The organism is Pedobacter psychroterrae (assembly GCF_004331695.1).
GTDB classification, from domain to species: domain Bacteria; phylum Bacteroidota; class Bacteroidia; order Sphingobacteriales; family Sphingobacteriaceae; genus Pedobacter; species Pedobacter psychroterrae.
This window is the reverse complement of record NZ_SJSL01000004.1, coordinates 57,672-115,342: the sequence shown is the minus strand read 5'-3', so window position 1 is coordinate 115,342 and position 57,671 is coordinate 57,672. Positions and strand designations below refer to the sequence as shown.

General features: G+C 41.2%; 50 protein-coding genes and 1 pseudogene (1 of these 51 only partly in view). 21 read left to right on the top strand and 30 right to left on the bottom strand.

The features are described 5' to 3' along the window. The 4 genes and pseudogenes from EZ437_RS15585 to EZ437_RS15570 all read right to left on the bottom strand — a co-directional run. Positions 1-2,214 carry the 5' end (the start) of an alpha-2-macroglobulin family protein gene (locus EZ437_RS15585; protein WP_449421231.1) on the bottom strand. It extends 3,327 nt beyond the left edge of the window, so 2,214 of the gene's 5,541 nt are visible here — the first part of the coding sequence; its start codon is at positions 2,212-2,214; its stop codon lies beyond the left edge, outside the window. Positions 2,215-2,425: 211 nt separating this feature from the next. Next, positions 2,426-2,830, bottom strand: a complete 405-nt coding sequence (locus EZ437_RS15580) for a hypothetical protein (protein WP_131596991.1) — start codon at positions 2,828-2,830, stop codon at positions 2,426-2,428. Positions 2,831-2,905: 75 nt separating this feature from the next. Next, a complete protein-coding gene (gene topA / locus EZ437_RS15575; RefSeq protein ID WP_131596990.1) occupies positions 2,906-5,524 on the bottom strand; it encodes a type I DNA topoisomerase in 2,619 nt (872 codons plus the stop codon). Between the two features lie 179 nt (positions 5,525-5,703). Further along, positions 5,704-6,324 (bottom strand): annotated as a pseudogene (locus EZ437_RS15570) (DUF6266 family protein); the annotation flags it as partial. Between the two features lie 443 nt (positions 6,325-6,767). On the opposite strand from EZ437_RS15570, the gene EZ437_RS15565 reads away from it, so the two are divergent. From EZ437_RS15565 to EZ437_RS15555, 3 genes are all read left to right on the top strand, one after another. Further along, on the top strand, positions 6,768-7,280 hold the full coding sequence (locus tag EZ437_RS15565) for a glutathione peroxidase (protein WP_131596988.1): 513 nt from the start codon (positions 6,768-6,770) through the stop codon (positions 7,278-7,280). Positions 7,281-7,471: 191 nt separating this feature from the next. Further along, positions 7,472-8,152 carry a 5'-nucleotidase C-terminal domain-containing protein gene (locus tag EZ437_RS15560; protein ID WP_225869599.1) on the top strand — a complete coding sequence of 227 codons (681 nt, stop codon included), beginning with the start codon at positions 7,472-7,474 and terminating at the stop codon, positions 8,150-8,152. After that, positions 8,133-9,068 carry a bifunctional metallophosphatase/5'-nucleotidase gene (locus EZ437_RS15555; protein ID WP_131596986.1) on the top strand — a complete coding sequence of 312 codons (936 nt, stop codon included), beginning with the start codon at positions 8,133-8,135 and terminating at the stop codon, positions 9,066-9,068. Before EZ437_RS15560 ends, EZ437_RS15555 begins: the two co-directional genes overlap by 20 nt. Positions 9,069-9,264: 196 nt before the next feature. Here the strand turns inward: EZ437_RS15555 and mnmA are convergent, their stop codons facing one another. After that, the gene (gene mnmA / locus EZ437_RS15550; protein ID WP_131596985.1) at positions 9,265-10,356 is read right to left on the bottom strand and encodes a tRNA 2-thiouridine(34) synthase MnmA; all 1,092 of its coding nucleotides are present in this window, start codon (positions 10,354-10,356) and stop codon (positions 9,265-9,267) included. A 438-nt stretch (positions 10,357-10,794) separates the two neighbouring features. On the opposite strand from mnmA, the gene EZ437_RS15545 reads away from it, so the two are divergent. Then, positions 10,795-13,053 carry a GH92 family glycosyl hydrolase gene (locus EZ437_RS15545; RefSeq protein WP_131597094.1) on the top strand — a complete coding sequence of 753 codons (2,259 nt, stop codon included), beginning with the start codon at positions 10,795-10,797 and terminating at the stop codon, positions 13,051-13,053. A gap of 160 nt (positions 13,054-13,213) precedes the next feature. Here EZ437_RS15545 and EZ437_RS15540 read toward each other — a convergent pair whose 3' ends face one another. The 4 genes from EZ437_RS15540 to ribD form a co-directional block, all read right to left on the bottom strand. Further along, positions 13,214-13,531, bottom strand: a complete 318-nt coding sequence (locus EZ437_RS15540) for a hypothetical protein (RefSeq protein ID WP_131596984.1) — start codon at positions 13,529-13,531, stop codon at positions 13,214-13,216. Positions 13,532-13,770: 239 nt separating this feature from the next. Continuing rightward, the gene (locus EZ437_RS15535; RefSeq protein ID WP_205942730.1) at positions 13,771-14,385 is read right to left on the bottom strand and encodes an IMPACT family protein; all 615 of its coding nucleotides are present in this window, start codon (positions 14,383-14,385) and stop codon (positions 13,771-13,773) included. A 4-nt stretch (positions 14,386-14,389) separates the two neighbouring features. Then, entirely contained in the window at positions 14,390-15,256 is an 867-nt protein-coding gene (locus tag EZ437_RS15530) for an EamA family transporter (protein ID WP_131596983.1), read from the bottom strand. Then, positions 15,253-16,308 (bottom strand): bifunctional diaminohydroxyphosphoribosylaminopyrimidine deaminase/5-amino-6-(5-phosphoribosylamino)uracil reductase RibD, encoded by a 1,056-nt coding sequence (ribD, locus tag EZ437_RS15525; protein WP_131596982.1) that lies wholly within the window; start codon positions 16,306-16,308, stop codon positions 15,253-15,255. The genes EZ437_RS15530 and ribD overlap by 4 nt, the downstream gene beginning before the upstream one ends. Before the next feature lie 49 nt (positions 16,309-16,357). Between ribD and prmC the strand changes: the two genes are divergently transcribed. Then, positions 16,358-17,242, top strand: a complete 885-nt coding sequence (gene prmC, locus EZ437_RS15520; RefSeq protein ID WP_131596981.1) for a peptide chain release factor N(5)-glutamine methyltransferase — start codon at positions 16,358-16,360, stop codon at positions 17,240-17,242. Between the two features lie 24 nt (positions 17,243-17,266). Here the strand turns inward: prmC and xerD are convergent, their stop codons facing one another. Beyond that, positions 17,267-18,166: a site-specific tyrosine recombinase XerD gene (gene xerD, locus EZ437_RS15515; protein WP_131596980.1), complete on the bottom strand. Its 900-nt coding sequence runs from the start codon at positions 18,164-18,166 to the stop codon at positions 17,267-17,269. Positions 18,167-18,208: 42 nt separating this feature from the next. Between xerD and aroQ the strand changes: the two genes are divergently transcribed. Beyond that, a complete protein-coding gene (gene aroQ, locus EZ437_RS15510; RefSeq protein WP_205942729.1) occupies positions 18,209-18,628 on the top strand; it encodes a type II 3-dehydroquinate dehydratase in 420 nt (139 codons plus the stop codon). Positions 18,629-18,644: 16 nt separating this feature from the next. Here aroQ and EZ437_RS15505 read toward each other — a convergent pair whose 3' ends face one another. Together EZ437_RS15505 and EZ437_RS15500 are read right to left on the bottom strand one after the other, a co-directional pair. Then, complete coding sequence (locus EZ437_RS15505; RefSeq protein ID WP_131596978.1) at positions 18,645-19,661, bottom strand: glycosyltransferase family 2 protein; 1,017 nt, start codon at positions 19,659-19,661, stop codon at positions 18,645-18,647. Then, entirely contained in the window at positions 19,661-20,545 is an 885-nt protein-coding gene (locus EZ437_RS15500; RefSeq protein ID WP_262708929.1) for a lysophospholipid acyltransferase family protein, read from the bottom strand. The genes EZ437_RS15505 and EZ437_RS15500 overlap by 1 nt, the downstream gene beginning before the upstream one ends. A gap of 37 nt (positions 20,546-20,582) precedes the next feature. Between EZ437_RS15500 and EZ437_RS15495 the strand changes: the two genes are divergently transcribed. Genes EZ437_RS15495 through bioB form a run of 4 tightly spaced genes read left to right on the top strand, consistent with a single transcriptional unit; the run spans position 20,583 to position 24,729 of the window. Then, on the top strand, positions 20,583-21,194 hold the full coding sequence (locus EZ437_RS15495; protein WP_131596976.1) for a WbqC family protein: 612 nt from the start codon (positions 20,583-20,585) through the stop codon (positions 21,192-21,194). A gap of 17 nt (positions 21,195-21,211) precedes the next feature. Further along, positions 21,212-22,333: a magnesium/cobalt transporter CorA gene (corA, locus tag EZ437_RS15490; protein WP_131596975.1), complete on the top strand. Its 1,122-nt coding sequence runs from the start codon at positions 21,212-21,214 to the stop codon at positions 22,331-22,333. A gap of 27 nt (positions 22,334-22,360) precedes the next feature. After that, positions 22,361-23,710 carry a magnesium transporter gene (gene mgtE / locus EZ437_RS15485; protein WP_131596974.1) on the top strand — a complete coding sequence of 450 codons (1,350 nt, stop codon included), beginning with the start codon at positions 22,361-22,363 and terminating at the stop codon, positions 23,708-23,710. A 14-nt stretch (positions 23,711-23,724) separates the two neighbouring features. Continuing rightward, positions 23,725-24,729 (top strand): biotin synthase BioB, encoded by a 1,005-nt coding sequence (gene bioB, locus EZ437_RS15480; RefSeq protein WP_131596973.1) that lies wholly within the window; start codon positions 23,725-23,727, stop codon positions 24,727-24,729. Position 24,730: 1 nt separating this feature from the next. Here bioB and EZ437_RS15475 read toward each other — a convergent pair whose 3' ends face one another. The 8 genes from EZ437_RS15475 to EZ437_RS15440 all read right to left on the bottom strand — a co-directional run bounded on the left by EZ437_RS15475 (position 24,731) and on the right by EZ437_RS15440 (position 35,283). After that, positions 24,731-26,890: an FUSC family protein gene (locus tag EZ437_RS15475; RefSeq protein WP_131596972.1), complete on the bottom strand. Its 2,160-nt coding sequence runs from the start codon at positions 26,888-26,890 to the stop codon at positions 24,731-24,733. Between the two features lie 154 nt (positions 26,891-27,044). Next, complete coding sequence (locus tag EZ437_RS15470; RefSeq protein ID WP_131596971.1) at positions 27,045-28,190, bottom strand: tetratricopeptide repeat protein; 1,146 nt, start codon at positions 28,188-28,190, stop codon at positions 27,045-27,047. 65 nt (positions 28,191-28,255) lie between these two features. Continuing rightward, complete coding sequence (locus EZ437_RS15465) at positions 28,256-29,338, bottom strand: tetratricopeptide repeat protein (protein WP_131596970.1); 1,083 nt, start codon at positions 29,336-29,338, stop codon at positions 28,256-28,258. 23 nt (positions 29,339-29,361) lie between these two features. After that, positions 29,362-31,968, bottom strand: coding sequence for a DNA gyrase subunit A (gene gyrA, locus EZ437_RS15460; protein ID WP_131596969.1), 2,607 nt, complete (start codon positions 31,966-31,968; stop codon positions 29,362-29,364). Positions 31,969-32,092: 124 nt separating this feature from the next. Continuing rightward, entirely contained in the window at positions 32,093-32,989 is an 897-nt protein-coding gene (hemF, locus tag EZ437_RS15455) for an oxygen-dependent coproporphyrinogen oxidase (protein ID WP_131596968.1), read from the bottom strand. 82 nt (positions 32,990-33,071) lie between these two features. Then, complete coding sequence (locus EZ437_RS15450; protein ID WP_131596967.1) at positions 33,072-34,292, bottom strand: MFS transporter; 1,221 nt, start codon at positions 34,290-34,292, stop codon at positions 33,072-33,074. A gap of 136 nt (positions 34,293-34,428) precedes the next feature. After that, entirely contained in the window at positions 34,429-34,629 is a 201-nt protein-coding gene (locus tag EZ437_RS15445; protein ID WP_131596966.1) for a coproporphyrinogen III oxidase, read from the bottom strand. 174 nt (positions 34,630-34,803) lie between these two features. Continuing rightward, positions 34,804-35,283 carry a fasciclin domain-containing protein gene (locus EZ437_RS15440; RefSeq protein ID WP_394343173.1) on the bottom strand — a complete coding sequence of 160 codons (480 nt, stop codon included), beginning with the start codon at positions 35,281-35,283 and terminating at the stop codon, positions 34,804-34,806. 281 nt (positions 35,284-35,564) lie between these two features. On the opposite strand from EZ437_RS15440, the gene EZ437_RS15435 reads away from it, so the two are divergent. The 6 genes from EZ437_RS15435 (at position 35,565) to EZ437_RS15410 (ending at position 41,381) form a co-directional block, all read left to right on the top strand. Then, positions 35,565-36,050: a DUF4442 domain-containing protein gene (locus EZ437_RS15435; RefSeq protein ID WP_131596964.1), complete on the top strand. Its 486-nt coding sequence runs from the start codon at positions 35,565-35,567 to the stop codon at positions 36,048-36,050. A 19-nt stretch (positions 36,051-36,069) separates the two neighbouring features. Continuing rightward, positions 36,070-36,693 carry an AlbA family DNA-binding domain-containing protein gene (locus tag EZ437_RS15430; RefSeq protein WP_131596963.1) on the top strand — a complete coding sequence of 208 codons (624 nt, stop codon included), beginning with the start codon at positions 36,070-36,072 and terminating at the stop codon, positions 36,691-36,693. Between the two features lie 62 nt (positions 36,694-36,755). Then, positions 36,756-38,117, top strand: coding sequence for an MATE family efflux transporter (locus EZ437_RS15425; RefSeq protein ID WP_131596962.1), 1,362 nt, complete (start codon positions 36,756-36,758; stop codon positions 38,115-38,117). Positions 38,118-38,196: 79 nt separating this feature from the next. Beyond that, positions 38,197-39,132 (top strand): sulfite exporter TauE/SafE family protein, encoded by a 936-nt coding sequence (locus tag EZ437_RS15420; protein ID WP_131596961.1) that lies wholly within the window; start codon positions 38,197-38,199, stop codon positions 39,130-39,132. 236 nt (positions 39,133-39,368) lie between these two features. Beyond that, positions 39,369-40,286: a sensor histidine kinase gene (locus EZ437_RS15415; protein ID WP_165500437.1), complete on the top strand. Its 918-nt coding sequence runs from the start codon at positions 39,369-39,371 to the stop codon at positions 40,284-40,286. Positions 40,287-40,289: 3 nt separating this feature from the next. Continuing rightward, positions 40,290-41,381 (top strand): histidine kinase, encoded by a 1,092-nt coding sequence (locus EZ437_RS15410; RefSeq protein ID WP_131596959.1) that lies wholly within the window; start codon positions 40,290-40,292, stop codon positions 41,379-41,381. Positions 41,382-41,426: 45 nt separating this feature from the next. Here the strand turns inward: EZ437_RS15410 and EZ437_RS15405 are convergent, their stop codons facing one another. Then, positions 41,427-41,858, bottom strand: a complete 432-nt coding sequence (locus tag EZ437_RS15405) for an Hsp20/alpha crystallin family protein (RefSeq protein WP_131596958.1) — start codon at positions 41,856-41,858, stop codon at positions 41,427-41,429. 77 nt (positions 41,859-41,935) lie between these two features. Between EZ437_RS15405 and EZ437_RS15400 the strand changes: the two genes are divergently transcribed. Beyond that, positions 41,936-42,427: an acyl-CoA thioesterase gene (locus EZ437_RS15400; RefSeq protein WP_131596957.1), complete on the top strand. Its 492-nt coding sequence runs from the start codon at positions 41,936-41,938 to the stop codon at positions 42,425-42,427. Here the strand turns inward: EZ437_RS15400 and EZ437_RS15395 are convergent. Together EZ437_RS15395 and EZ437_RS15390 are read right to left on the bottom strand one after the other, a co-directional pair. After that, positions 42,424-43,821 (bottom strand): FAD-binding oxidoreductase, encoded by a 1,398-nt coding sequence (locus EZ437_RS15395; RefSeq protein WP_131596956.1) that lies wholly within the window; start codon positions 43,819-43,821, stop codon positions 42,424-42,426. The two genes, EZ437_RS15400 and EZ437_RS15395, sit on opposite strands and share 4 nt — an antisense overlap. Before the next feature lie 20 nt (positions 43,822-43,841). Next, entirely contained in the window at positions 43,842-44,228 is a 387-nt protein-coding gene (locus EZ437_RS15390; RefSeq protein ID WP_131596955.1) for a dihydroneopterin aldolase, read from the bottom strand. Positions 44,229-44,323: 95 nt separating this feature from the next. On the opposite strand from EZ437_RS15390, the gene EZ437_RS15385 reads away from it, so the two are divergent. From EZ437_RS15385 to EZ437_RS15375, 3 genes are read left to right on the top strand one after another with little or no spacing between them, the layout of a single operon-like run. Further along, positions 44,324-45,514 carry an acyl-CoA dehydrogenase family protein gene (locus tag EZ437_RS15385; RefSeq protein ID WP_131596954.1) on the top strand — a complete coding sequence of 397 codons (1,191 nt, stop codon included), beginning with the start codon at positions 44,324-44,326 and terminating at the stop codon, positions 45,512-45,514. Positions 45,515-45,552: 38 nt separating this feature from the next. After that, the gene (locus tag EZ437_RS15380) at positions 45,553-45,933 is read left to right on the top strand and encodes an SRPBCC domain-containing protein (RefSeq protein ID WP_131596953.1); all 381 of its coding nucleotides are present in this window, start codon (positions 45,553-45,555) and stop codon (positions 45,931-45,933) included. Between the two features lie 28 nt (positions 45,934-45,961). Next, complete coding sequence (locus EZ437_RS15375) at positions 45,962-46,789, top strand: hypothetical protein (protein WP_131596952.1); 828 nt, start codon at positions 45,962-45,964, stop codon at positions 46,787-46,789. Positions 46,790-46,795: 6 nt separating this feature from the next. Here EZ437_RS15375 and lysA read toward each other — a convergent pair whose 3' ends face one another. Together lysA and EZ437_RS15365 are read right to left on the bottom strand one after the other, a co-directional pair. Continuing rightward, entirely contained in the window at positions 46,796-47,950 is a 1,155-nt protein-coding gene (gene lysA / locus EZ437_RS15370) for a diaminopimelate decarboxylase (protein WP_131596951.1), read from the bottom strand. 189 nt (positions 47,951-48,139) lie between these two features. Beyond that, complete coding sequence (locus EZ437_RS15365) at positions 48,140-49,453, bottom strand: aspartate kinase (protein ID WP_131596950.1); 1,314 nt, start codon at positions 49,451-49,453, stop codon at positions 48,140-48,142. Between the two features lie 126 nt (positions 49,454-49,579). On the opposite strand from EZ437_RS15365, the gene EZ437_RS15360 reads away from it, so the two are divergent. Further along, positions 49,580-51,313: a phospho-sugar mutase gene (locus EZ437_RS15360; RefSeq protein ID WP_131596949.1), complete on the top strand. Its 1,734-nt coding sequence runs from the start codon at positions 49,580-49,582 to the stop codon at positions 51,311-51,313. 8 nt (positions 51,314-51,321) lie between these two features. Here EZ437_RS15360 and EZ437_RS15355 read toward each other — a convergent pair whose 3' ends face one another. From EZ437_RS15355 to EZ437_RS15335, 5 genes are all read right to left on the bottom strand, one after another. Further along, entirely contained in the window at positions 51,322-52,338 is a 1,017-nt protein-coding gene (locus EZ437_RS15355) for a LacI family DNA-binding transcriptional regulator (protein ID WP_131596948.1), read from the bottom strand. Next, positions 52,335-53,582, bottom strand: a complete 1,248-nt coding sequence (locus EZ437_RS15350) for a glutamate-5-semialdehyde dehydrogenase (RefSeq protein WP_131596947.1) — start codon at positions 53,580-53,582, stop codon at positions 52,335-52,337. The genes EZ437_RS15355 and EZ437_RS15350 overlap by 4 nt, the downstream gene beginning before the upstream one ends. A gap of 7 nt (positions 53,583-53,589) precedes the next feature. Continuing rightward, a complete protein-coding gene (gene proB, locus EZ437_RS15345) occupies positions 53,590-54,624 on the bottom strand; it encodes a glutamate 5-kinase (RefSeq protein WP_131596946.1) in 1,035 nt (344 codons plus the stop codon). 142 nt (positions 54,625-54,766) lie between these two features. Then, complete coding sequence (locus tag EZ437_RS15340) at positions 54,767-55,177, bottom strand: OsmC family protein (RefSeq protein ID WP_131596945.1); 411 nt, start codon at positions 55,175-55,177, stop codon at positions 54,767-54,769. 7 nt (positions 55,178-55,184) lie between these two features. Then, positions 55,185-57,614, bottom strand: coding sequence for an AsmA family protein (locus EZ437_RS15335; protein ID WP_131596944.1), 2,430 nt, complete (start codon positions 57,612-57,614; stop codon positions 55,185-55,187). Between the last annotated feature and the right edge of the window lie 57 nt (positions 57,615-57,671).

The following is a 57,671-nucleotide window of genomic DNA, read 5'->3' as shown; positions in this document are numbered from 1 at the left end:
TAATGTCGCCGCCGATACACCACCGCTACCCAGGTAACCGGCATTACCGATGTCAAAGCCGATCTTCAACCTATTAGGCATCACAGTCTCTATTTTTACGGTCTTAGAAAACATAGCCCCGCCTGCCTTCACCTTAACCAGCCAATTTCCCGTAGGAGAGGTGCTTTCAGTAGCCGTTTTAAAGGCGTAAAATCCGTTTAGCGGCTTTCCATTAATTACTCTTTTAAAAAGTTGGCCTTTCGGATTATAGAGTTCAAAAGTAACAGGATATCCCCCCGGCAGGGTTTTTAGTTTATCTTCCAGTACGAAAGATAAATAAAGTGAATCGCCGGGCCGCCATACACCACGCTCACCGTAAATAAATCCTTTCAGTCCCTTCTGTACCACATCACCGCCTACATCAAACCTGCTCAGCGGTAGCGAACTGCCATCATCCAGTTTCAGGTAACCCCGTTCATCGCCATTTTTAGCGATCAGTAAAAAGGGCTTTCTTTTTAAATCGAACGTAGCCATGCCATCACCATCGGTTTTTACCGTATGGATCACCTGTCGCTGATAATCAAGTAGTTCCAGTGTTACGCCACCCATAGTTTTTGCCGTTAGCAGGTCGGTAGCAATGATCAGCATGCTGTTGTCATTGCCCCGTTTAGCTATCAAGCCAATATTGGAGGCCATTACATTTCTGCTGGCCCATTTATCTGAGGTATAATAGGAGCGGGTACATGGATTGTCGCGGTCTTCCCAGCGGAAGCCACGCGGATAGGCATTGCTATAAAGCTGCCAGAACTGGTCGTCTTCGTCGATGTTCTCCCCGTAACCATAATATTCTTCATCGGCCGAACTGCTCGAATCTCCTGTATTTTCATCTTCATTTTCCGCACATTTAAAAACATTGTAACTATGTCTAAAGCCGATCGTGATCCGGTACATCGCACCAGGTTCGGTCTTGAGTAATTTATCAAGGTCAAGCGTAAAACGGTTCTTTTTATGAAGATTTAGCGCCTTGTCTTCATCCAGTCTGATGGTTTTCTGTACCACTGGTTTGGCTACACGACGTAAATCATATTCGCCCTTAAAATTGTTCGCCTGAAAAAACTGCGGAATATTGTTCTCATAAATCTTGATGATGGTCACGTCCACGGCGTTCAGGTTCACCGCCTCAAAAGGCAATACCAGTTTTCCGGAATTAGGGATGATCGTGCCGCTCCCGGCAATAATAACCGATGGTTTCCTGTTTTCAAACACGATATTGGCCGTTTTGCCTACCCGCAATTTAGCACCTTCAATATTCTCGATACCCGGACTCACCTGCACACCATAGTTGCCCTCCAGTTTATCGGCCGAATACACCTTTACCTGGCTTCTGTCGACCGTATACCTTGGGGAGCCTACACCGCTCAATGAAATCAGTCCTGATAAATCCTGCGCCACACTAATCGGCTGTGAAAATTGAACCAGTGCATAATCTTCCTGATCCTGCACCGCTTTTATGTCCAGCACGGTAAAAATCCCCACACCTGGCACCTGGATATCCATCTCGCCTTCTGCTTCCGCATTGATCGGATCGCCCGACCATTTCAGCTTCAAGTTTCTTACCGAAGGTGTTTTTTTAATGCTATCGATGGTAAAACTATAACTGTTAGACTCAGGTCTATGTTCCCATTTCACCTTCAGCTTATCTGCAAAATCTACTTCCAGCGCTTTTTCAATGGCTTTAGGATCTTCCTGATCAGAGGTTTTAATTTCGCCTTTCAGCTGCATATAATCCATGGAGGTATTGTTTTGCGATACCAGGCCATTTTGTACAGCACTCATTCCCGGTCTGATGACCCTAAAGTCAAATTCAAATTCCTCCAGACCTTCTTCGGTCTCGGTTACCTTGCCCAAATCAAAGCTCACTTCATAATCTTCACCGGCTTCAAGTGGTTCATCTGGTCTAAATTCCACTGTCTGCGCATCTATCCAATATGCCTTACCCTTCACCGAAGGGGAGAAGCTGAATAGATTCCGGTTGTCTGCCACGCCAAGATCACTCATGGTCTTTACCTGCGAAGCAAGCTGCAACCTGATGAAGCTTTTTTTAGAAACCGTACCGGAGGTATAAGCCGTTATATACTTTGAATATTTCTGACTGTCGTCATTCGGTTTATTCTTTTTTATGAGAAACACAGCCAGATAGCCAACCCCAATTCCAATAATCAGCGCCGCAATCATGCCGAGAATGATGCGTTTCCAGTACTTTTTAAAAAATGAAAGATTCCCCGTTCGGGAGGAAGGATTGTTGTTTCCTGATGATGAATCAGTGTTTTCTGATGAAGATGGGGGTAGGGATTCCATACGATTGAAAAAATTATAGATGCGTAGGAAAAGTACTAAAAATGCGTGATGATCACAAACTTCAATTTGCAATCGTCATCTCGAAGCCCTATCTGATCATTACACCCGGACCATCCACCAAGGGAATATGGATTAAATTATCATCTACGATACTTTCTGGCAGAAAAATAAACTTCTTATCATAAATAACCCCATCCATATAATAACTCAACCAGTATTCATTAGTCAGGCCAAAAACCTCCGGATCAATTGCTTCCACACCTTTAAAAGACCTGGCCACCACATCCCCCAGGAAATGCCTCAATACGGAAGTCTTGACCGCCTTTCCATCCTTTTCACCATAACCCTTAGAGCTGATCAGTACATTATCGATGCCCTTATCTTTAAGATTGACAAGGTATACCGTCCAGTTCTTAACTTCAGGCGTTTCGCCCAACAGCACTACTGCCATTGCAACATCCTCAACTATATTTTCCGGAAGATCTTTTTTCATATTTAAACTATATCATAACACATTATGTCATGCTAATAAACTGTTATGCTGAAATAAATTCAGCATGACGAACGCCTATTTCTTCGCTACCGACTTCTTAGCCGCAGTCTTAGTTCCAGTCGCCTTTTTCCCTGCCGCACCAGTCTTTTTTGCGGCCACAACTGTTTTCACTGCCGCTTTCTTCTTTTTCGGTTCAAATGCATTCGGCACCTGTTCTACTATCAGCGCTTTCACCTCATCCAAAGAAATAGCAGCAAGCTCCTCTGGCGTATATTTATCATTGGTAGCCGGGTTCTTCCTCAATTTCAGCATCTCTTTGCCAAACCTGATAAATGGTCCCCATCTGCCATTTTCTATCGCAATCTTATCTGCGTTCCACTGCTGTATAAACCTGTTCGCTTCCTTATCTATCTTCTTAAGGATCAGTTCCTCCACATCTTGCGTGCGCAAATTTTCAAAGTCGTACGCCTTAGGTACATTGATAAACAGGTCGTTCCATTTTATAAAAGGTCCGAATCTACCCGTACCCTTCGTTACCGGCAAATCCTCATAATGCGCTATCGGTGCATCGGCAGTAATCTTTTCGCCAATAATCTCCTGTGCACGCGCCTGATCTATCGATAAAGGATCTTCGTTTTTAGGAACCGAGATATAAGCCTCACCCCATTTCACATATGGCCCAAACCTGCCCACACCAACAGAAACCTCCTTACCGTCAAAATCTTCTAAAGAAAAAGGCAGTTTGAACTGCTCCAAAGCTTGCTCCAGGCTCACCGTACCAACGGTCTGTGATTTAGACAAGCTCGCATATTTCGGTTTTTCAGCACCTTCATCATCGCTCAGTTCACCAATCTGAACCAGCGGGCCATACCGGCCTACTTTGGCATACACATTTCTGCCACTCAGCGGATCTACACCCAATAAGCGCTCTCCATTGGCTCTATCAGCCGTTTCCAGCGTAGTTTCCACCTCTATATGAAAAGGGGTATAGAAGGAGCGGAGCATCTTGGTCCATTCCTGCAATCCCTGTGCAATCTCATCAAATTCCTTTTCCACATTTGCCGTGAAATTAAAATCTACAATGCCCTTAAAATGCTCCACAAGGAAATCATTTACTACCTCACCTATATCTGTCGGGAATAATTTGCTTTTCTCGGCACCAGTTATCTCTGTTTTTACCGTTTTCCGAACAGCACCATCAGCCAAAACCAATGAACTAAACGACCTGGAACGACCATCACGGTCTTCCTTCACCACATATCCGCGGTTTTGTATCGTAGAGATCGTAGGCGCATATGTAGATGGCCTGCCAATACCAAGCTCCTCCAGCTTCTTAACCAGCGATGCCTCAGTATAGCGGGCAGGTGGTCTCGAAAACCGTTCGGTAGCGTTCATTTCATTCAGCGTAAGCGCTTGTCCGCGTGCCAATGGCGGCAGCAAACCTGCATTTTCACTATCATCTACATCATCCTCGTCAGACGACTCAAGGTATACTTTCAAAAAACCGTCAAACTTCAGCACTTCACCTTCAGCGATCAACTGCTCCTTGCGGGTGCTTATGCCAATCTGCGCAGTGGTCTTCTCAAACAACGCCTCACTCATTTGCGAAGCAATGGCACGTTTCCAGATTAGTTCATATAAGCGCTGCTCAGAACTATCTCCGGGAACAGTATGGTGATTGAAATAAGTAGGACGGATGGCCTCGTGAGCCTCCTGCGCACCTGCAGATTTGGTTTTATATACTCTCAACTGATGATATTTATCACCCCAGGCCGATTTGATCTCAGATGCCGCCGCCTGCAATGCAGTCTCGGACAAATTCACAGAATCCGTCCTCATATAGGTGATGCGTCCGCTTTCATACAGTCGCTGAGCGATCTGCATTGTTCTCGAAACAGAATATCCAAGCTTACGTGAAGCTTCCTGTTGCAGGGTAGACGTAGTAAACGGTGCAGCGGGATTGCGTTTGGCAGGTCTGGTTTCCAACCCTGCCACATTAAAGCCCGCATTGATGCAGTCTTTTAAAAAAGCCTCAGCATCTACTTCTTTTTCAAATCGTTGTGGCAGTTCTGCTTTGACAATTTCCCTGCCTTTTCCGGTAGAGAAGGAAGCTGAGATTTTAAACGCTGCCGTAGCATTAAATTTATTTACTTCGCGTTCTCTGTCTACTATCAGTCGTACGGCAACAGATTGCACACGGCCTGCAGACAATGAAGGCTTGATCTTTTTCCACAATACCGGCGACAGTTCAAATCCCACTAGTCTGTCCAGCACACGGCGTGCCTGCTGTGCATGAACCAGGTTATAGTCTATGGTACGCGGGGTTTCAATCGCCTTAAGTATTGCCGGTTTGGTGATCTCATGAAAAACAATACGCTTTGTAGTAGCTTCTTTCAATCCGAGCGTTTCAAATAAATGCCATGATATCGCTTCTCCCTCTCGGTCCTCATCGGATGCTAACCATACCATTTCGGCTTCCTTGGCTAGCTTCTTCAGCTCGGCTACTACCTGTTTCTTATCAGCCGGAACTTCATAAGTCTGAGAAAAGTTATTATTGATATCTATGCCCATATCGCCTTTTATCAGGTCCCGGATGTGTCCGTAACTTGATTTTACAAGGAAATCTTTACCTAAATATCCTTCTATGGTTTTAGCTTTTGCAGGAGATTCAACTATTAATAAATTCTTAGCCATTCAGGAGGTTTTTCTGCAAATAAAGCTATAATTAAGCCTAACTTCAAAATCCGATCTGTATTTTCTAATAATTTATTTTCTAAAAGGCTCAATTCTAATACTTAGAAACATCTGATTGAAGCAGGAGGAAAAACAGCAAATGGCCTGCTTTCAGCCCGTCAGGATATCTAATTGCCTGCTTAAAAATAAATCCTGCCACAATAATAGCTATTGGTAATGCTATCCCTGTCATTGGCTACAAAAGCAATATAGGTTTCCGCATAAGTATTTAGCTTGGGTAAGTTTACACTCCCGTAATTTCTTCCGATCAATAAAGAATCCTGTCCCGCGCTTCGTCTGGCTCCGCTATCCAGATATTCAGCGCTTTCATTCTCTGGCAAATAGGCGAGCATCATTACCTGATCGCGATTTCGGGGATATTGGATGTCAGGATCTACATTCCAGCTAAACACCAATTTAATCTCGTTTCCCTGATCTTCAGCTGTTACATTGATATTTGCCGACAGCGGCAGAATTCCCTCGCAAACCCTCACTTTTGAAAAGTCAATTTTCTGGCCCGGATATTCACCAAAGATTGCGTTCTTTATATTATACGATGTTGCAAGATTTTGTGCAGTCGGTGATACTTTCCGCGATGCTACATCAAAACCGACATTGGTAAAACCATTAATCCTTGCAACGAATTTATTAATCAACTGAAAGCGCTGAGTGGTGGCTTTTTGTTTATCAGTCCTTTTTTTGGTAGAGGGATGGGATCTCATCCTCAAAATGGCCATACCTTTTCTAATGTAGCCAACATGATTTCCTAGTTTTCAAATAATACCGCCCCATGGGCCAAATTTTAATCTTGCCATAATAGTTTTTTTATTTGTTAATAGTCAGTTAAGCCTAAGATAATTACATTCCAAGCCAGCGCCAAGTAGTTTTGTATTTATTTTTACCCGCTAGAAAATCGGGTATTATCAGGTTTTATGTTGCCTGAGCGAGACAATAGAGAGAGAAAAGCAAAAGAATAGCAAGAGAAATCCAAAAGAAAATCAGTTAGCAATAAGCAAACGGTATGTTAGCATTAGCGCTGAGACAGGTAAAATCTTTTTACGTAATTATTATATTAATGCAACGTTATTGTACTTAACTTCGTAAGTACGTTAGCATGATAATATATTGACATACCCAAAACACATTAAGTTACGCTATACCAGATAACATTTTATCAGATTCAATTCTAAAAAAAAACCATATTATGAACACATTATTAATATTCCTTAGTTTGTTTTTTACACCTCCTGCAAAAGGTGTGTACGATTATTCTTTTAAAACTATTGAAGGCAAGGAAATTAAGCTTTCGAAGTTTAAAGGAAAGAAGATCATGATTGTAAATACTGCATCTAAATGTGGTTTTACCCCTCAGTATGAAGATCTTGAAAAATTGCATAAGAAATATGGCAAAAACCTGGTACTGATAGGATTTCCGGCAGGTAATTTTGGCGGACAGGAGTTGGCCACCAACAGTGAGATCAAAGAGTTCTGTACTTCAAAGTTTGCTGTTACTTTTTTAATGGCCGAAAAAACCAGCGTATTAGGCGAAGACATTACTCCGCTGTTTAAATACCTGACTACAGCAGAAAACCCTGATTTTAAAGGAGATATTAAATGGAATTTTGAGAAATTCCTGATTGATGAAAAAGGCCAGCTGGTACATAGGTTCCGTTCTAAAACTACCCCGCTTAGCGAAGACGTTGTAAAGAACCTATAGAGCTTATTGAATGGCAGGTATAACAAAAAGAGAAATCCTTAACATGGATTTCTCTTTTTGTTAACACCCAGATTGAAGGTTTAACGTATTTTTGTATCATGCTAAGTTCTACTAAAGTTGTTAAAAGACTAGTAAGTTTTGTTAGTTTAATTTATTTACTGTCAGCAATATCTTGTTCATCAGCTTACGAATTGGTTAAAGCAGAAAGGATAGAATATCCGGTTAATGTCTCAATAGCCGTCGACAGTGCTGTACTGAAAACTTACCTGCCCTATAAAGCTGGATTGGATTCGCAAATGAACCGGGTGATCGGACATTCGGCTTTGGCTATGTCTAAAAAAAGCAGTGATACTTTGCCAGAAAGCCTGCTGAGTAACTTCTTTGCTGATGCTACGCTGGTTCAGGCAAGAAAGATGGATACAGCGATCGATTTTGCGATGCCCAGTACAAAAGGAGGTATCCGCGTAGATTTGCCTAAAGGCCCGATTACTGTTTCTAATATATTTGAACTGATGCCTTTTGAGAATGAACTGGTGGTCTGCACGATTAAAGGAACTGAAGCCCAGCGATTGTTGGAATTTATAGCCGCTTCTAAAGGGCAGCCGGTAGCGGGACTGCGCATGAAGATCAAAGACAAAAAGCCGGTGGATGTGGTGATCAACGGAAAGGCGTTCGACATTAGCAGGAATTACAGGGTGCTCACATCGGATTATGTTTCAAATGGGGGCGATAATACACTTGGGTTTAAGGATCCGGTTGAAAAAAAAGTACTGGGACTGAAGGTCCGGGACGCTTTATTGAATGAGGTAAAAGACAAGCAAGCTGAAGGCAAAACCATAACTGCTCAACTAGATGGAAGAATTACTTATTAAGCGCCGCAATTTTATCAAAACAGGAGGTTTGGCTGCCGCTGCACTTGCAATTAATCCTTTTGAGGCAATGGCAGCAGGGGATGTGGTGAAGTTGACGATCTTACATACCAATGATGTCCACAGCAGGGTTGAACCTTTTCCGATGGACGGATCGAGGAACCAGGGCCTGGGCGGTGTGGCCAGGCGTGCGGCATTGATTAAAAGGATCAGGGCCGAGGAGCAGAATGTGCTGTTATTAGATGCGGGTGATATCTTTCAGGGAACGCCTTATTTTAATTTGTACGGTGGGGAGGTGGAGATGAAGCTGATGACGGCCATGGGCTATGATGCGGCTACGATGGGCAACCATGACTTTGATAATGGACTGGAAGGTTTTCATAAGCAGTTGCCGCATGCTAATTTTCCGATCATTTGTAGTAATTACGACTTTTCTAATACGCTATTGAAAGGTGCTACGCAGCCGTATAAGATCTTTAAAAAGCAGGGATTGAAGATTGGGGTTTTTGGGGTCGGTATTGAACTCAAAGGGCTTGTGGAGGAAAACAATTATGGTGATACGGTATATCTGAACCCTGTTTTAAAAGCCAATGAAATAGCTGCTTTGTTAAAGAAAGATTTGGATTGTGACCTGGTGATCTGCCTTTCTCATCTTGGTTATAAATATGCTTCTGCAAAAGTTTCAGACCAGGTGCTGGCGGCGCAGACGAGTAATATTGATTTAATAATTGGTGGACATACGCATACGTTTATGGATGTTCCTGAGGATGTTAAGAATTTGAGTGGTGGCATTACTACGATTAATCAGGTAGGTTTTGCGGGGATTAATCTGGGCAGGGTAGATTATTACTTTGAGAAGTATAAGGGCAAACGTGCCAAGGCAGGTGCTCCTTATCTGATCAATGATCTGGAAGCATAATGGTTTTATAGGGTAAAATCAGGAAGTCTTTTCGCAGCCTGCATTCCCTGAAGCTTCGCAACATGGGCGCTTAGGTCTGCTCTAAGACCACCTGATTTTACCGCTGGCGGGCTAGTCAGGCATCTCTACTACTCACACTTACTTTATTTTTTACAGCAACTGATTTTATTTTTATGCAGTGGCGATGTACAAATCCTTAGATTAAGAAGCCACCGCCTAGGAGGTCATTTCCTTCGTAGAAAACGGCCGACTGTCCGGGTGCGATAGCGGATACGTTGTGGTCAAATACTACACGCATTTTGTCTTTTTCCTGCACGATTGTACTTAACATGCCCGCATCTTTATACCTGATCTTGGTGATTACGTTGTCCATAGGTTCATGGATGCTTTCGTATTTTACCAGGTTGAGGTTGCGTACCATGGCTTCTTTTCTTTCCAGTTCGTCGGCACGGCCCAGTACTACGGTATTGCTTTCGGGCAGGATCTGGGTGACAAACATGGGTTCGCCAAATGCTAGGCCCAGTCCTTTACGTTGTCCGATTGTGTAAAAAGGATAGCCTTTATGCTGACCGATGATCATCCCGTCTTTATTGATGAAATTGCCACCTGCTACGCGGTCTTCGAGGTCTTCTACTTTGTGCTTTAGGAAGGCACGATAGTCATTGTCAGGCACAAAACAGATCTCATAGCTTTCACTTTTCTTGGCCAGTTCTTCCTGTCCCATGTCGAGGGCCATCTGTCTGATTTCTGATTTGGCAAAGGAGCCCAGCGGGAATTGCGTGCGCGCAAGGTTTTCTTGTGATACGCCCCAAAGTACGTATGACTGATCTTTATTTTCGTCGTGACCCTTAGAAATGACGTATCTGCCACTGTCTTGCTGACGGATGTTGGCATAGTGCCCTGTTGCGATAAACTCGCAGTCCAGTTTGTTGGCACGTTTTAACAATGCTTCCCACTTGATGTGGGTGTTGCAAAGCACGCATGGGTTTGGTGTGCGCCCTGCCAGGTATTCGTCGACGAAATTGTCGATCACGAAGTCACCAAATTCGTCTCTGATATCTAATATATAATGTGGAAAGCCATAATTTACGGCTAGTGTGCGGGCATCGTTGATGCTGTCTAGACTACAGCAGCCGGTTTCTTTGCTGCTACTGCCGGATGTGGCGTAGTCCCATGTCTTCATGGTAAGGCCAATTACTTCATACCCTTGTTCGTGGAGCATTACTGCTGCTACTGAACTGTCTACCCCGCCACTCATGGCTACCAGGATTCTTCCTTTTTTACTCATATGTTTTAATACTGCCGCGGGTTCAAGGCCCGGTGATTAGTTATATAAGGACAAAAGTAAGGAAATTAAGTGATCTTTTTTCGGGCTGGAACCAGTTGCGCTGAAGAAGCGCAAATAGTTCCTATGCCCTCTTAAAGACACTGAATTTTAAGTGACACAGGGTGGGAAGGACGCGAGGTGAAAGGCTAAAATGAAATTATAAGGTGAAAGGCAGATCGATAACAAGGGTAAAAGAGGCTGCAAAATATTAAAATCATTGCATCTAGTCAAACGTATTAGCAAATAGAATAAGGCTGGTATTGTTGATTTTTTAATATCTTAGGCTCTTGTAATTTACACGCAGAAATAAAGATTATGAAAAGACTTTTAACAGGTGGTTTATTGGCGATGGCCGGGTTGATAGGGGGCATGATAAAGGTATCAGCGCAGGAGAAACCGATGAAGCCCAGACTTATAACCGGGAAAAGCAAGGAAGCAGAGAATCTGGTTAAGTATGTAAAGCCGATCATTGGTACTCAGAAAATGGGGCATACTTTTCCGGGTGCTACGGTGCCTTTTGGCGCGGTGCAACTGAGCCCTGATACAGATACGCTTTCGTATGAAATAAATGGGAAATATAATGGTGATGTGTATAAATACTGTGCAGGGTATAAGTATGAGGATAAAACGATAGTAGGATTTAGTCACACGCATTTTAGCGGTACAGGGCATTCTGATCTGGGCGATTTCCTAGTTATGCCTACGCAAGGTGCGTTGCAGATGAACCCAGGTACGGCTGATAATCCTAAATCTGGCTTTCGCTCTGCGTTCTCTCATGAGAATGAGGTGGTGGAAGCGGGTTATTATAAAGTGAAACTGGATGACGATAAGATCATGGCCGAAATGACTGCAACGAAAAGAGTGGGCGTGCACCAGTATACTTTCCCAAAGTCTGATCAGTCGCACATTATTCTGGATCTGATGGCAGGAATGTATAATTATGACGACAAGACGGTGTGGACGTATGTGAGGGTGGTGAATGATACATTGGTGACGGGCTATCGTCAGACTAATGGTTGGGCACGTACGCGCACGGTTTATTTTGCCATGTCGTTTTCAAAGCCTTTTAAGAGTTATGGTCAGAAGAATTTTGAGAAGGCACAAGTTTATAGGGGATTCTGGAGGAAGTTTGACCAGACTAAGAACCATCCTGAGATAGCAGGCAAGAAAATCAGGATGTACTTTGATTTTGATACGGAAGCTTCGGAAAAGATAGGGCTGAAGTTTGCTTTGTCGCCTGTAAGCCAAGAGAATGCCTTGGAAAATATGCGTACCGAAGTGCCGGGATGGGATTTTGATAAGGTGAAGCAGCAGGCTCAGTCGGATTGGGAAAAAGAACTGAGCAAGATCAAGATTTCGGCTTCTGAAGATGATAAGGTTAATTTTTATACCGCTATGTACCATGCATTTATCAATCCGACCAATTACAGTGATGTAAATGGGCAGTACAAGGGCCTGGATCAGGGTGTGCATAAGGCAGATGGGTTTACCAACTATACTACATTCTCTTTGTGGGATACTTACAGGTCTTTGCACCCGTTCTTTAACATCATGCAGCCATCTAAGAACAATGATATGGTGAGGTCAATGATGGCGCATTATCAACAGAATTCTTTGAAAATGCTACCGATCTGGTCGCACTATGCCAATGAAAACTGGTGCATGAGCGGCTATCACAGTGTGTCTGTAGTGGCTGATGCGATCATTAAAGGGGTGTACAATGGCGATGCGGAGGCTGCTTTGGCTGCTTGTGTGGAAACTGCAAATCATCGTTCATACGAGGGGATAGGCGAATATATCGATAAAGGATACATTTCGGCAGAGAAAAGCGGAACGTCTGTTTCGAATACATTGGAATATGCGTATGATGATTGGTGTATTGCTCAGATCGCCAAAAAATTAGGTAAACAGTCAATTTACGATGAGTTTATTAAAAGATCTGGTAATTGGGTAAATAATTTTGATAAGTCGATCGGCTTTATGAGGCCTAAACTAGCAGATGGTACTTTTAAGAAGGAGTTTGATGCGTTGAGTACACACGGTCAGGGCTTTATAGAAGGCAATACCTGGAATTATAGTTTCTTTGTGCCGCATGATCCAACTGGAATGATTGCTGCGATGGGGGGTGCTAAGAAGGTCGCTTCGAGGCTGGATTCGTTGTTTTCTATGCATTTGCCTGATGAGTTTTTTGCTGATACAGAGGATATTACCCGTGAGGGGATCATTGGAGGCTATGTGCACGGAAATGAGCCGGCACACCATGTGGTGTACTTGTACAACTGGATAGGGCAGCCCTGGAAAACGCAGGAGAAGGTAAGGATGATCCTGAAGATGCAGTATAAGTCTACACCGGACGGGCTGGGCGGAAATGATGATTGCGGACAGATGAGCGCCTGGTATATGTTTTCTTCGTTAGGATTTTATCCGGTTTCGCCGGGATCGGATGAGTATTCTTTAGGAAGTCCTTCGGTTAAGTCGGCGGTGCTTTCGCTGGAGAATGGTAAGACGTTTACGGTAGAGGCTGTTAACCAGAGTGATAAGAATGTGTATGTATCGAAGGTGTTGCTGAATGGGAAGACGGTGACAGGCCATACGATTAAGCATTCGGATATTGTGAACGGGGGGAAGCTAAGTTTTTATATGCGTAATAAGAGGTAAAATTCAGTGATCTTTTATCGGGCTGGAACCAGTTGCGCTGAAAAAGCGCAAATAGTTCCTATGCCCTCAAAAGACACTTAATTTTAAGGGAAGTAGATGCATAAACTAAGGGAAAGTAGGAAATGCATAGTTTAGCTATATGCCTATTAAATAACTACTATTAAACAAAAGCAGGCACTTGACTGTTGGGGTCATTGCCTTGTATTTGATTCCTTCTAATGTCTGTTTCTTTTGGCTTTTTGATGATCCTTTTGTTGAGGTCGATGGCAGCACTGTAAATGAGGGCACCTGCTAAAAGCAATTTTTGTGCGGAATAGATAGGGTGTTTGGATAGGTCTTTGATACCACTTTGGATGATGTATATGCTTGCCACTATAGAAAGGAATCTTTTTGCGGGTTGTATTTCGTTTGTTTCATAGGCACCCAGGAAGGATGTGACCAAGTTTACTGCTATGTTGTCTTTTATCTTTTGGAACATGTGATTGTCGTTTAATGTCTATATAGTCAACATTGAAGGACAATTTTTGTTTAGGAATATTTTAAAAACCTAAAGATGTTGAGCTAAAATGACAGAAAACAAGGTTGTGGCGTGGTGGTACATTGTTGGAGGATTAAGAGCAGGGAGAAATTGAGCAAGAACAGGGAAAAATATCGAGCTGGAGTAGGGAAGTAGATAAATAAAAAGGACGGATGGAAGAAGCTGGAGGGAATCAGGGTTTAAATGGTGCAGAGATATTTGATCTTAATGCCATCGATTTTGTCCAGTTTACCGAGAACAGTATTTAACTGGGCCTTTCTGATCTCCAGTTTAATGCTGCAAGTATTGTCAAAGTTTTGTTCCAGAATCGTTAGTTGCTCTTCTTTGATTAGCCTCATTACATCATTCATGGAGAGGTAATCAAACTCAGCTTTATAAATGTCGTTTATGGTTTTTTCTATAATGGATGCTTCTTTAAGTGCATCAACAGCAGCTGATTTATAGGCGTTAAGTAAACCAGGTACGCCAAGTAATGTGCCACCAAAATATCGTACGACCACGATCAGGAGATTGGTAACATCAGCAGAAAGCATGGCATTTAGAATGGGTCTTCCGGCTGTGCCTGAAGGCTCTCCGTCGTCCTGAATCCTGAAGAGGCTCCTGTCTGGGCTTATCCTTAGGGCCCAGCAGAAATGTCGAGCTTTCGTATGTGCTGTACGCAGTTTTTGAACGATACTTTTTACTTCTTCGTCAGAGGAAATGGGGTAAGCAAAGGCGATAAATTTGCTGCCTTTGTCTTTGAAAAGTCCGGATGATGGGGCAGATATGGTTTTGTAAGTATCGTTGAACAGCATAATATTAAATGCTGTAAATTCTGGAAATAGTAATACAAATAATGGCTGCCAGGGCGAGGGATAGCCCATAATAGTTTATTCTGTTAAGCTTTTCTTTAAAGGCCAATATACCGATCAGGCTGCCCAGAATGATGACACCCATGTTCGTGGCCGCAAATACTACTGATGGATTGTCGGACATTGCAGCATGTGCTTTGAGGTAAAATAATATGTTAGAGAAATTGAAAAAGCCTAAAATACATCCGCATATAAAATTGACCAGTTCGGGTTTTCGCTTATTAGCCAGGTATTTAAATAGCATGAATGCGAGCGAAATCAGGAATGCTATGGCAAATATGATGATGAGGGAACTGGTATAGGGTATGTCTTTGACCTGTGCTACTTTTTTGAACAGGGTGTCTATCAGGCCGAAGCCTGCAAATACGATTATGGGATAAATCCATGCTGCAGATTGCCGCCCTGATCCTGATTTACGGTACAAAGTAAAGAATATCGCTAGAAAGCCTATGATGAGTCCGGTTATTTTCAAGGTGCTGAATTGTTCCCCAAACAAGAAATATGAAGCCAGAAGCGGTATAATGAGCGATAGGCGCTGTGCTATATCTGTTTTGGCAATGCCAATATGCCTGACCGAACGGGCGAGGAACCAGAATATGACAGGCAGCAATATGCCCAATGAAAGATATAGTGGATCGAGCGTGTGTTGGCTAAGCTGAGTTAAAGCAGGCTTGAAGAAAAACCAGCTTAATCCTATAGCAAACAAATAGTTCCATGTTACAGCTTGGGGAATGTCAATCTTGTATCTTTTGGCCAGTTTAAGTAAAACTGCTACGATAACACTACAGCAAATGCTGATGATGAGATAGATCATGTGCTGGTATTATTTCGATAAATGGTGAGGTTATCCTGTTCGATGCGGTACTGATCGGTAATGAGGCCATTGATAACTGGGGATGCAATTCCTTCATTCCAGGAGGATGCGGACGTGAAGACCCGGGCTTCATCCCAGAGACCAGCTTTAATAAACTGGTTGAGGATGTTGGCACCTCCTTCAATAATAACCGACTGGATGTCCATCAGGTAAAGCTGAAAGGCAATCTTCTGCGGCAGGTAATATTGCATATCCTCCATTTGGATGAAATGAATATTGTCCTGTACTTCAGTTTTTACTTCGTTGAGGATGATTGTTTTGGCTTCTTTATTGTAAACGTGATTGGACACGGGGACCTGCAGATCTCGGTCTATCAATATCCTAATAGGGTTTTTGCCCCGCCATTCTCTGGAGCTTAACTGCGGATTGTCGGCCAGTGCTGTTTGCTTCCCTATCAGAATGGCATCTTCTTCCGTACGCCATTTATGAACCAGCTTTTTGGACAATGGTCCGCTGATCCATTGTTGCACAATGTTTCTAGGTGCAAAAAAGCCATTTGCGGTAGTGGCCCATTTGAGGATGATATAGGGTCTTTGCTGCTTGATACGTGTGAAGAAGCGTCTATTGAGGTAGCTGCATTGGGATTCGAGTACACCCGACACAACTTCTATACCTGCATTCTTCAGTTTCTCTATTCCTTTGCCATTGACATCAGCAAAGGGGTCAGTATTGCCTATGACCACCTTTTTAATTCTGTATCTGATCAGCAGATCTGCACAGGGAGGGGTTTTTCCGAAGTGTGCACAGGGTTCGAGACTTACGTAGGCAGTAGCATTGGCCAGCATGGCTTCTGCTGCTTCATCATATTGCTTCAGGACTGCATTTATGGCATTTACTTCTGCATGGGCCTCACCGAATTTCTTGTGATAACCCTCGCCAATTATCTTTTTGTTGTGTACAATGACACAGCCTACCATGGGATTTGGGCTAACGCTACCCATACCAAGGCTAGCCAGTTCGAGGCATCTTTGCATACAAATCTCATCTGTCATGGTAAGCAAAAGTAAGGTATATTGTTCTATTTCCTTACTTTTGCAGGGTATGAATTTAAAGGAGTTGCTGGTCCAGTTTAAAGAAGAACTGTCGGGTATTTACGAAGTGGAGGAAATAGCAGCGATTTTTAACCTGCTGGTGGAGCATGTTACGGGCTTTAATAATCGGCAGCTGTCTTTGAAAGGGATCAGTACTGAGATGCAGGATGAATTTGCTATGTGGGGTTATTTGGGTGAACTTAAAACAGGTAAGCCTGTACAGTATGTGATTGGAGAAGCATCGTTTTATGGCTTGAAGTTTAAGGTAAATCCCGCGGTATTGATACCCAGACCTGAGACAGAAGAATTGGTAGAGTGGGTGATTGAAAGTTGTATGGTAAGGTCAGCAGGAGGTTTGGCGCCATCAAAAGATAAGTTATCGATTTTTGATATAGGAACCGGAAGTGGTTGTATAGCAGTAACTTTAGCTCGAAAAATCTCAGGATCTAGGGTGACTGGTCTGGATGTTTCTTCTGAAGCTATAGAGGCCGCGAAAATGAATGCCTTACTGAACAGTGTAGGGGTAACGTTTGTGCAGGGCGATATTTTGGATAATAATTTGGAGCTAAATCCAGATGGAAAGTATGATGTGATTGTGAGTAATCCGCCTTATATCACCCCTGAAGAAAAGGAGCAGATGCACCAGAATGTACTGGACCATGAACCTCATCTGGCGCTCTTTGTAGCTAAGGAAAGACCTCTTGTGTTTTATGAAGCGATTGCGGATTTTGCGATGAGTAATTTGACTTCCGGGGGTTTGCTATTCTTTGAGATCAATGAGCACATGGGTAAAGAAACCATGCAAATGCTGGTTGATAAATCATTTATTAATATAGTGTTAAGAAAAGATATGCAGGGAAAGGACCGGATGATCAGATGTAGTTTGGGGACATAGCGCAGGGTATTTAACTTCCCGGATTTAGCTTCTGGGGTGAAAGGTAGTGATCACCTCTTTGAGATAGCTTCTGTCAAGATGCGTATAGATCTCGGTAGTGGTGATGCTGACATGGCCGAGCATTTCCTGTACAGCCCTCAAATCGGCCCCGCCTTCTATTAAATGCGTAGCAAATGAATGCCTGAAGGTATGCGGACTAATGGATTTATTTATCCCGGCTTTTTCAGCAAGTGCTTTGATTGTTTTAAACACATAGATCCTGGAGAGGTTCTTTCCGGAATTGTTTAAGAAGATATAGTCCTGATAGCCTTCTTTTATTTTGTTGTGGACCCTGATCTCGTGGAGATAGATCTTCAGCAGCTTTAAAGCGGAGCTTCCAATTGGTACAAGCCGCTCTGCATTTCCTTTGCCAATTACCTTAATAAAGCCTTCATCTTCATAGACTTCAGATATTTTTAAGTTGACCAGTTCAGATACCCTTAGTCCGCAACCATACAATACTTCAATAATGGTCTTATTGCGCATCCCACCTGGCCTTGAAGCATCTACTGCATCTATTAAACTATTGATCTCAAGTAGATTTAGGATATCAGGTAGTTTTCTGGAGAGGCGTGGGGCTTCGATCATCGCGGTAGGATCTGTGTCGGTGATCTGTTCCAATAAGAGAAAACCAAAAAAAGATTTAAGGCCTGAAATAACCCTTGCCTGGGTGCTGGGCAACATCCCTAGCTCATTGGCCCATGAAATGAAAGACTTTAAGTCGGACGGAGTAACTTGTTTTATATTAGTATATTTGTTTGACAGGTCGAGGTATTGTGTAAGGTTTCCGATGTCATTGAGATAGGCATCAATGGAATTGCGTGAGAGTGCGCGTTCCAGTCGCAGGTAGGTCTTAAAAGATTTTAGATAGGGGTTATTGATCACAAAAATTTTCTACTGTAAATTTTTAACTTTAAGTTTGAATTGATGAAGATACAAATTATTAATGGCCCCAACTTAAACCTTTTAGGCTTAAGAGAACCCGGTATATATGGAAGCTTGAGTTTTGAAGAATACCTTAAGGAATTGCGGGAAATTTACAGCATTGTGGAGATTGATTATTATCAGAGCAATGTAGAAGGAGAGTTGATCAATAAATTGCACGAAGTAGGCTTTACATATGATGGCATCATTATCAATGCAGGCGGGTATACGCACACTTCTGTAGCGATAGCTGATGCAATTGCTGGTATTAAAACTCCTGTGGTAGAGGTACATATATCAAATATCTATGCAAGGGAAGAATTCAGACATGTATCACTAACCGGGAAGAACTGTAAAGGTGTGCTTACAGGATTTGGGATGGACGGCTACCGCCTGGCCATAGAAAGTTTGCTGCACGCTTAGTTATTGAACTTAAAGTTTACAGTTTAAGCTCGCTAAAGTACCGGATCTTTTTAATGAAATAATCGTATACAATGCTGGAATTGTACTGGCCGGTATGTTTATGAAAGCTAAGTTGTTTGGTTCCTCTTTTCTTTGCGTTGGCTGAGATGTTTTGAAAGAAATGCCAGTGAGCTTTGTTGATGGCTGTTGCAAAGTCGACATTACCCTGCATCATGAAACGGATCCAGGCGACAAAATCGATGCACAACCTGATAAAAATTCTTGGGTAGGCATCATTTAAAGGCAGGTTTTTTTGCAGAATGATCAGGTTATTTCTAAAGTTAAGATAGGTTTTGTAAGGGTTATTGGCACTAAGTGTGCCTCCGCCTACATGGTAAACTTCTGCGCCGGGAGCGTACATCACCTTGTAGCCCAGATTTTTGAGCCTCCAGCAAAGATCTATCTCTTCCATATGGGCAAAGAAATCAGGATCGAGACCACCCACTTCTTTCCATGCCTTGCTTTTGATGAACAGTGCGGCACCGCTGGCCCAGAAAATTTCTTTGACATCATTGTACTGCCCATTATCTGCCTCTACTGTGTCAAATAACCTTCCACGGCAAAAGGGATAGCCATGCATGTCCAGATAACCTCCTGCTGCTCCGGCATACTCAAACTGAGACTTGTTCTTCTGCCATTTGATCTTTGGCTGTGCAGCAGCAATGAGCGGATCGCTCTGCATCAGGTCTATTACGGGCTGAATCCAGTTGGCCGATACCTCTACGTCAGAGTTCAATAGGACGTAGTAGTCCGCCTGTACCTGTTCCAATAGTTTGCGGTACCCTTCCGCAAAGCCGTAGTTCGCATCATTGCGGATCAGTCGGATATTGGGGTAATTGGCCTTTATATAAGCTACAGAATCATCTGTAGAGGCATTGTCGCCGACTATTATCTGAAGATTAGGGTAGATAGATTGTACAACACCGGGCAAAAATTGCTCAAGCAGTGCTTTTCCATTCCAATTTAAAATTACTACAGCTACACTAGGTTCCATTAATCAGCGTTGTTCTCGGGTTTATGTTTCCATCGCCTGTGGCTCCATAGCCAGTAAGCAGGATTTTTATTAATTATTTGTTCCAGCATCTGGAAATTGCGTTTAGTAATTTCATGCGCTTCAGTTGATGACGGTTTTTCGCAGATCAGGTAGCAATCTACTTCATAGTAGCCACGTTTTACCCATTGCATATTAAAATAAATAACAGGTCTGTCGGTCTGCAGCGCAATCTTTTCCAGTCCGAGCAAGACAGGAGTGGGCTGGTTTAAGAAATCGATCCAGACCTTTGCTTCATCTTTTACAGGTGTCTGATCACCGGCAAAACAAAACATGGTAGTCTGATTTCTGCTGGTGGCGAGTGATCTGAGCGTTTGCCTCATGGGGATAAAAAGGTTGTTTGTCCTGGTTCGTATTTTATAAAACCAATCGTCAAAAACATCATTGCTAAGTGGTTTATAGATCACATAGGCTTTGGCAGGAATTTTAACCCCAAGGGCCAACATGCCAAGTTCCCAGTTGCCATAATGACCTGTGCAGGCCAGTATACTTTCTTGTTTATCGAGGTAGTTAGTTACCAGTTCTAAATTATTGAATTTTACCCTTTTAAGCAGCTCCACGTCTGAAATAGATTGCAACTTTATGACTTCAAATAGCATGTCGGCAAAGTATTTAAAGAAAGTTTTTTTCAATTGAACGATCTCTGCAGGTGTTTTATCAGGAAAAGAATTACTCAGGTTGTCATGAACGACTTTTTTGCGGTATTGAAAGATATAATAAATAAAATAATAGCTCAATGATGCGAAAACGTGCAGTAACCGCATGGGAAGGAAAGACAAAAAGTTTAAAAAAAATATTCCTATATAAGAAAAGGTTTTTTTTATCATTAATTTGCGAATTGAGAATGCAAACATAAATTATCAGATGGAAAGTTCAGCTATATTCCCGCTTTTTTATCTTCCCCCAGTCGGTTATTTTTCTGTTTTAAAGGAATTTGACGATGAATTATATATAGAGATGCATGAGCATTTTCCTAAGCAGACGTACCGTAACCGGGCCAGTGTGTATTCCCCAAATGGAGTGCTAGACCTGACGGTTCCGGTAATACGAGGGGCTAAAGTGCATACTAAGATTACGGAGGTGAAGATCAGTAACGAGTTTAACTGGCAAAAGCTGCATTGGAAGACCTTTGAAAGCTGCTACCGTAATTCAGCCTATTTTGAATATTATGAAGATGAGTTTTCGGTTTTCTACCGTAAAAAATATTCCCATTTGTTTGAGTTTAATATGGAGCTGCTGCAATGGCTGATGAAGCAACTGAAAAAGGACATTGATTATAATTTTACAGAGGAATATATAAAGGAGGTGGGGCCAGGCCTTGATTTGAGATCCAAATGGCGGGTAAATGAGGTGATTAAAGGTGCTGATTATAAGCCCTATTATCAGGTATTTGACGACAGGCAAGGATTTAAACCAAACCTTAGTATAGTAGACTTGTTGTTCAACCAGGGCCCGCAATCGCGGTCATACTTTTAATTTATGTGCAGTAATTTATGACCAGACAAACAAAACACAAACGTCAGAAACACCGCAAATATTCATTGCCTGCAGCCGGATCCAGTCCGGGCTTGATTTATATAGATGAAAATACACTGATACCTGTCATAAAGATTTATAAATACAATGCCGGCCATTATGAAGTGGCTGAAATTGAAGATTTTAAAGAGGTGCAATCCAGGGTGGCCGACAAAGATTTTACCTATTGGGTGGAGATAAAAGGCTTTAAATCAATGAAAATGTTTGACATCCTGAATGTTGATTTTAACGTCAATAAGCTTGTTCTGGAAGATATTACAAGCCCTTATCAGCGGCCGAAATTGGAAGAATATGATGATTATGACTTTGCAGTAAGCAGAATGCTGCGTTTTGATGCGGATAAAGATCTGGACAATATACAGGTTTCTTTTATATTGAGAGACCATGTATTATTCACATTTCAGGAACATTATGAAGATTGCCTGGAGCCTATTCGCGGACGTCTGAAGATAGGTAAGGGCAATATTAGAATAGGAGGAAGCAGCTACCTGATGTATGCGCTGATGGACATCATAGTGGATAAGTATTTTGAGATTCTGGGAGAGTGGGGGGAGGACCTGAATGAGATTGAGGACAGGCTGTTTGACCGGCCTGACAAAACGGTAATGTATGATACCCAGATGATTAAGAAAAACATCATTGGGATAAGAAGGGTAGTATGGCCCGAGAGAGACAAGCTTAATGACATTTTAAGAAGTGATAGTCCGAGAATTACTGCGCAGACCAAATTGTATATCAAGGATGCTTATGACCATTGTATACAAATTATAGATATTGTAGAGTCGCTGAAAGAGATAGCGATTACTAATATAGATATGTACCTATCTGTGATCAGCAACAGGATGAATGAGATCATGAAAGTGCTGACTATTATGTCTTCTATTTTTATTCCGCTGACATTTATTGCGGGAATATACGGGATGAATTTTGCTATAGAAGATCCTGTGACCGGCAAAAAACTTCCTCAGAACATGCCCGAGCTTTATCAGGAGCATGGATATTTGTATACAATGATTGTGATGGGAGCAATTGCCGTAGCACAAATCATATATTTCTGGCGCAAAGGATGGTTTAAATAGGGCCGATTATTCTTACCTTAGCATCGTATGCAATCTTTTGATCTAGACAGAACAGATGTATCTAAGATGAAAGCGGCTTTAGGCGGCGATGATGAACAACTGAAAGTTATTCTGGAGGAATATCATGCGTCAGAAATTGCTATTTTATTTGAAAGTTTAAATAAAGACGACCGGCAACGCATCATCAATCTACTATCTGTAGAGATCGCTTCTGAAGTTATCTCAGAGATGCATGAAGAGTCCCACCCCGAGGAATTGCTGCTGCAACTGCATCCTGATAAACGTACGGAGATTGTAGAAGAGCTTGATTACGATGATGCTACAGATATTATATCGCAATTAGAGGAGCATGAGCAGAAGGAGATTCTTGAGGACCTGAGCGAAGATGATGCCTCCAGCATCCGCAACTTGCTAAGTTATCACGAGGAGACTGCGGGCGGATTGATGAACACGGAGTTCATCAGGATCAACCTGAACCTGACCAAGAAAGATGCAATAGACGAGATCATCCGCCAGAGCGAAGAAATTGAAGAATTCTATACGATTTTTGTAATAGATGACGACAATGTGTTTCAGGGAATTGTGTCTTTAAAAGACATCATTAAAGCCAAAGGGAATGTTCAGATTACCGAGCTTGTTAAGGCAGAGGTGGCTTGGGTACATCCAGATACGGATCAGGAAGAGGTGGCGAGGTTGATTTCACAATATAATATTACCAGTATTCCAGTATTGGATGAAAATATGAAACTGCTGGGCCGTGTGACCTTTGATGATGTGATAGACGTACTGGAAGACGAAAATACAGAGGATATATTAAAGATCTCTGGGGTGTCGGAAGATGAGGAACTGAGCGGTAACTGGATAGAGGCGGTAAAATCGCGTCTGCCATGGCTTATTTTAAATCTTGGTACTGCATTTTTGGCTTCAGGGGTAATCCGGCACTTTGAGCCGACCATTAAGCTGATTGTGGTATTACCTGCGTATATGACAATTATAGCAGGAATGGGAGGGAATGCCGCTACGCAGGCCCTAGCGGTGACCGTAAGAAGGATTTCTCTATATGACCTTACTGATAACCAGGCGTATAGAACCGTACTGAAAGAGCTTATGGTAGGGCTGATAAATGGTGCAGTGACTGGTTTGATTGTATTTTTATTTGCGCTGTTTTTTGACTCCAATCCCATGCTTGGAGTAGTTATCTTCCTTGCTATGACGGGTAATCTGCTGATAGCTGGGGTGACGGGAGCGGGGATACCATTAATATTAAAGCGGGTAGGAATTGATCCGGCCATTGCTTCATCAATAATAATTACAACTTTTACAGATGTTTTCGGATTTTTGCTGTTGCTGGGACTGGCAAGCAAACTTTTATTATAACTTTTACTATTTATATGCAACTAACAAAACACGATTGGACAAGAGAAGAGATATCAGCAATCTATAACAGGTCATTTTTAGACTTGGTTTATGAAGCGGCTACTATCCATAGGGAAAATAAAGATTATAATGAGGTTCAGGTGAGCTCATTGATCTCTATAAAAACAGGTGGTTGTGCGGAAGATTGTTCTTATTGTCCGCAAGCAGCCCGTTACCATACTGATCTGGAAGTTCAGCCACTAATGCAGGTTGGCCAGGTAGTGAGTGCAGCTGTAAAAGCAAGAGAAGGGGGCGCCTCTCGTTTGTGTATGGGCGCAGCATGGCGGGAAGTGCGTGACAACCGTGATTTTGACCGTGTGATAGAAATGGTAAAAGCCGTAAATGATATGGATATGGAAGTGTGCTGCACATTAGGCATGCTTACTGAAAATCAGGCGCAAAGGCTGGCCGACGCAGGTTTGTACGCTTATAACCATAATATTGATACTTCAGAAGATGATTATAAACGCATTATTTCTACGCGTACTTATGATGATCGTTTAAATACCATTAAAAATGTGCGTAAAGCAAAGCTTACTGTTTGCAGTGGCGGAATTATTGGATTGGGTGAAACTGTAGAGGACCGTGTATCTATGTTGCAAACACTGGCTAACATGGCTGTTCATCCTGAATCAGTTCCGGTAAATGCCCTGGTTCCTGTAAAAGGAACGCCGCTGGAAGATCAGCCACGTGTACCGATCTGGGACATGGTAAGGATGATTGCAACCGCGCGAATCGTAATGCCAAATTCTGTAGTGCGTTTATCTGCCGGTAGAAATGAGATGAGTACCCTGGAACAGGCGTTTTGTTTTATGGCTGGCGCAAGTTCAATCTTCGCTGGTGATAAGCTATTAACTACACCAAATCCTGCATTTGTAGATGATATGGCTATGTTTGAATTGCTGGGCTTGAAAACTCGCGATGCATTTAAAAATGGCAGACCTTCCAACACTTTGGTTAAGGCAGCTGAAATTATATAGTTTATAACTTGATTTTTTCAGAGAGCTTATAAATATCATAAGCTACCTTTTGTATTAAGTCAAACTGTTCAGCTATGATAATTTCACCTGTATCGGTAGAATTATTGTCATTCATATTTCTTCTGATGAGCGGTACATTATTAATGGTATCCGTGTTTGTATATAAAGTTTCAGCAGATAAGTTCAAAAGGTAAACGGTATTGTTTGAGATGGGTTTTAACTCCTCAAAATTGATATAGACAAAAGAATGCTCTTTATAATATAGAGATAAAGTAGCGATGTATGATGACAGGAGGTGATTTAAAGCAGTGAATTGGTGTAATTCTTTCATCAATACCTGTTTACTTTTAGGCTCTGAAAACATGCGCTGAAAAAGTGAGGCGAGGTTGGCAGTAGTTACATATACTTCCTTTCTCGCCACCTTATAATTTGTAAAATCCTTAACCTGCTCTGTATATAGAAAAGTCACCTGTTCAAAGTAATTCATGTTTGCTTTCAGCATTTCCATCATCGTATCCTTGAGCTTTTCATGCTCCCAATTTGGAAATAATAAATAGCTGCCCAACAATGCAATACCAGATCCTATTAAGGTATCGTATACTCTTTCCTGAGCTACTGAGAGACCTCCCATGCCTAGAAAATTAAATAATACAAGTATATACGGTGTCATAAACAGCACGCTGATCACATAATTCTTACGTAGAAAACTAAAACAACCAATCATACAGATCAGCAATATGAAAAACAAGGTGTTCTTGTCCTTGACATATATCAATATGCAAATCCCAATCAGCGCACCCGCTATTGTACCGATCAAACGCTGATAATTTCTTTCTTTGGTGAGACTAAATCCGGGTTTAGAGATTACAAGAATGGTTAAAAGTATCCAATAGCTATGAGAAAAATTCAAAGTTTTAGCTACTACAAAGCCAACGAGCATCACAATAGCAACACGCAATGAATGGCGAAATACAGATGAATTAAAGGTGAAATTCTCTGACAGTTGCTTTAAATCTATGCTTTGCCTGGTAATGAACCTTTCCAGATCAATCTGCCTGGGCTTTAAATTCTTCTTTTCATTTTTATTAAAGTAACCGTTGATTGTCTTTACCCTAGATAATATATTTTCAATATTTACTTCAATATTTTTTAAGGCAATAATACCAAGGGTATTGTACTTTCCTTCTGTATTTTTTTTTTCAAGTTGTATGATTTCCTCCTTCAATGCGGCAACATCAGCGATAAGCGAAATGGGTAGGCTAGGGGTATTGCCTGTTTTCAGCGCAAAGGCTATGTCGTCCAGTTGATCGGCTATCTTTAAAATTACAGATTCATAATGGGATAGTATCCCTGAAGGATCAAATTGTTCATGCAGTTGCTTGTAATTATAATAAGTAGACATAACTTGCTCAAAGAGGTCTACCATGTCAACAAAAACCAGTAATAAAAACCGTCCTTCAGGAGTAGATTCTCTCACGATTTCCCTTGTTTTGAAAAGCACTTCTCTTACAGCATCCTGATTTTCATGAACCAACACCTGTAACTGCAGCAATTGGGCATAGTTGTCGTCATAATTTATACTTTCATGATAGAATTTAGCTTTTGCCCGTAAAAAATTACTCACAGCATGTATAGACTCACTCAGTGTCTGCTGAACCAGTCTGTATGGTCTGATCCGGTAAAACAAATAGCTCAATAAGGAATACCAGATGCTGCCGCAGAAAATTAGCAAGGCATAGAACAGAACTTCTTTCCAAGGCCTGACATCATCAATACTCAAAACCATCACCAGCAATGCAGCGGTACCTATTGAAGCGGCCCTCAGACCGTAAAGAAAGAACATGGAAAAGACAAAGCTACAAATTACCAGTAAAATACCTATGAAATAAATATTGTTGTTAGTAATCCCAACTATGAGAGAGATCAGTGTAATTAGTACGGTAGTAATCATCATTGCATTACGGCGATGCACAATAGGTCCTGGAGTATCTACGACACTTACACACAAGGCACCTAATGATAAAGTAATACCGTATTGGAGCATCCCAAATTGCGCCAATATGAGCGACGGACAGAGTACACCAAAGGTAATGCGCAATCCATCAGCAAAATAAGTGCTTAGTAAAAAATCATGAATGTCTCTTATGGGACGGTTGAACATGTAATGAAGCTATTTTATTACAAAATAGCAAAATTTAGACAGACAAACGGAATTTAAAACGATAAATCAAACAATATACTTAAGAAGGCATAATTAATATTATGTTAACTAATATTAATCACTCTTCACGCCCATTAGGGATCCGGAATAATAACTAAAATTCCTCTAGTTTAGATTTAAGCTCCTGAACTTTGTCGAGTTTGTTTTTTCTGGTATAGATATCTATCAGCAACTGCACAGTTGATTTATCATTTTGATTGATTTCATGTGCTTGTAGCAAAGTCATCTCAGCTCTGTTTATTAAGGAAACAAATTTTTGTCCGCTATCTGATTTCTTTTCTTTTAATGCCTCATTAGCTGAATCCACATAGGCAACTCCAAGCTGGTACAAAGCATCAAAATAGTTTTCATCCATGGTCAGTGCCTTATTATAGGCTAATTCTGCGGTACTATAGTTTGAATTGTTCTGATGCAGATAGCCATAAAGAAAATAAAGCAGTTTATTATTGGTTGTTGTTTTTAGCGTATTGTCAATCACTTTAATTGCCTCACTATACTTTTCATGATCCAGTAAAAGGTTGATATAATTATTGGTCAAGTTGGTGTCGTAAGGATTTAACTTTATACCTTCTTCCAACGTCTTTATTGCCAGGTCATTTTCAAACTTCGAAGTATAAATGGCCGCCATATTTTGAAATACTGTCGGATTATGAATGCCATTATCCTTGGCTCTTTTAAAATAGATAAGCGCATTATCAAATCCCCTTATATTCTGTGCAGCAATGGCTGTATTGATGGCCAAAGTCGTATCTGTTGGGAAAAAATCACTCACTTCTTTCAATAAGCCAAAGGCCGTGGTAAAGTCATTGTTATTGAAGGCGGAAGTTGCCTTAGCTTGCTTTTTAATGTTAATATTAAAAATAGATGCCTGAATCAGTTTAGAATTGCCTTGAAATTTATCTAATCTGGCTGCAGAATCAATTGCTTCTTTAGCCGAAACAAAATATTTGTCTGAATTACCTTCATCAGGATCTATAATGGCTACATAGGAACTCAGATATGCTTTAATGGCCCAGGTTTCCGGCCATTTCTTTGTTTTTTTGTCTTTTTGAGCAGCTTCACTTGCTCTGATTCCCTCGCCTATCACCTCCAGTTGCTTTTTAACGTCCTGCTTATTGTTGATCGCCACCTGCAATTTCCCGATACTGTTGCGTGCTACATTAAGCTGGCTTTTTTGAGAAAAAGCAATATTGCAACCTAGTAAAACCAAAAAAATACTCAATAAAGATTTTTTACTCATATCACAAATTTAAAAAAAAAGAGGAATAATAATACTCCTCTTTTTGTTATCAATAAATCAGAACTTTATTCTGCTGGAAGTATTGCGTCTAATTTCTTTTTAATCTCTTCATATTTCACTGTATCATTTTTAAATACATAAATGGTTTTCAAATTATCCAGTGCATTTGCATTTTTAGGATCTAATTCAACAGCTTTTAGATACAAAGGAATAGCCTGGTCTATGAACTTAGTCATCTTGACAGTCATTTCATTAAACAACTTGGTGTTTTTTGCATCCACTTTAGCTCTTTCAGTTTGAATAGCAAGGGCCTGATTGAAGTACGTATTGCCCATCAGATACTGATAAAGAGAGTTTGCAGGTTCTGCAGCTATCAGTTTGGTCAACAGCTCCTGTGATTTTGCGATATCACCTTTCTTAATATAAAGGTCAGTTTGAAGACCTACAAAATAAGATTCATCCGGGTATTTAACAGCACCTTCTTCCAATAACACCATACCTGCGGTAGTATCTTTCAACTTAGAAAACGTAGTGGTTACGATATCCATAAAAAGGATTTTATGATCTGGATATCCCAATTCAATAGCTTTTTTGAATGCACTGATCGCTTCTGGATATTTCTGAATCTCTTTTGCGGCAACACCTGCATTTACATACATACCTGTATCCGTAGGGTTTCTTTTTGTTACCTCAGAAAAAGCATTAAAAGCACCTAAAAAGTCTTTCTTATTATATGCAAAAATACCACGATTTCTAACTGCTGATTCTACATTTAGAAAAGCGTTCTCAATGTTTTCCTTTTCAGCGCCTTTTTTATCAAGCGTCTTTGCCTTTTCAATAGCTTCCTCTGCTATTTTCTGATTTGCAATTGAATTAGCCAAATCTAAAGAGTCTACTAATGCGATCCTGGAAGCAAATAACGCTCTGTATAACCAGGATTCTAACTGATCTTTTGTTTTTTCATTAACAATAGCTTTGCTTGTATGTGCCAAGCCTTCGTTAAGCGTCTTTAAATTCTCTGCAAGCGTCTTATCCTTGCCTAATGCCAAAAGGTTCCATTTCTTCTGGGCCTCAATAATCTCATTCCTTTGAGCATTTGCAAATGAGACAACACCCAATAACAATAAACTAAAAAGTATCTTTTTCATTTTTTTATAATATGATTTAACAATTAATTTTCTTCTTCATTATCGTCTTCATCAGAACCTTCCTCTTCTTCGGTTTCATCTTCAGCGACCTCATCTTCCAGCTCTTCGGCTTCGACAGGTAATTCCTCTACGATGTCTTTTACAACAACATCAGCGGTATCGTCCACTTCGTCTTCATCATGCTCTATTTTAGCCACTGAAGCAATTGCATCGTTACCTTTAAGGTTTATCAAACGTACACCTTGTGTGGCTCTACCCATTACCCTCAATTCACTTACTACAATTCTGATTACAATGCCCGATTTATTAATGATCATCAGATCATCTGCATCGGTAACATTCTTTATTGCTACCAGATTTCCGGTTTTTTCAGTAACATTAATGGTCTTAACACCCTTTCCTCCTCTGTTAGTAACGCGATAATCTTCGATATCAGTACGTTTGCCGTAACCTTTTTCTGAAACTACCAATACGGTAGCCCCCGGATCATCTACAGCAATCATGCCAACTACTTCGTCTTTATCATGGGCCAGTGTTACACCACGTACTCCTGTAGCCGTTCTGCCCATTGGTCTCACTTTCTCTTCGTTAAACCTGATCGCTCTTCCAGAACGCAGGGCCATCACAATTTCACTAGATCCCGTGGTTAATGTTGCTTCAATCAGCTGATCACCCTCATTGATATTGATTGCATTGATACCATTGACCCTAGGTCTTGAGTATGCCTCCAAAGAAGTTTTCTTAATTGTTCCTTTTTTGGTACACATCACAATATAATTGTTTTCCAGATACTCCTGATCTTTCAGGTTTTTTACCTTAATAAAGGCTTTGATTTTCTCTTCCTTCGGAATATTGATGATGTTTTGGATTGCTCTTCCTTTGCTCAGTCTGGTTCCTTCCGGAATTTCGTAAACCCTTAACCAGAAGCAGCGGCCTGCTTCGGTAAAGAATAACATGTAATTGTGGTTGGAAGCGATCAGCATATGTTCAATAAAATCTTCATTTCTTGAATCACTTCCTTTAGAGCCCTTTCCACCCCTGCCCTGAGTACGGTATTCTGTAGCAGCTGTGCGTTTGATATAGCCTTCATGAGAAATCGTGATGACCACGTCTTCGTCCTCAATAAAGTCTTCCATACTCATGTCTTCTGCCGAATGAACGATTTTAGTCCTACGCTCATCGCCGTATTTCTCCATCATTTCGGTCAGCTCGTCCTTGATGATCTGCATACGTTTACCTTCATCGTCCAAAATAGACTGCAGGTATTCAATGGTTTTCATCAATTCATTGTATTCATCTTTGATCTTATCACGCTCAAGTCCTGTCAACCTGCGCAAGGTCATATCAAGAATCGCTCTGGCCTGAATATCACTCAAACCAAACTGCTCCATCAAGCCTGTTCTGGCTTCTTCAGGAGTATCAGATCCACGGATCAATTTGATTACCTCATCCAGGTGATCAAGTGCAATCAGTAAACCCTCTAAAATATGTGCCCGTTTCTTTGCTTCAGCTAGTTCAAACTTGGTTCTGCGGATTACCACCTCATGCCTGTGTTCTACGAAATACCGGATCAGGTCTTTCAAGTTCAGCATTTGAGGTCTTCCTGCTACCAGCGCAATGTTATTTACACTAAAGGAAGTCTGAAGCGCAGTTTGTTTGAACAGGTTATTTAATACGATAGATGCATTTGCATCGCGTTTTATTTCATATACAATACGGATACCGTCTTTATTAGACTCATCCTTTATGTTTGAGATACCTTCAATCTTTTTCTCACCTACCAGTTCAGCTGTGCGCTCGATCATCATCGCCTTATTTACCTGATAAGGTATTTCGGTCACAATGATTACCTCACGGTCCTTTAATATATCGATCTCCGCTTTAGCGCGCATTACAATCCTGCCCCTGCCAGTTTCAAACGCTTCCTGAACACCAGCATAACCATAGATGATGGCTCCGGTAGGAAAATCAGGAGCCTTTACGTGCTTCATCAATTCGGGTATCGTTACCTCATTGTTGTCAATATATGCGATAGTCGCGTTGATCACCTCGGTAATGTTGTGTGGTGGCATATTTGTCGCCATACCCACTGCAATACCAGAAGAACCGTTGATCAATAGGTTTGGTACTTTAGAAGGAAGTACGGTAGGTTCAGTCAGGGAATCATCAAAGTTCAGCTGAAAATCAACTGTATCTTTGTTAATATCCGCCAGCATATCCTCTGCGATCTTCTGGAAGCGTGCCTCAGTATAACGCATCGCAGCAGGAGAATCACCGTCTATAGAGCCAAAGTTTCCCTGGCCTTCTACCATTAGGTAACGTAGACTCCATTCCTGGGCCATCCTTACCATGGTATTATAAACAGACGCATCACCATGCGGGTGGTACTTTCCTAATACCTCTCCTACAATACGTGCTGATTTTTTATAAGGTTTATTGTTTGTAAGTCCTAAGTCGAGCATCCCATAGAGCACCCTGCGGTGTACAGGTTTTAATCCGTCGCGTACGTCAGGCAAAGCCCTTGATACAATTACCGACATCGAATAATCGATGTAGGCCGACCTCATTTGCTCATCAATATCAATCCTGATTATTTTGTCGTTTTCTTGATTTTCTAAATCTTCTGCCATAAAATATTAATGTTCCTTAAGAACGATTTAAAATGTGGTATTCTTATAACCTTGCGAAGCTAATAAAAAAACAGCCATAACAAGGTATTGTGGAAAAATTTTAAACGTAAATTTTAGGCGATTATCATGCCCATTGAATGCCCTTTTTCAGCATGCTCAAAGTATAAGATTCTGCGCTGCCAGGAACAGTCTTGTGGTTGTATACCCATTTGGCCATTGGGGGCAGGCTCATCAGGATGGATTCGATTCTGCCATTTGTTTCGAGTCCGAATTTAGTGCCCGCATCATATACCAGGTTGAATTCTGCATACCTGCTCCTGCGCAGATACTGCCATTCCTGCTCTCTTTCAGTATATTCCGCGTCCCTGTTCCTGTCTATCAACTCTGTATAGGCCGGGATAAAAGTATTGCCTACAGCAACGGAAAAATCCAGGATTTCATCAAATGAAAGACCGCATGTTTCAGGTTTTAACCTGTCGTAAAATATGCCGCCTACCCCCCGTGTTTCCTCTCTGTGCCTGATATAAAAATAATCATCAGCATGGGCTTTAAATTTAGGGTAAAAGGATGCATCAAAGCTGTCACAAGTCTGCTTCAACAAATGATGAAAATAGCGCACATCGGTATCGATTATAAAATGTGGTGTCAAGTCAATTCCACCCCCAAACCACCTTGTCTGCTCGTCCATCTCAAAATATCGGATATTCATGTGTATGATCGGCACAAAGGGATTGCCCGGATGCATTACAATAGAAACCCCAGTGGCAAAAAAATCATCACTTTCTACATTAAAAGCTTTTTTAACAGCCTCCGGCAATTTACCATGAACGGCAGAAAAGTTTACTCCACCCTTTTCAATCACATTCCCATGTTGCATGATCCGGGTACGGCCTCCGCCTCCGCCTTTTCTGTCCCACAGTTCCTGTTCAAATTTTGCTTTCCCGTCCGCTTGCTCCAATCCTTCACAAATCTGATCCTGAATGAGCTGGTATGCTGCTGCTACTTTTTCTTTAAACCCCATTTCATTATTAAACTAGGCTCAAAGTTAACCTTAATGCCAGCGCAATAGGGTTTATATTTGCAGATAGTACATTTTTTTGACACTATTCTTCTATGAAGTTAAGGTCACGGCCATAAGTTTCATCCAGATTGTACAAGGCGATGTATGCCAGGGTTATTGTTAGCACAGCGATGCACAATGCTGCATTGATGATGCCGATATAACCAAGCAACCATTGAAAAAGCAGTGTAACCAGGATCAGTGAACCTCTTACCATATTAGGCACACTGGTAGTTACGGTAGCACGAAGATTGGTGCCGAACTGTTCCGCTGCAATGGTAACAAAAACTACCCAGTAGCCGGTAAATAAACCGAAAAACAGGCATAGAATATAGAAGCCATTGGCTGTCCAGCCAGTATTCAGCAAATAAACCAACATGGCAGCAAATGTGAGTGTGAGAAATATATAGACAATCTTTTTACGTGTTTTAAAAATCTGGCTCAGCGCGCCACTCAGGAAATCACCCAAAGATATTCCAATATAGGTAAACATGACCCCTTTACCATTGTCCAGTACCTCTACAGCGCCTAATGCCTTGCCAAATTCTGGTGCGATACCTACCAGAATACCTACCACAAACCAAAGCGGGACTGCAATCAGTATACAATTTAAGTATTTAAAAAAGCGCTTTCTCTGAAATAGCATTAAGAAATTACCTTTTACCACCTCTTTTTTATTCATCTTTTCAAACATACCCGACTCAAAAACCCCAAACCGCAAAAGCAATAACAATATGCCCAGACCACCCCCTACAAAAAATGCAGTCCGCCATTCAAAAAGATCTCCAACTATATACGCTGCCACAGCACCCATCAGTCCTATTCCTGCCACCAGCATAGTTCCATAGCCCCGTTTTTCTTTACTCATACTCTCGCTAACCAGCGTGATACCTGCTCCAAGCTCCCCTGCCAAACCGATTCCGGCAATAAATCTCAGTGCGGCATACATAGGGATTGTGGTCACAAAACCATTGGCAATATTGGCCACAGAATACATAATAATAGAGCCGAAAAGCACGGAAAGCCGACCTTTTTTATCGCCTATAATACCCCATAATATACCCCCTATCAGCAATCCGGCCATCTGCCAGTTCATCAGATAGAGTCCCGTCTCGGTAATCTTTTCGGCAGGAACGCCAAGTCCGCCCAGGCTTTTGTTTTTAATGATCAGAAATAAAAGTAGGTCGTAAATATCTACGAAATAGCCTAATGAGGCTACAAGAATTAAAAAGAAAACATTTCCTTTTTGGTTGGTATTGCTCATGCAGTTTTTGTTTGGTAGCTGAAAGTACAAACAAATTTACTTCTGAGAAAGCATTTCAAAAAAAAGAACAAAAAAAGAGCGTAAAGACTGAAAAACAGATGTGCCTTGTTATTCAACAGGGCACATCTAAATTAGCTTACTGAATGGTGTCGGGTGGTACGACAGTGGTATCTACAGGTAGCACCGTAGTATCCGCAACTGTAGTATCTACCGGTACCATAGTGGTATCAGTTCCTACGCTATCAGTAGAATCTGAAGCGTTTTTCGTCGAATTGCATGCTGTTGTGGCTACCATTATCGCGCCTGCAAAAGCAAGACTTAAAATTAATTTTTTCATAAGGATGGATTTAATTATCTAATTTGTTGAACAACAGAACATGATAATAGTTTTTTCAATTTTTGAAAACTTGATATTACCAGGCCAAACTTAACGTAGTAATAAAACTAAAAAGACCCTTCTGTTTTATCAGAAAGGTCTTTTTAGAAAAAATTAATTAATTTTAACAGATATTTACTTGGGCATCAGTACGCTGTCAATAACATAAGTTGCCCCATTGCTTGAAATTACATCAGCTGTAGTGATTTTAGCACCATTTACCCACCATGCGCCGTCTTTTTGTGCTAGTTTGATCTTACCTCCCTGTACAGTGGTCAATTCCATTCCGTCTTTCAAATCTGTTGATTTGTAGCTTCCTGAAACAACATGGTATGTCAATACTTTAGTCAGGTCATTTTTCATTTCTGGTTTTAGTAAATTATCTACCGTCCCGGCAGGTAGTTTATCAAAAGCGGCATTTGTAGGCGCAAATACTGTAAATGGTCCGGTTCCGCTCAGGGTCTCTGCCAAACCAGCGGCTTTAACTGCAGCTACCAGTGTAGTGTGTTCACTTGATCCCATTGCATTTTCCACGATGTTTTTAGAAGGAACCATCAAGGCACCCCCAACCATTACACCTTCTTCAGCTACTGTGCTCGTATCAGCCATTACCATGCTGGTATCAACCACCGTACTGTCACCCATTGAGCCAGATTTGTCAGATGAACCGCAGGCCGACATAAAAGCTACCAATACTGCTGCTGATGCTAAACTTAAAAATTGCTTTTTCATAATTTAATGTTTTGTTGTTTTAGATTTTGCTTTGTTAAACTCATAAACGAGAAATAAGATCAATCGGATTTTTGTTGAAGCATTTTAATAACAAATACATTAAATACTAAAAAAATATTTAATGCTAATGCATAAATTCAATAAAATTCTGATATTTAAGCATCATGGTCGTCTCAGAAAATACCCTTAAATGGGGCTTGTGTTTTTATCCTCCCCTGTTATTTCAGCGCATATGGATCAAAAAATTCCATAAAGGATTTAGAGGTGTTGATGTAAAGATTAACAAGAGCCTGTTCAATAAAAACTATAATGGTTCTATTTTCGGAGGCACTATTTATGCTGCTACAGATCCTTTTTATGCAATTTTGTTCGATCAGCTGCTTCAGCGGCAGGGATTTAAAGTACGCGTTTGGCTCAAAAGCGCTTCTATTCAATACTTAAAACCCGGGCGCAGCACGCTTTATTTTACCATAGTCATTACCGATGAGATGCTAAATGACGCCATTACCGCACTCAATACCTCCGGGAAATTCGTAAAGGCCTACCCCATGGAAATTACCGATCCATCAGGAGAGGTTTGTGCCACGGTAATGAACGAGGTGTATATCAGGAATTTACACCAGGGAGAACAACCACGTATAGCTTATTAATTGGCTTAAGAAAATCAGAATGAATATCAGAAAACTCATTTTACAGGGCGAAGGAACTACACTGGATTTCAAAAAAACGATTACCAGTAATGAAAAGATTGCAAAAAGCCTGGTGGCATTTGCAAATAATAAAGGTGGGCAGCTACTGATCGGCGTAGCGGATGATGGTAGCATTAAGGGGGTAAAATCGGAAGACGAAGAGCGCTACATGATTACCAAATCTGCCCATCAGTTTTGTAAACCGGCTATTGAACCGGAATTTGAAGAAATATATGTGGACGATAAGCTGGTATTGATTGTCAAAATTGCTGCAAGTGATACCAAGCCGCATTATGCACTTGATGAACATAAGAAATGGTGGGCGTATTACCGGGTAAATGATAAAAGCATTCTGGCAAGTAAGATCATCGTAGATGTGATAAAAAGGAGTGCAGAGATGACAGGCACATTGATCACTTATACAGACCAAGAGAAAAAACTATTTGAATACCTGCAGCTCGAAGGCAGAATTACACTCAAACAGTTTAGTAAACTAACCAGAAGCTCTTACAGACAGGCGCAGAAAATTATTGTAAACCTCATTTTAAGTGGTGTGATCAAACCTGTCACTTCAGAAAAAGAGGAATACTACGTCACCGCCTAGTTGGACAATAATGTGATGATTATATAACATAACTCATCACAAAATACCCGAATTTTGCCGGAATGTTGAGTACTGTATACAATAAATATAAAGCATATTATAAAGACAACCTGCTATTGGCAATGCCCATTGTAGTATCCCAGCTGGGCCATACACTGGTGTTGCTGGCAGATAGCGTTATAGTGGGCCATTTTGCCGGCACTATGCAACTTGCTGCCGTGTCATTGGTCAACAGTATTTTCATGCTGATTATGGTTCTTGGACTGGGCATCTCTTATGGATTAACGCCACTCATTGCGCAGGAAAATGGCCGTAAAAACTATGAGGAATGTGGCAGATTATTGTCCAACAGCCTCATAATTAACTTTTTTGCCTCCTTACTTTTGTACGGTTTTGTGCAGATTGGTACCCTGCTGGTTATAGACCATATTGGGCAGTCAGAGGAAGTGGTGGCTTATGCCAAACCATACCTCACCTATCTGGGCATTTCCATCATTCCTCTGATGATATTTCAGACTTTCAAGCAGTTTACCGAAGGATTGGGTTTTACTAAACAGGCTATGTACGTTTCCATATGGGGCAACCTGCTCAATATTATCCTGGGGATCATCTTCGTTAAAGGGATGTTTGGCATCAGCCCGATGGGTGTAAAGGGTGTGGGCTTAAGTACCCTGATAGACAGAAGTCTGATGGCTGTGGTAATGGCTGTTTATGTATTAAAGAGTAAGCTGTTTAAAGTCTACATCACGAAGTTAAAGCTGCTGTTTATAGATAAGGTGCGGACCGTTAAAATCCTCAGGATCGGCGCGCCGGTAGCCCTACAATACTCTTTCGAAATCAGTGCATTTAGTGGCGCGGCTATATTGATCGGCACAATTGGTGCTGTAGAACAGGCGGCTCATCAGGTAGCCATAAACCTCGCTGCTGTGACCTACATGATGTCTAGTGGTATTGCTTCAGCCGCTACTATAAAGACCGGAAATAACATAGGGATGAGGAATTTCACCGACCTTAGACATTCGGCAATAGCTAGCTACCATATCGTTTTGATGTTCATGATTGTGACAGCCCTTTTGTTTATTTGCGCACATAATATCCTTCCTTACCTATATACGGAAGATCAGGCCGTGATCAGCATTGCTGCCCAATTACTGATCATTGCCGGGTTCTTTCAATTATTTGACGGCACACAGGTTGTAGGACTTGGCATCTTGAGGGGTGTCGGGGATGTAAATATCCCCACTCTGATCACTTTCGTAGCCTATTGGATTATCGGCATCCCGCTGGGATATTTACTTGGCATCACGCTGGGACTGGGTGTTTATGGTATCTGGTATGGACTTACCTTCGGCTTACTAACAGCTTCAGTCCTGCTTTTCATCAGGTTCCAGAAGAGAACACGCTTTTTAATGAATAGAATTTAATAAGAAATTTTGGTTTATTCAGAAAGTTACGCTAATATTGTCGACTATTTCGATAGACTTAATATATGGCGACAAAATAATGAGTATCCAGGAAAATCAGGTAAGCGTAAAAATTAATAGAACTCAGGAAAAGAAATGGAAAAAGGTTGCATATATATGCCTGATCATCCTGGCTGCGTTGTTTATTGGCTACGCAATCTATTCACATTTAACTTTTGAATCTGTTGTTGTCTTTGGTAAGGAAATGTATACCCAGATGGACGAGAAGTTCTTATGGATGCTGGTTGTTGGCTTTTTGGCCCAGATGGTAGACGGAGCGTTGGGCATGGGCTATGGTGTGGTCTCCACTACCCTATTGCTGTCCGGAGGATTAAATCCGGCCGTAATATCCGGGAGTATCCATACAGCCGAAATGTTCTCCAGCGGTGCATCTGGTTTTAGCCACTATCGGTTTGGTAATGTAAATATGAAACTGTTCAAAACGCTGTTAATCCCTGGTGTACTCGGAGCCATAGCCGGAGCTATTTTGCTGGGATATGCTGGTGACGCGTTTTCAACATGGATCAGACCGGTGATTTCCATATATACGCTTCTACTCGGTATCAGGATACTTTTAAATGCTTTTAAGGAAAAAGCCAAGCCACAAAAAGTAAAGCATGCAGGCTGGTTGGCTGGTGCCGGAGGCTTTTTAGATTCCTTTGGTGGCGGTGGCTGGGGGCCTTTGGTAACCTCTACCCTGATTTCTAAAGGACGTACACCAAAGTATGTGATAGGCTCTGTCAGCCTGACAGAGTTTTTTGTGACCATGGCTAGTGCCATTACCTTCTTCTTTATTCTGGGCGTTAGCCACTGGCAATCTATCATTGGGCTAATTGCGGGTGGTGTATTGGCTGCTCCTATAGCCGCACGTCTGGTAGGTAAACTGCCAATCAAAAAAATGTTTATAGGTGTTGCGGTCATCGTGATCATCTCCAGTATAAGGATTATCTGGATGTCGATAGATAAGCTATTGTAATCTGTTAAAAAACCCCGATATATTTATTAATTTGAGAATTAATAATAGATTTGTACTGCCTGACATGAATGACAAATCTCTCATCGCCATACCAAATTTCGCTTAAACAATACAGATGGGTATTGCACCTGCTGTTTTGGATGGTTTTAATATATACTTTCTATTATCAGATGAACAGTTTGGGTTATTTTAAGAACCCAAAAATTCCAACTAGTATATCTTATAGCGTATTTTCCATGAAAGTTGCGATTATGATTGGTATGTGCTATACCTTTCAGTTTGTGGTGATGCCCTATCACCGGATAGGTAAAAAATACCTATACTGGACCTCACTGGCCGGACTTTTACTGCTTACCTTCCTGTTACAAATATCACTGATAAAACTGGTGATCATAGATTTACCGGCATCAGCAACAAAGACAAACTTTGAGTTTGGCACCCTTGCACTTTCCAATATTTCGAGCTTTATTTTATTGTTCTCTACTTTTCTTGCCTTCTACTATTTTGTGGATATCTATGATCAGCAAAAAGAAATAAAGCAACTGGAACATTATAAAACACAGAAAATAGCATTAGAAAGTAGTTTTCTTAAAACGCAGATCAACCCCCATTTTCTGTTCAATACGCTGAACAATATCTATGCGCTGAGCTTAAAGAAATCCGAACAAACAAAAGTGATCATTGAGCGACTTGAATCGCTGTTGCACTATATGCTATACGAATGTAAAGCGGATCTGGTGCCGCTGGCAAACGAATTTAAGTTTACCGAAAGTTATATCTCGCTCGAAAAGCTGAGACACAAAGAAGACCGGTGCAGTATAGATGTGCGCATTACCGGAGATCCGCAACACCATATGATTGCTCCTTTATTGCTTGTCAATTTTCTCGAGAATGCTTTCAAGCATGGTACAAAATCTAGTTTTGGGAAGTCATGGATAGCCATGGATATTGTGATCAAGGCAAATTCTATGCATTTTAAGCTGCAAAACAGTAAACCATTTGAGGCCGTAGGACAAGCCATTATTGAATACAAAGGCGGTATAGGCCTGAAAAATGTAAAACGCAGACTGGAGATATTGTATCCCAGGCGACATACACTGAAACTAACCAATGCAAAGGACCGGTTTGAGGTAGACCTTTTTATTAATTTTTAAACGATGAGTGTTTTTGTACAGTTAGAGATCAATAAAAAGAACCGATGGGTATATTTCACCAAGTATCGCTGGGTAGCCCATGTTGGGTATTGGCTATGGGTATTGATCTTTGGTACATTTCTGAGCGTTGGTGTTCCTATAACACCTTCTGTTATATGGAACCACTTTGTACTGGACAATTTACTGATAGCTACCTTTTATTATATATACTGTCTGTTTTTGATCCCATACTATTTCAAAAGGAATAAGAATTTTTTGTTCTGGACATTGGTAGTAGGGAGTTATCTATTGCTCACGGCCCTGGATGTTATTTACCACAATACATTTGTTCACCTTACATATGGGAATGGATATGACCAGCCAAAAATGTTATTTTGGGATCAGTATATACACAATTTGGGAGGCTATCTGATAAATTTTCTCTTGTTTTCGATGATGCTTTTCTTTATGGAAAAGAACGAAGAGAATGATACTTTCGTGGAACTGGAGAAAGAGAAAAAGGAAATAATCCAGGTAAAGCTGGATCTGCTAAAAACGAATATCAGTCCCGATTTCATGATGCGTTCCTTAGGGCAATTGAAACAGGCATCAACGATAGATGATCCCGCCACGCCCGAGGCCATCCTTACCTTTTCAGACCTGCTAAGGTATAGGCTTTATAGAGGAAAGCAAAAGCAAACACCTGTGGCCGTGGAACTTGAGGCGCTGTGCAGCTTTGTTCATTTTATCGCGCTAAACAAGACCAATAACAATCTGGAGGTAAAACTAAGCATACAAGGCGATGCAGAAAATAAGTACCTGGCCCCTTTGGCTTTGATTAACATCGTAGAACTGTTTTGTAAATTGCCGGCATACGCATTGGTAGACCTTCAAATAATCATCTTGATAGAAGAAACAGCACTTTTCTTAGAGATGAGCTATGGCAAAAAGGCTGATGAAACACTTATTTCCGATCTGGAGGAATATGGGGATAACTATAAAAATCTATGCGGAAGCAGCATCAAGTTTCATTATGAAAACTGCGAAGATGAAAGATGCCTGATCACACTCTCGCTTCCGATAACGGAAGACCCGGAAACTATTGAAAAAAAATAAGGGCATACCTTTCGATATACCCCTACCTCTTAAACCAAACTCTAACTATGAAACTTTAATTTCTTTTTCCTGTGCTTTAGCTACATCTTTCCCAATCGTGATGTTCAAAATCCCGTTCACATATTCAGCACTGATGTGCTCTGCATCTACGCTATCCGGCAGTACAAACGATCTGGCGAAAGAGAAATAGTCAAACTCTTTTCTGGTGTAATCTTTTTTCTCATCGGTTTCGCCTGCTTTTTTCTCCGCCCATACAGAAAGCGTATCTTTCTTTAAATTGATCTGAAAATCTTCTTTAGTTAACCCTGGCGCAGCAAGCTCAATCTTATAATCAGCTTCTGTCTCCAGGATGTTTACACCCGGTACTTTGTTGACCGTTAAGTTTTTATTTATCGCTTCGCTAAACAAAGAGTCAAATACGTTGTTAAAGTAAGGTGCTGTGTTCCTGGTTCTGTTGTTAAATTTTACGAGTGTCATGGTTATGTTCTCCTTTATTTTTTAATGTTTATTTTATACTAACCACCTATTCAACTCTCATACCAACACGAAATATCATGATATTTAAGACATTATGGCGTAGTAAAGTAAAAATAGAAGACAAAAAGTCAGATTACGCTAGCCTTTTAGACAGTTTCAAGTATAAAACTACCGTTGAAACGCGTTTTGCAGATTTTGATATGCTGGGCCATGTAAACAATGCGGTTTATTTTACTTACATGGAAATAGCCCGCACGAAATACTGGGCGCAGGCGGTAAATTGGGACTGGAAAAAGAATGGTGTGATTATCGCTAAAGCCTGTGTTGACTATATTGCTCCTATTTTACCGGAGGATAAAATTAGTATCTATGTCCGTACTTCCAGGATTGGCAAGAGTAGTTTTGATCTTGAATACCTGATTGTAAAAATTAAAAATGGAGACGAGATAATTTGCAGCAAATGCAAAACTGTTTGTGTTGCCTTTGACTACATAAATAATGTTTCAACTTCCATACCTCAGGACGAAAGAACCAAAATGGTTGTGTTTGAACAGTTGGACAATAACTAAAATATTTTTCCGGGATTCAGAATTCCATTTGGATCAAACACTTTTTTAATGCCACGCATAAGGTCCAGGTGTATTTCGCTGTACTTAACAGGCATAAATTCCTTTTGAACCAAACCTATTCCATGTTCCCCGGAAATCGTACCTCCCAATGCAGTCGTTAGCTCAAAGACTTCAGTGATGCCTGCTTTAAGTTTGTTTTTCCAGTCTTCATCGCTCATGCCGGCTTTTATGATGTTAATGTGAAGGTTGCCGTCGCCTGCATGCCCATAGCATACGCTTTCAAAACCATAGCGGGAGCCGATTTCTTTAATCCCATTGATGAGTTTCGGCAATGCAGCCCTTGGTACCACCGTATCTTCCTCTTTATATACAGAGTTTGACTTTACAGATTCTGCCATGGTACGCCTCATACGCCATAGATCCTCTTTTTGCTGCGCAGAATCGGCAAACAGCACATCCGAGCAATCAAATTCTTCCAGTACCATATTTACCTTTTCACAGTCTTTGAATATCGTATCGAGATCATCACCATCAAATTCTATTAACAGAAACGCATTTGCATCATCTTTAAGGTCAAATTTGATGTCGTCAAATTTTATGACCCACTCCACTCCTTTTCGCTCCATAAACTCCAGGGCACTCGGTGTAATACCGGCTCTGAATATTGCAGAAACTGCAGCGCAGGCTTTTTCGTTTTCAGGAAAAGACCCCAGCATCAACACACTATGACTGGATTTAGGGATAAGCTTGGTAACTATTTTGGTAACTACAGCCAGCGTTCCTTCAGATCCTATCATCATTTGGGTGAGGTTATATCCGGATGCATACTTCAAGGTATTCGCCCCTGTCCAGATGATTTCACCGGTTGGCAATACCACCTCCAGATTCAGTATATATTCCCGAATAGTACCATATTTAACCACCCTTGGTCCGCCAGATCCATGGGCTACGTTGCCGCCTATGAAGCAGGAACCTTTGCTGGATGGGTCGACCGGATACAACAAGCCCTTTTCTCCTACTGCATTGATAAACGCTTCGGTGATTACACCTGGCTCTACCGTAGCCTGCAGATTTTCAGTATCGATATCGATAATGTCTTTAAACTTTTCCATAGACAGCAATACACCACCATAAATTGGCAGGGCAGCTCCGCTAAGTCCGGTACCACCCCCACGTGGAGTAACGGGAATATGATGTTGATTACATATTTTTAGTAATGCAGCAATACCTTCAGGATCAGTGGGTTTTACTACTACTTCAGGATAGTACCTGAGGTCTTCTGTTTCATCGTGCGAATAATTATCAAGAGATTCCTTATCAGTAAAAACATTTGCCGGCCCTACAGCCGCTTTTATTTGACTTAAAAGGTCTTCGGTAATTTTTGTGTACTCCATTTTTAGTTTGGTATTGGTTTTTATGCCTGGTTATTTGGTGTCTGGTAAGAAAGTTGTACAAAAGAATGACCAATCTGGCCCGGCATAGGTGGATTTAGTTTTTTAATTCCTACTTCTATGCTTAACAAAAAGGGATAGGTGGACAGCACTTTATCCAGGATACTTTTTACTACAGTTTCCAGCATTTTGCGCGCATGCTTCATTTCTTCAAGAATAATGTTGTTGAGTATTTCGTAGTTTACCGTACGCTGAAGGTTCTCTGTATCGTCATCGGATTCAAAAGTTACAGTCACATCTACACTAAAATATATACCTGTCAATTGCTCTTCAGGATAATAACCATGATAGGCATAGCACTTTACATCACGGAGGGCTACGGTTTGAATAGTATTATGGACAAGGCTCATCTGTATTATATTTTGGTTGGTATTAGCGCGCCCTACTCTGAATTTAGTAACTTTGGACACAATTACCGTTTTGCTAACCAAATATAGTGTAAACAATGAATAAATCTGCCAAAAAAGACCTCTACGAAGCTCCTGATTATTATTTAATAGACGATTTGCTTTCTGAAGAACACAAATTGATCCGTTCTTCTACCCGCGACTGGGTGAAAAAAGAGGTAAGTCCGGTGATTGAAGATTTTGCACAGCGGGCAGAGTTTCCAAAGCATCTAATAAAAGGGCTTGGAGAAATTGGTGCTTTTGGCCCCACTATTCCTGTTGAATATGGCGGAGCAGGGCTTGATTATACAGCTTATGGGATCATTATGCAGGAAATTGAGCGTGGTGACTCAGGGATCAGATCAACTGCCTCTGTGCAGGGCTCATTGGTTATGTATCCTATTTTTGCCTATGGCAGTGAGGAACAGCGCAAAAAATACCTGCCTAAACTTGCTACCGGTGAATTGATGGGATGCTTTGGATTGACCGAGCCTGATCATGGCTCTAATCCTGGCGGCATGGTTACCAATATCAAAGACAATGGCAGTCACTATATACTGAATGGGGCAAAAATGTGGATCTCCAATGCCCCGTTTGCCGATATCGCAGTAGTATGGGCCAAAGATGAGGCCGGAAAAATAAGGGGAATGGTAGTAGAGCGGGGCATGAAAGGGTTTACCACACCAGAAACACACGGCAAATGGAGCTTAAGGGCTTCGGCTACCGGTGAACTGGTCTTTGACAATGTAGCGGTTCCTACAGAAAATGTGTTTCCAGAGATCTCCGGATTAAAAGGACCATTAGGCTGCCTTAACCAGGCGCGATATGGCATAGCCTGGGGTGCATTGGGTGCGGCGATGGACTGTTATGATACTGCATTGAGGTACTCAAAAGAGCGTGTTCAGTTTGGCAAGCCAATAGGCGGCTTTCAGTTACAGCAAAAGAAACTTGCCGAGATGATCACAGAAATCACCAAAGGTCAGTTGCTAGTGTGGAGGCTTGGTGTACTCAAAAGCGAAAACAGGGCAACATCAGAACAGATATCTATGGCTAAGAGAAACAGCGTGGAGATTGCTTTAGACATCGCAAGAAATGCAAGACAGATGCTTGGTGGTATGGGGATTACCGGCGAGTATTCTATTATGAGGCACATGATGAACCTCGAATCTGTGGTTACTTATGAAGGAACTCATGATATACACCTGTTGATAACAGGTATGGATGTGACCGGTATCAATGCTTTTAAATAACAGGGGAAGTTTATTCACTGAAAAAAAAGATAATAATCATGAAAACATATAAAAAATACACCTACATCCCTGCTCCTCCTGAAGAAGTATACCTGGCAATGACGAAAGAACAGAGCATCAAGTTATGGACCGGTGCAGAAGTGGAATTTACTGAAGAGCCAGGTACTGAATTTTCCTTTTGGGACGGTGACATCTCTGGAAAGAACCTGGAGTTTGAATATGGTAAGAAAATAGTGCAGCAATGGTATTTCGGGGAAGAGAATGAACCCTCAATCGTCACTATAAAGCTCCATGAGGATAAAAAAGGCACATCAGTTGAATTTGTACAGACCAATATCCCGGAAACAGATTATGAAGAGTTTACAGCGGGAATAAACGAATATTATTTGGGTGGTCTTGCCGACTTTTTTGATGAATAATGTATCTTGAAATTAAGCTAAATATTGAATGAAAAATTATACGCGCTCCATTTTACCTTTACTACTTGTTGTTACACTATTTCAGAGTTCCTGTAAAAGTTATCTTCTTCCTGCTGCTTTAGGAACTAATATGAGTTACCAGCCTAAACCAATGGTTATTGATTCTACTCGTTCCCTGACATATGCTTCAGGAGGCATTGCATTGTCAATGTCACCTGGAAAATCTGTAAGATATTCAGCAGGAATGATCAATATAAACCGTGCCCATACCTATAAATCAATTAACTTTGCTTACGGTCTGATGGGGTATTATGGATCCGCATCTTATGATGAATTGTCTTACGATTCAATACCTAGCAATAAACAATTAGTGCCTTCATTCAAAATGTCTACCGGAGGTGTAGGATTGAAAACATCCATTGGCTATCATTTTACCTCTCAAAAAGGAAATACTGATTTTCGGATCATTAACTGGGAGAATTCATTTAGCAAAGAACTGGGTAACTATGCAAAATTCAGAAAAGAAATTTATCGCAATGCAGCTCAGTACTATAAAAATGGAGTGTCAGATTTGATAAATGTCTGGACTACCGGATTATCCACTGAAATCATATGGAGTAATAAAAATGATCCTGAAACAAAACACGCTTTTAGGTATTTTGTAGGGTACACATATGGACTTAAGGATAGCTTTCTAGAATCTGCCGACAAAAGTCTTTTTGAACTAGACACAGAAATTCTTGATCAGGCAATTACTATCAATTATTTTCATCAATACAAGAAGTTCTCTATGAACTTTGAATTGGGTGTCAACAATAAAGTTGGCACAAAGATTACGATGGGGTATGTACTTTAACCCTATTTAGTCTTCAGAATAAACTCCCCTGATCTCGTTTCTCAGATTATAATGTGATGCCATCACTTCTCCATAGGCTCCCGCACTTCTTAAAGCGATCAGGTCATTTCTGAAAGTTTCAGGCAGCTCTACCTCTTTACCAAAACAATCAGTGCTTTCGCAGATCGGCCCTACCACGTCATATTTAACCACATCCGCGACAGCAGGTTTGGAGATATTTTCAATCTTGTGATAAGCCTGGTAAAGTGCAGGCCTCATTAATTCCGTCATCCCGGCATCCAGCACGATGAAGTTTTTCTTTTTGCCGTTTTTCACGTACAATACTTTGCTTACCAAAGATGCCGACTGACCTACCAGCGCCCTTCCCAGTTCGAAATGTACTTCCTGATTGGGCCTTACATTCAGAAACTCATTGAATATCTTAAAATACGCAGGAAAATCAGGGATCTGTCCATCAGGATGATGGTAATCTATCCCCAATCCTCCACCTACATTCAATACTTTGACTGTAAAGCCACGCTCTTCAAACCATTCTGCGAATTCATTTACACGTACACAAAGGTTTTTGTATACATCAAGGTTTGTGATCTGTGAACCAATATGGAAATGGATACCGATGAACTCCAGCTGATCACTTTTCTTTAGTGTCTCTGCACAGAGTGGCAAATCCCATGAATTGATGCCAAATTTGTTTTCGTCCAGACCAGTAGTGATGTTATGATGCGTGTGCGCATCCACATTTGGATTGATACGAATGGCGACCCTGGCTTTTTTACCTTTAGCGGCAGCCAATTCATTGATCACTTCCAGTTCCTGGATAGATTCAACATTGAAACAGAAAATGTCCTGGTCCAAAGCATCATTTATTTCCTTGTCAGACTTCCCTACCCCCGCAAAAACTACCTGGGCTTTATCAAAACCCAATTCAATAGCCTTGCTTACTTCACCCCCGCTTACACAGTCGGCACCAAAACCGATCGCCCTGATCTTCTCTAATACCCTTGAATTGAAATTGGCTTTCATAGCGTAGTGCACATGAAAATTATATAACTTAGCAGCATCTGCACAATTACTCAGTGTACTTTGTAATAAGGCAAGGTCGTAATAATAGAAGGGCGTTTCTAAATTAGCGAAGTGAGAAATATCTTTATCAGAAAACATAATGTTTAAATATCTTGTTGTAGTCCTTGTTGTTATTTTGAGCCTGATCCATTTTGGTAATTATGTTGATCACAAAAAGGGCAGGATTGATAAAAAAGAGTACGACCGAAGGATAAGGATCTTCTTCATACTCTTTTTTATCATAGTTATTATTCTTTTATGGCTAAGAAGGAAATTCTAAACTGCTTCTTATTCAAACAATCGGTTGTGTAAACTTTTAAGTGCCTCTGTCTTATCCCCCGTGTTGATCAGCAAAGAAATATTATAATTGCTGCCTCCATAAGAGATCATACGGATAGGAATGTGCTTGATGGCATCCAATACACGTGCAGCATAGCCATGTTTTTCAGCACTAAAATCTCCTACCACACATACTATTGATTGGTCAGTATCCACCTCTACGGTTCCAAAGGCATGAAGCTCTTCAATGATCTTATCCAGATTATCTGTAACATCCACCGTAACCGAAACAGCTACCTCTGAGGTCGTGATCATATCAATCGGTGTCTTATACCGCTCAAAAATCTCAAATACCCTTCTCAGGAAACCATATGCCAACAGCATTCTGCTCGACTGTATCTTGATCGCGGTAATGCCGTCCTTGGCAGCGATAGACTTGATCTTTCCTTTTTCACTTTCGCTGGAGATAACGGTACCGGCAGCTTTTGGTTCCATCGTATTCAGCAACCTCACCGGGATCTTATATTTCTGAGCTGGAAATACCGACTGTGGATGTAAGATCTTTGCGCCAAAATAGGCCAGTTCGGCCGCCTCATCAAAAGACAGCTGGGCAATTGGCTTAGTGCCTTTTACTATCCTGGGGTCATTGTTATGCATCCCGTCTATATCTGTCCAGATCTGAACTTCCTCTGCCAGTATAGCAGCACCGAGCAATGAAGCAGTATAGTCACTACCCCCACGTCTCAGGTTGTCTACCTCACCAAAGCTATTTCTGCAGATAAATCCCTGCGTAATAAACAGTTTATTGTCTTTATGCTGATCCAGCACCGGCTGTAAATGAGCAGTAGTAAAAGGTACATCAGGCTCATTGTCTTCGTCAATCTTCATAAAATCAAGGGCAGCCAATAATACAGAAGGCACACCTATAGACTTCAGGTAGATATGGTATAAAGTGGTCGACAGCAATTCTCCCTGCGCCAGCACTACCTTTTCCTCTACAGGAGTAAAAAGGTCATTTACTAGTGTCTCAAGAAAAGCAAAATGATAGTCTACCACTTCCTGCCCCTGCTCACGAAAGTCGCCTTCCGGCAAAAGCTCAATTACAAACTCATTGTATTTTTGATGTAATGCGTTAATCAAAGTTAACGCGGCCGGTTTATCTTCCTTTAAAAGTTTGGCTGAAATTTCTACTAAACTATTTGTTGTACCGGACACTGCCGATAACACTACAATTTGTTGATCTGCGGGATCTATAATATCCAGCAATTTTTTCATCCGCTCAGGGCTTCCTACAGAAGTTCCTCCAAACTTTAATATTTTCATGTCTTTTTTAAATTGTTTGCTTATATACTTATATTAGGCCGTGAAATTAAATAAAATTACCCAACAAAACTTCACAATATTTAATTTGTTTCTCTATATACAACATTAAAATACAGATCACATACTATGCAATTAGAACCCTCCACCCTGAACACCGTAAATGAATGGCTTAATGGAAATTATGACCAGAAAACTAAAGATGAAATACAGCAACTTCTGGATAAAGAAGCCTATACTGAGTTAACTGACTCTTTTTACAGAAGTCTGGAGTTTGGTACCGGCGGACTCAGGGGTATCATGGGTGCAGGTTCTAACAGGATCAACAAGTATACCATTGGTACAGCTACTCAGGGCCTAAGTAACTATCTGATAAAGAAATACCCGGGCGAGCAGATCAAAGTAGCCATAGCGCACGACAGCAGGAACAATTCTGATTATTTTGCAGGCATTACGGCAGATGTGTTTTCTGCCAATGGCATCCATGTTTACTTTTTTAAAGCTTTGAGACCAACCCCTGAGCTGTCTTTTGCAATCCGTGAACTGGGCTGCCGCAGTGGTGTGATGCTTACAGCATCTCATAATCCTAAAGAATATAACGGTTATAAGGCCTATGGTACAGATGGCGGTCAGTTTACCGCTCCTGATGATACCATGGTAATGGACGAAGTTGCCGCTATCAAAAGCATTGATGAGGTAAAGTTTGACCGAATAGCGGCAAATGTAGAACTGATTGGTGAGGAAATAGACCAGCTGTACCTGGATAAGATAACCGAATTATCGGTATCTCCTGAAGCAATTGCCCGTCAGAAAGACCTTAAGATCGTATTCTCTCCTATTCATGGTACAGGGATTACCCTGGTTCCAAAAGCATTGGCGCAATTCGGATTTACTAACGTGACGCTTGTGGAGGAACAAAGTACACCAGACGGAAATTTTCCTACTGTTGTTTATCCAAACCCTGAGGAAAAAGAAGCACTCACACTGGCGCTTAAAAAAGCACAGGAAATTGACGCAGACCTTGTTCTGGCTACAGATCCTGATGCAGACAGAGTGGGTATTGCTGTTAAAAACAACGAAGGGGAATTTGTACTCCTCAATGGAAACCAAACTGGCAGTTTATTGATCAATTACCTGTTGAGTGCCTGGGAAGAAAAAGGAAAACTAACTGGTGACCAGTATATTGTAAAGACTATTGTAACTACTAATTTAATCTATGCCATTGCAGCCGCAAAAAATGTTACCTGCTACAACACCCTTACAGGCTTTAAATGGATTGGCCAGTTGATGACTAGCCTACAGGGCAAACAGACCTTCATAGGTGGCGGAGAGGAAAGCTATGGCTACCTGATCGGAGAGCTCGTTCGCGATAAGGATGCAGTGGTATCCTGCGCATTTATTGCGGAGATGACTGCCTTCTACAAAGATAAAGGAAGCAGTCTTTACAATGCAATGCTGGATATGTATGTGCAATATGGTCTGTACAAAGAAGAGCTGGTTTCTATCACAAAGAAAGGCAAAACAGGAGCCGAAGAGATCAAGGCAATGATGGAAAAATTCAGAAACAATCCACCTCTTACGCTGGGCGGTTCTAAAGTAAGCTTGTTGAAAGACTATGAGCTTGGTGTAGAAACTGATCTCAATTCAGGAGAGAAGAAAAAGCTTGAATTACCTGTTTCTGATGTATTGCAGTTCATCACCGAAGATGGAAGTATTGTATCGGCACGCCCTTCAGGCACCGAACCGAAAATTAAGTTTTATTGTAGCGTAAATACACCGCTGGCTGATAAATCAGCTTTCAATGATACCAATGCAACATTGAAAGATAAGATTAATAAAGTAATGAATGATTTAGAGGTATAACCTCTAAATCATCTTTCAATAAACGTAGGCTGCAGGATTACCTTGCTTACCTCCCTGTTTTTTACCGCCTTGTTGACCGAAGCCAGCTCAAGTAGCACTATGTCGATAATACGCTCTGCTATTTCTTCAATTGGCTGATCGACAACACTTATAGGAGGTGAATGCAACCTGAATACATCATGGTCATCATAGGCTATGACACTAAGGTCTTTGTTTATCTCCTTTTTAAGTTGCTTCAGAACACCGAGGCCCTTAATTGCTAGGTAGTTGGTAGAGAACAACACCGCATCAATCTCGGGATTGTTTTCAAACAGCGTCATCAGCTGGGCATTCGTATTGGAATCTGAACTGTCAAATTTCACCGCTGTATACAGGTCTTTTCTGACCTGTATATTATAGTCCTGTAGTGCCTTCTCGTAACCAAAAAGACGGTTGTTCATCTGGTCTACATGAAGGTCTACGGTAACAAAAGCAATGTTCTTTTTTCCGCTGTCCAACAGGTGTTTGGTGGCGATATAAGTACCGTTAAAATTGTCTACCACCACAAAATTGACTTCAAGGTCCGGCAGGTTTCTGTCAAATATCACTACCGGTATTTTATCTGCCAGCAATCGCTTAATATCATTTTCAATGCCGGGTACAGGTGCGATAATGTACGCATCTACCTGTCTGGACTTAAACATCTCTATCAGGTCTTTGGCCTTAACCGGATCATTTTCAGTACTTGAATAGCTGATCTTATAGCCTTTCTTATAGGCTTTATCTTCTATCTTCCGCGCTATACTGGCAAAGAACGGGTTGGAAATATCCTCTACAATCAGACCTATGGTCTTCGTATTACCAGTGCGCAAACTTCTGGCCACCTGGTTGGGTGTAAATCCCAATTCCTTTATAATGGCCTGAACTTTTTCAATCACTGCCTTGCTGATCCTCATTTTTTCAGCCTTGCCATTAAGTATGAACGATACTGTTGTGATCGATACATTAGCCTTGCTGGCTATGTCTTTTATAGACGCTGGTTTCATCTTACTTGGCCCTCACCTCTTACTATCCATTTTTCTGTTACCAATTTTTCTAATGCAAAAGGCCCTCTTGCGTGAAGCTTTTGGGTCGAGATGCCTATCTCCGCGCCCAAACCAAATACCTGCCCGTCGGTAAACCTGGTCGAAGCATTTAAATAAACTACAGCAGCATCCACCTGGCTCAAAAATCTTTCGCTCGCCGCCGCATCCCTGGTGATGATCGCTTCAGAGTGCTTAGATGAAAATTCAGAAATATGGTCCAGTGCCTCTGTAGTATTGTTTACTATCTTCAATGAACATTTAAAATCCAGAAATTCTCTACCATAATCTTCCTCGGTTGCATGGCTTAAAAAAGGATAATTAACTTTTTCCAGCATTGCCGCTGATGCCTGGTCGGCAAATATCTCTACTTTATAGTTGGCCATTAATGGTGAAACCTGCTCTATAAATTCCTGAGCTATCTCACTATCTACCAGTATGGTATCCAGTGAATTACATACTGAAGGACGGGATACTTTGGCATTCACCACTACCTCAGCAGCCATATTCAGGTCGGCAGATTTCTCTATATAAGTATGACAAACTCCCGCACCTGTCTCGATCACCGGGACCAGCGCATGCTTGCGTACATATGCGATCAGCTCTGATGAACCGCGCGGAATGATCACATCTATGTATTTCTCGGCCTGCAAAAAGTCAAGCATATATTTCCTATCGCCAGGCCACTGCTGTACAATGTTGACATCCAGATCAAATGATGCCAGCACCTGCTGGATCAGCGATACAATGTACTGGTTGGTATGGCACGCATCCTGACCACCCCTCAGCAGACAAACATTGCCAGATCTTATGCACAGTGCGGCCACATCGAGTGTCACATTAGGCCTCGATTCATAAATCACGCCCACCACTCCCAAAGCCACCGTTATCTTTCGGATGTACAGCCCGTTGTCTATAGTAGTTTCTGAAATAAGTATATTGGTAGGGTCCGGCAAAGCGGCCACATCATTCAAACTTTTTGAAAGATCAGTTATACGCGCTGCGGTCAGCAGCAGGCGGTCTTTCTTGGGGTCGCTGGGCGACATCCTTTCCAGATCCTTAAGATTTTCAGATAAGATGTTGTCCTTTTGTTCTATTATTAAGTCAGCAAGCCTGCGTATAACGCTTTGTTTGTCGCCATCACTAAGCTTCAATATAGACTCTTTGGCCTTCTTTGCATTGATAAGCTGATTTTGGATCAATTCCATTAGTTCTTTATAAAATTACAATATCACTTGCATTTGCTATTTCTAAATTATGTTGTTTTGAATCATGACTGATCATATCTGAAGAGATTTTCGCAAGGGCTACGGCCACTATGCTCGACTGATCGTCAATGATCTCAAATATTTCCCCGTTTGCAAAGGGGGTAACCACCGATTGTACGCCAACGGCAAGCAGGCTCTTTCGTTTCCTGATCGCTTCACAGGCACCCCCATCAATCATTAGTCTGCCAGTAACCAGACTGCCGCTTGCCAGCCATTTATTACGGGCTGGTATGGAGCAGTTCTTAGGGGTGCAGACCGTCCCCGTCTCTCCCCTTACCGCCTTTAATATTCCATCAGGTGTCCTTACGCCAAATATTACCACCTTAATCCCCATGGTAGAAGCAAGGTGTGCAAAGGTAAGTTTAGAGGTCATTCCCCCCAGTCCTACTTCTGATGTCTTCTTATTGGCCAGCGAGAAGATCTCATTATTTATGGAATCAATCCGTTCCACTACATTGCCTTCTCTGTCCAATACGCCTGGTACCGAAGTACCCAACAATATCAGCGATGCACCAAAACCTACCCCCAGCAGCGTAGCCAGTTCATCATTGTCCGAAAACTTAAGCTCCAGGTTGCTCACCACATCATTCTCATTCGCGATGGGTATTACCCCATTCTTCCACAATTCCTCGTATGTTTCTTTTAGCTGCAGAAATTGGGTCCTGTTAGAAAAATGCTGCCTTTCGCACAGGCTCTGGGCAATGGAAATATTGTACTGCTGAAAATATTTAGCATAAGTACCCAGCAGCAATGGATTTCCAATAGATGCTGCTGCTTTACGCTCACTAATTTTGCCCTTATAATTTTTAATATACTTCATACCTGCCGCTACCGCACCAGAGGAAACCAGTATCAGGTGGTGATTTTGAGCGAGTTCTGAAACCTGACGGGTTATATCGGCTATAATTGTCTCATCTATTGCTCCTTTAGCAGTTGTAATTGAAGCAGAGCCTAATTTCAAAACAAGTATTGACTTGGTCATTTGTGTGTTTAATTGTATTTGATCGCATTAAAAACCGAAATTAGATATTTTGGAGCGTTTAACACAACTTAACACAAAAAAAATATCCCCCTATTCATAAATTAAACAGGGGGATTATAAATATTTTAGATTTGGTAGTCGTCTATACAAGTGAGGCGTCCAGCGTTATTTCTACATTATATGCTTTACTAACCGGACAATTTGCTTTTGCACCGGCCGCTATTTCCTGAAATTGTGCATCTTCTATACCAGGGATAGTTGCTTTCAAAACAAGGTTTGAAGTAGTAATCACACCATTGTCCAGGGTGATCGTTCCTTTAGTTTCTAAAGAGGTAGGGTTAAATCCGGCTTCAGTCAGGTCCAGGCTTAGTTTCATGGTAAAACACCCGGCATGGGCAGCAGCCATTAATTCTTCGGGGTTAGTTCCAATGCCTTCAGCAAATCTGCTGTTGAATGAGTATTGCGTTTGGTCCAATACTTTACTGTCTGTGGTAAGATTCCCAGAACCTTCTTTGATTGTACCATTCCAAATGGCAGTAGCATTACGTTTCATATTTTTATTATTTTGTTTTGTCTCTGTTTCTATTCAGCTTGATCTTTATTTTGCCGTCCTCTCCATCCGTTGCTAACAAATGTAACACAATACCTTTCATTCTGCGCTCTTTTATTTGTTTCTTATCTGTAATATCTTCATCCTTTTTTGGATTTCTCAAAGGCACGTCCACTTCAATATTTGTTCCTGCACCAAGTGAATAAATTCCTGCAACATCCATATTCAGCAAACTAGAATTTATTTGCATCGGATTGATAGTAATCCGCTGTCCGTTTATATCAAATTTACCATTTAAATTACTAAAGGTGATATTATTCAGGTCCCTAAACGGGAAGGCAAATTTCCCTACTTTCCTGATTGGGTCAAAATCGAGTAAGGCCCCTTGCTTCAGGTCAAATATCACACTTCCATTCAGTGAGTTCGGCAGTATTTTGCCCTGCTCACTAATCATCCCTGCGATATTTGTTTTTGAAAAGAGAAATCCACGCAGGTTTTGAGAGGTTAGTGAGGTAAGCCCAAAATTGTCAAATGAATAGAAAAAATGCTTAATATCTACATTGCTCAGGGTAGTATTGATCGCAAATCTGTTGACGTCACGCTGCTGTGTCACACTTCCGTTCAACTTCAGCGAACCTCCCCCATGGTTTAAACTCACATTTTTAATGGCAATCCCGGATTCTGAAAGCAGCAGATCAGCATTGACATTGGTTGCCAAAAACTTGTTATAATACACCTTCGCCACTTTTACATTCATGTTTACCTTGCTCATCTCAAATGCCTCGTTCAGGTTGTCAGAGAAATTTGACTTAGGAGTCCTCTTTCTTGCTTTTGGTTTTCTGGTACCTAAAAATCCAAGAAACTCTCCCAGATGAAGTTCAGGGCTCCTGATCTTCCATTTCAATAAAATCTTTTCAGGTGAATTATAGTACAGGTTCAGGAAATTATTGATACTCCCATCCATCAGTACAATACTCTTTCCGCTTTGCATCCTGATGTTCCTGATGATCAGGTCCTGTTCGGTAAAATTTAGTGAAATGGCAGTGTTTTTAAAGCTGACCTTACGTGGCACATAGGTAAAATCAGCACCTTTAATATCCACTATACCCTGCAGATAAGGTTTTGTAATGGTGTAATTGACAATATCCCCCTTATATGCCAGTTTCACATCCGCCGTACCTTTACCAAACTTGAGCATATTGTCCCCTATTACATTATTCAGTTTGGAGATGTCAACTTTAGCTTTAAACACCCCTGTGGCGATGGGTTTGTTCAGGTCGTTTATAGATGCCGTATCAATACTAAAAGGCATCTCGGCATAACTACCTTTAAAACCATACAGCTTTACAGCCGAATTGGCATCGGTATGTCCCTTTCCTTCTATAAAGTTATTGGTAAAAGTACCGGCAAAATTGCAATCTTCAATTTTACCGCCCGGTATGCTCAGCACATTATTTTTAACGATGGCTTTCACATTAATGGCGGGATCTCCGCCGGGGCCCATACTGCCGGCAATGGTACAATTGACGGCTAAAGGTTTGTCCAGGTTAAACATATTCAACCTCGAACTGATGTTTGGGGCCAGCAAAGCTGACGCATTCCGCCATTGGATCTCTTTAACCTCGATATTGATCTTGAAATCTGTGTATTCCTTTGAAGTATCAAAGGTAGCTCCAATAATAAAAGGGTCATCTCCTATATTTAAGGTATTGGGAGCTACATTGAGGAATCCCTTTTCCTCATCATAGGAGATCTCAAATGGCCCTTCCAGCACCTTATTCTCTATAAAACTCCCTCGTTTGGTATTAAAAGCCAGACTTTTAGCCAGTACTTTTAAGTCCAGATCACCCTCCCATCCCGACCCGGAATAGTTCATATCACCCTTTAGGTTATAAACCAGGAAATGAAACAGCTTATTTCCTTTCTGGTTGTCCATCACAAAATTAACATTGCTTAAAGTAAATTTCTTGATTTCTGCAGCCGAGCTCTCCTGTTTTTGCAGGCTATCCTTATTCTTGTCTTTCTTTTTGAAGATACTGGTATTGCTGTAGCCGTTACTATCGGTAAACAAGTAGATGCTCGCATTATTGATCCCGATCTTATTGATCTGTATGGTGCCCCTTAGCATTGCCAGTGGGCTTACTGCAATCTCCAGGTCTTTGGCTGCTAGAAGGGTATGGCGATGCTTTTGCCATAAACTGTCTTTGACCAATACGTCGTTTAGCCTAATGGAGACATTTGGAAATCCTTTTAAAAAAGTCGGGTCCATACTGCCGATCACCATTGTTCCGTTAAGATTTTTGTTAAGTTCTTTATTGATACTCAGCAGCAGAGATTTTTTATTGACATTTATATACAAGGCAAGCACGATGAATATCGTAAGGACCAGACCAATAATTATGGCAATAATTTTGAGGGTTATTTTAGACCAGCGTGGCATGTTTGCGTTTATTATAAAACAGAAAAGGACCGCAATTGTTTTAAGCTACTAGCACAG

Coding starts and splice junctions, on each gene's coding strand:
- EZ437_RS15580 (WP_131596991.1), bottom strand. CDS start 2,830: ATGAAAAAAGATCTTCCGGAAAATATAGTTGAGGATGTTGCAATGGCA.
- topA (WP_131596990.1), bottom strand. CDS start 5,524: ATGGCTAAGAATTTATTAATAGTTGAATCTCCTGCAAAAGCTAAAACC.
- EZ437_RS15565 (WP_131596988.1), top strand. CDS start 6,768: ATGAACACATTATTAATATTCCTTAGTTTGTTTTTTACACCTCCTGCA.
- EZ437_RS15555 (WP_131596986.1), top strand. CDS start 8,133: ATGGAAGAATTACTTATTAAGCGCCGCAATTTTATCAAAACAGGAGGT.
- mnmA (WP_131596985.1), bottom strand. CDS start 10,356: ATGAGTAAAAAAGGAAGAATCCTGGTAGCCATGAGTGGCGGGGTAGAC.
- EZ437_RS15545 (WP_131597094.1), top strand. CDS start 10,795: ATGAAGCCCAGACTTATAACCGGGAAAAGCAAGGAAGCAGAGAATCTG.
- EZ437_RS15540 (WP_131596984.1), bottom strand. CDS start 13,531: ATGTTCCAAAAGATAAAAGACAACATAGCAGTAAACTTGGTCACATCC.
- EZ437_RS15535 (WP_205942730.1), bottom strand. CDS start 14,385: ATGCTGTTCAACGATACTTACAAAACCATATCTGCCCCATCATCCGGA.
- EZ437_RS15530 (WP_131596983.1), bottom strand. CDS start 15,256: ATGATCTATCTCATCATCAGCATTTGCTGTAGTGTTATCGTAGCAGTT.
- ribD (WP_131596982.1), bottom strand. CDS start 16,308: ATGACAGATGAGATTTGTATGCAAAGATGCCTCGAACTGGCTAGCCTT.
- prmC (WP_131596981.1), top strand. CDS start 16,358: ATGAATTTAAAGGAGTTGCTGGTCCAGTTTAAAGAAGAACTGTCGGGT.
- aroQ (WP_205942729.1), top strand. CDS start 18,209: ATGAAGATACAAATTATTAATGGCCCCAACTTAAACCTTTTAGGCTTA.
- EZ437_RS15505 (WP_131596978.1), bottom strand. CDS start 19,661: ATGGAACCTAGTGTAGCTGTAGTAATTTTAAATTGGAATGGAAAAGCA.
- EZ437_RS15500 (WP_262708929.1), bottom strand. CDS start 20,545: ATGATAAAAAAAACCTTTTCTTATATAGGAATATTTTTTTTAAACTTT.
- EZ437_RS15495 (WP_131596976.1), top strand. CDS start 20,583: ATGGAAAGTTCAGCTATATTCCCGCTTTTTTATCTTCCCCCAGTCGGT.
- corA (WP_131596975.1), top strand. CDS start 21,212: ATGACCAGACAAACAAAACACAAACGTCAGAAACACCGCAAATATTCA.
- mgtE (WP_131596974.1), top strand. CDS start 22,361: ATGCAATCTTTTGATCTAGACAGAACAGATGTATCTAAGATGAAAGCG.
- bioB (WP_131596973.1), top strand. CDS start 23,725: ATGCAACTAACAAAACACGATTGGACAAGAGAAGAGATATCAGCAATC.
- EZ437_RS15475 (WP_131596972.1), bottom strand. CDS start 26,890: ATGTTCAACCGTCCCATAAGAGACATTCATGATTTTTTACTAAGCACT.
- EZ437_RS15470 (WP_131596971.1), bottom strand. CDS start 28,190: ATGAGTAAAAAATCTTTATTGAGTATTTTTTTGGTTTTACTAGGTTGC.
- EZ437_RS15465 (WP_131596970.1), bottom strand. CDS start 29,338: ATGAAAAAGATACTTTTTAGTTTATTGTTATTGGGTGTTGTCTCATTT.
- gyrA (WP_131596969.1), bottom strand. CDS start 31,968: ATGGCAGAAGATTTAGAAAATCAAGAAAACGACAAAATAATCAGGATT.
- hemF (WP_131596968.1), bottom strand. CDS start 32,989: ATGGGGTTTAAAGAAAAAGTAGCAGCAGCATACCAGCTCATTCAGGAT.
- EZ437_RS15450 (WP_131596967.1), bottom strand. CDS start 34,292: ATGAGCAATACCAACCAAAAAGGAAATGTTTTCTTTTTAATTCTTGTA.
- EZ437_RS15445 (WP_131596966.1), bottom strand. CDS start 34,629: ATGAAAAAATTAATTTTAAGTCTTGCTTTTGCAGGCGCGATAATGGTA.
- EZ437_RS15440 (WP_394343173.1), bottom strand. CDS start 35,283: ATGGTAATGGCTGATACGAGCACAGTAGCTGAAGAAGGTGTAATGGTT.
- EZ437_RS15435 (WP_131596964.1), top strand. CDS start 35,565: ATGGTCGTCTCAGAAAATACCCTTAAATGGGGCTTGTGTTTTTATCCT.
- EZ437_RS15430 (WP_131596963.1), top strand. CDS start 36,070: ATGAATATCAGAAAACTCATTTTACAGGGCGAAGGAACTACACTGGAT.
- EZ437_RS15425 (WP_131596962.1), top strand. CDS start 36,756: ATGTTGAGTACTGTATACAATAAATATAAAGCATATTATAAAGACAAC.
- EZ437_RS15420 (WP_131596961.1), top strand. CDS start 38,197: ATGAGTATCCAGGAAAATCAGGTAAGCGTAAAAATTAATAGAACTCAG.
- EZ437_RS15415 (WP_165500437.1), top strand. CDS start 39,369: ATGAAAGTTGCGATTATGATTGGTATGTGCTATACCTTTCAGTTTGTG.
- EZ437_RS15410 (WP_131596959.1), top strand. CDS start 40,290: ATGAGTGTTTTTGTACAGTTAGAGATCAATAAAAAGAACCGATGGGTA.
- EZ437_RS15405 (WP_131596958.1), bottom strand. CDS start 41,858: ATGACACTCGTAAAATTTAACAACAGAACCAGGAACACAGCACCTTAC.
- EZ437_RS15400 (WP_131596957.1), top strand. CDS start 41,936: ATGATATTTAAGACATTATGGCGTAGTAAAGTAAAAATAGAAGACAAA.
- EZ437_RS15395 (WP_131596956.1), bottom strand. CDS start 43,821: ATGGAGTACACAAAAATTACCGAAGACCTTTTAAGTCAAATAAAAGCG.
- EZ437_RS15390 (WP_131596955.1), bottom strand. CDS start 44,228: ATGAGCCTTGTCCATAATACTATTCAAACCGTAGCCCTCCGTGATGTA.
- EZ437_RS15385 (WP_131596954.1), top strand. CDS start 44,324: ATGAATAAATCTGCCAAAAAAGACCTCTACGAAGCTCCTGATTATTAT.
- EZ437_RS15380 (WP_131596953.1), top strand. CDS start 45,553: ATGAAAACATATAAAAAATACACCTACATCCCTGCTCCTCCTGAAGAA.
- EZ437_RS15375 (WP_131596952.1), top strand. CDS start 45,962: ATGAAAAATTATACGCGCTCCATTTTACCTTTACTACTTGTTGTTACA.
- lysA (WP_131596951.1), bottom strand. CDS start 47,950: ATGTTTTCTGATAAAGATATTTCTCACTTCGCTAATTTAGAAACGCCC.
- EZ437_RS15365 (WP_131596950.1), bottom strand. CDS start 49,453: ATGAAAATATTAAAGTTTGGAGGAACTTCTGTAGGAAGCCCTGAGCGG.
- EZ437_RS15360 (WP_131596949.1), top strand. CDS start 49,580: ATGCAATTAGAACCCTCCACCCTGAACACCGTAAATGAATGGCTTAAT.
- EZ437_RS15355 (WP_131596948.1), bottom strand. CDS start 52,338: ATGAAACCAGCGTCTATAAAAGACATAGCCAGCAAGGCTAATGTATCG.
- EZ437_RS15350 (WP_131596947.1), bottom strand. CDS start 53,582: ATGGAATTGATCCAAAATCAGCTTATCAATGCAAAGAAGGCCAAAGAG.
- proB (WP_131596946.1), bottom strand. CDS start 54,624: ATGACCAAGTCAATACTTGTTTTGAAATTAGGCTCTGCTTCAATTACA.
- EZ437_RS15340 (WP_131596945.1), bottom strand. CDS start 55,177: ATGAAACGTAATGCTACTGCCATTTGGAATGGTACAATCAAAGAAGGT.
- EZ437_RS15335 (WP_131596944.1), bottom strand. CDS start 57,614: ATGCCACGCTGGTCTAAAATAACCCTCAAAATTATTGCCATAATTATT.